Raw genomic sequence first — 42,186 nt, 5'->3', positions numbered from 1 at the left:
AGAAGAACTGCTCGTGCACGATCTTGCCGCCGCGCACTTTGTACACCGCGACTTCGGCCATCGGCATGCGGCCCATGCTCTTGTAGGTCGCGTCCAGGCCCATGGCCAGGCTGAACCAGTCGCCGCCGATCACCGCGTCGCTGCACCAGCTGTCGTGCACTTCGACCACGTCGTCCTGGAATTTGCGGCCTTTCTCGCGGATGGCTTCGATGCCTTTGACGTTGCCCAGCGGTCCGGCTTCGTTGCCGGGCGCCTCGATGCTGATCGCGTCGTCGGCGTAAAGCTCGTCGGTGATCTGCGCGTGCTTGCCCTGACGGCACAATTCGACATAGCGGTCGGCGATTTGCTGGATGTCCATGCGGGCGCTCCGGGTAGAGGGGAACGGCCAGGATAGAGGCGCGAACGTTGCGCGGCTGCGCACGATCGTCATCGTCGCGAGGTGACGTCTTGCGTTTCCGACGGACGGCAGGCGAATGCGTGATGGCTCAGGTGTTGTGCGCTAATGCCATGGCCTAAGGCGGAAAATAGCGGCTCAATTTGTGCGCATAAACCGATCAATTTGTGCGCAGAAACCGAGGCCGCGGCAATAGCGCTAAGCTAGCGCTTGAAATTCGACCGTGCACGCGCGCCTGACGATTCGCCAGTGGAGATACGAATGGAGTCGAGCAACCCTTACCAATCCCCGGCCGCGGCCGTTACCGATGCGCTGGCCGATGCCGGCCGGCCGCTGTTTCGAACCAGCGGTGTTTTCATCGCCACGATCATGGGATCGATTCTCGCCGGCGGGTGGGTGATCGGCATGAATCACGCCGCGCGCGGCGAATTCCGCCAAGCGCGCATGGCGCGGTTGTATGCCGTGCTCGGCGCGATCGCATTGATGACGCTTTCGCTGCTGCTGCCCGAGCAAGTGCCGGGTGTCGTCTACCTGATTCCGCAGTTGGTGGCGATCAACTATTGGGTGAAGCGGGCCCAGGGCGAAGCGATCGACGCGCGGGTAGCGGCCGGACTGCCGATGCGTTCCAACTGGCTGGCCGCCGGCATCGGCTTGCTTGGGGCGTTGGTGGTGGTCGCCATAGCGATCGCAACGGTCGGTATTGCCGTTTACGGTTTCGGCGTCGAGCTGGGCTGAGGATCATTGCGTCGACGCGGCGCGGTCCGCGCCGGCGGCGTCCTGATAGATCGCGAACTCGCGGGCATTCAGACTGAAATCGCGCAGCGCCGTGACCGCGGCGTCGCGCAGCTCCGAGCCCGGCGGGCTCTCGCTGGCCAGCAGTAGCAAGGTTTGCTTGAGCTCGTCGCCGCGCGCGTTGGACAGCGACACCGCGGTGATCGCCGAACGCACAACTTCAGGAGCGCTGTCGTCCAGCCCCTCGCGCAGCGGTTTTTCGATCGCCGCGCTGCGGTCCCATTGGGCCAGATGCACCAGGCCGGAGGCGCGGATGCGCGGGTCGTCGGATTCGCGCAGCGATTGCAGTTGCACGAGCAGCGGCGCGAGCTGTTCGGTCGACAGCGGGGTGGGCGTCATCGCCGCAATTACCTGTTCTCTGCGCGAGGGATCGGGCGTCGCCGCGAGGTAGGCCAGGAACGTGTCGCGGATCTGCGGGTCGGAGAGTGGAAATCTGGCGAGTTCGTCGAAGCACCGTTGCGATATCGCTTTTTGCGCGCTGTCCGAGCAATTCAGCGCGGCGAGTAGAGCCGGCCTGCTCGGCTCGCCGGCTGGCGCAATGCCAGCGGCTTGGCCTTCGCGCTGCGTCTGGGGATAGCCGTCGCCCGCCTTCGGGTCTTCAAGCGTGCGCCGCTCGGCCGGAAGAGGCGGCGCGGCAGAGTGTGTCTGCGCAAGTCGGTCGCCTGCGGAGAACCAAGTGGAGGCGAACCAGCCGCAGCCGAACGCGACGGCCGCGATCAGTGCGGCCGTCGCGCAACGCAGCGGGTGTCCAGTCGGGCGAACGGGCGCGTTGGGAGATCTGTCCATCGGATGGCCAGTATCGCCGACACGCTGGCGCATGCAGGCGAGGACGGTCTGTGCCGACGATCAGTCGCAGTGCCCGGAAACGCTCTGAACATAGGCGTGGACGCCGCCGGGCCTGTTGGCGACCGCGTCGATGCCGCCCTGGGCCGACAGGCAGCGATCCGTGCCCGACAGACTGACCGGTCCGGCTTGGTACCTGTAAACCTTTTGGTCGACTTTGAGCGGTGAACTCGCGGCGCAGCTTCCGGTGCTGGCGTTGAAGTTGCTGCGCGTGCAGGTGCGCAGGCTCACCGAGGTCCAGTGCGGCTTGTCCCAGGTCCGCGACGAGTGCACCGTGCGCGCGCAGTTCTTGCCCGAGGCCGCGTCCCAGTAGACCTGCAACTCGCCCAGCTTGGGTCCGTCGGGATAACCCTGGCGGATGACCTTCATGGCGATGAGTTTGCCCGGACACGCCTGCGCGGCGGCGGCTGCGGATACGGACAGGCCGGCCAACAACAGCAGGCTTGCGCAGATGATCTTCATGTTCGTTCTCCTCCGTTTTGCCCGATCGGCCGTGCGAGCCTACGAGGGCGCGGTGAAGGAAGCGTTTGCAGTCGATGCCAACGAGCTGAACGATCTGAATGCGGCCTCGCAACAGCGCAGAACTGAATTGGGATCGCTCGGGCCGTGCGCTTATTCAGCACGGCCGCACTGCATGTGATTGCAGCGTATCGACGCAGCATGGCGGCGAGACCTCGCGCATCGCAGGCGAGGTCTCGCGGTCGAAGCCGCTCGCGCGGAATGCCTCAGCCTTCGCGCAAGCAGCGCATCACTTCGTAGCACGCGCCCATGGTGTGGTAGTCGGTCTTGCCGGCGGGGCTCTTCTCGTCGCTGTACTTGCGGTTCTGGCGGTCGAGGATGCGATACCAGGCGCCGTACTCGTGATCGACCATATGCCGCCACGCGTACGCCCACAGCTTTTGATACCACTGCACGTATTGCTCGTCGCCGGTACGTTGCGCCAGCAGCGCCGCGGTCGCCAGCGATTCGGCCTGGACCCAGAAGTACTTGTCGTCGTCGCACACGCTGCCGTCGGGAGCGAAGCCGTAGGCGAGGCCGCCGAACTCGTTGTCCCATGAGCGCGCGACCGCCACGTCGAACAAATGCCGCGCGGTCGGCACCAGCCAGTCGGGCGCGGCGCCGCGCGCGGACAGATGGCGGTCGAGAATCAGCAGCAGCTTGGCCCACTCGGTCTGGTGGCCGGGTTGGAAGCCCCACGGGCGGAACAGGTGCTTGGGATCGTCGCGGTGGTAGTCCCAGTCGATGTTCCAGTCGCGGTCGTAGTGTTCCCACACCAGGCCGTCGGCTTTGGCCGCCTGGCGTTGGGTCATGTTCTGCGCCAGGGTCAGCGCGCGGTCGAGGTAGCGCGCGTTGCCGGAGGCTTCGAACGCCGCCAGCATCGCCTCGCACATGTGCATGTTGGCGTTCTGGCCGCGGTAGTCGGTGAAGTTCCAGTCGGCGTCGGCTTCGTCGCGGTACAGGCCGTGCTGCGGCTCCCAGAAGCGCGCTTCCAGCAAGTCCCAGGTTTCGTCCATCCACCCGGCCGCTTCGGCGATGTCGGCCTTGAGCGCGGTGGAATAGGCCAGCAGCACGAACGCGCCGCCGTAGCAGTGGTTCATCCGGTCTTCCGGCGCGCCGTCGCGGACCGTCCAGGCGTAGCCGCCGGTGGCCGGGTTGCGATGCACCTCGCGCAGGTAACGCAGGCCGTGGCGCGCGCGTTCGCGGTAGTCCTCGCGCTCGAACTCGATCGCCGCCATCGCGTAGTTGAAGACGAAGCGGGTGCTGCTGACCAGGTGCCGATGCGAGGCGTCGTAAACCGTGCCGTCGTCGCGGAAGTAATGGAAGAAACCGCCGTCGGGATCCAGCGCCACCGGATCGTAGAACGCCATCGTGTCCTGGATGTGCTGGCGCAGCACGTCGGGATTGCGGAAGTCCGGCAACGGATTGGAAGGAAGATTCATGCTTGTTCCTGCATCAGTCGTTCGACATCGGCCGCGCTGGGCATCGCCGCGAACGCGCCGTGGCGGGTGGTGGCCAGCGCGCCGGCGGCGGCGGCATAACGCAGCGCGCCGATCAGATCGTCTTCGCGCTGCAGGAAATCGGAGAAGTTGGAGGCGTCCACGCCCAACTCGGCCAGGCGTTGCAGCAAGCCGCCGACGAAGGCATCGCCCGCGCCGGTGGTGTCGCTGGGCGCGACCTTGAACGTCGGCGCCTGGCCATGACTGGTGCGGGTGTACCAGCGGATCGGGGTGGCGCCGTCGGTGATCAGCACGCAGCGCGCATAGCCATGCCACAGCCGTTGCAGCGCCGCTTCTTCGCCGCCCAGGTGCTTGCACAGGAACTCGAATTCGCTGCCGCACAGCTTGATCAGATCGGCTTCCAGCAACGCCGCCAGCAAGCGCGGCGCGGGGTCGACGTCGGCCGGCCACAGCGACGGACGCAGGTTCATGTCCATGCTGACCAAGGCCCCGGCCATGCGCGCGCGGCGCATGCCGGCCAAGGTGGTCGCGGCGATCGCTTCCTCGGTCAGGCTGTTGGAGCAGACGTGGAACACGCCGGCATCGACGAAGCTGTCGGCACGGAAGTCCGCGTCGCGGAACAGCAGGTCGGCCGCCGGCGGGCGGTAGAAGCTGAAGCTGCGCTCGCCGTCGCCGTCCAGCGAGACGAACGCCAGCGCGGTCTTGGCCTGCGCGGTGCGCAGGATATGCCGCGTGTCCACGCCGTAATGGCCGAACTGCTCGGCGATGAAGTCGCCGAACATGTCCTGGCCGAGCATGCCCAGAAAACGCGCGTTGCCGCCCAACCGCGCGGCCGCGACCGCGACGTTGGCCGGCGCGCCGCCGGCGTACTCGACGAAATGGCGCGGCTCGCCGTCGGCGTTGGCGGGACGGGCGAGGAAATCGATCAGCGCTTCACCGAAACAGACGATGGCGGGACGGGAGCGATCCGCGGAAGACGCGGCCGGCGGTGCAACGGACATCAATGCATTACTCCTGAAGCTTGCGCGCTGGCGTGCTGTCCCTGTCCGGCGCGGATGCGCGAACCGCTCAGGCCGTACCAGACGATGAAGGCGTAGCAGACCAGCGGGATCGCGAACGAGTGCTGGATACCGATGCGATCGGACAGGGCGCCTTGCAACAACGGAATCACCGCGCCGCCGACGATGCCCATGATCAGCAGGCTGGAGGCCTTGCTGGTCATCGGCCCGAGCCGTTCGATGGCGATGGTGAAGATGGTCGGGAACATGATCGAGTTGAACAGGCCGATCGCCAGCACCGTCCACATCGCGATCGAACCCTTGCTGGCCATGGTCAGCGCCAGCAGTGCCATCGCCGCGACCGCAGCCAGTGCCAACAAGCGGCGCGCATCGAAGCGCTGCAGCAGCGCCGCGCCGATGAAGCGGCCGACCATCGCGCCGCCCCAGTAATACGCCAGATGCTCGGCGGCGACCGCGTGGGTGATGTTGCCGATCTCCGGGGCGGAGATGTAGTTGATCAGGAAGCTGCCGATCGACACTTCCGCGCCGACGTAGACGAAGATCGCGATCACCCCGAACAGCAGATGCTTCTGCCCCAGCACCTCGGCGAAGCTGTGATGCACCGGGTCGGCGCTCTCGGTGGCTTCCTTGAGCGAAGGGATGCGCATGGCGTAGACGAACACCGCCAGCAGCAACAGGCCGGCGGCGATGATCATGTACGGCATCTGCACCGACGCGGCCTCATGGGCGCGGTACGCGGCTTGTTCGGCGATCGACTTGGCGGCCAGGTCCGCGGTGCTGAGCACCGCGCCGGACAGGATCAGCGGCCCGATCACATACGGAAACACCGTGGTGCCGAGCGAGTTCAAGGCCTGGGCCAGATTCAAGCGGCTGGGCGCGCCGGCCGGGTCGCCGAGCAGGCTGATGTAGGGATTGGCCGAGACCTGCAGCAGGGTGATGCCGCTGGCGAGCACGAACAGCGCGGTCAGGAACAGCGGATACGAAGGAATGCGCGCGGCCGGGAAGAACATCGCCGCGCCGATCGCCGCGACGATCAGGCCGATCACGATGCTGTTCTTGTAGCCGAACTTGGCCACCACCTTGCTCGCCGGCAGCGACATCAAGAAGTACGCGCCGAAGAACGTCGACTGGATCAGCATCGACTGCGCGTAGTTCATGTTGAACACGGCTTTCAGATGCGGAATCAACACGTCGTTGAGACTGGTCAGGCCGCCCCAGGTGAAAAAGATCGTGGTCACCACCGCCAGCGCGGCGGTGTAGGACATGTCGCGACGGCTCATGCGGACTCTCCGGGGGGCGGTACGAGCACCTCGCTGCTGCTGCGCGCCTGCAGCCGGACCGGGGCGATGGTGTGGGCGGCGGCGAGTTCGGGTTCGCGCAGGCGCTTGAGGATGAGCTCGGCGGCCTGGCGGCCGCGCGCGCGCGGATCGACCGCGATGGTGGTCAGGGTGGGCGAGGCCACCGAGGCTTCGGGAATGTCGTCGAATCCGACCACCGCGAAATCGCCGCCGGCGCGGCGTCCGCGCGCGACCAGTCCGGCCATCAGGCCCAGCGCGACCGCGTCGTTGTAGCAGACCGCTGCGGTCGGGGCCGGATCGCGCACGAACAGCGCGCCGGTTTGTTGCGCCGCTTCCAATCGGGTCGGCGCGCATTCCACCAGCCACTGCGGCTCGGGTTCGATCCCGGCCTCGGCCAGCGCTTCGCGATAGCCCTGGCGGCGTTGCCGGCACGAGGACGAATCGCGATGGCCGCCGAAGAAGGCGATGCGGCGATGGCCGCGATCGAGCAGATGGCGGGTGGCCAGGCGCGCGCCGTGGGTGTTGTCCAGGGCGAGGAAATCCCAGGCGGTGCCGTCGAGTTCGCGGTTGAACACCAGCACCGGCGTGCGTTCGCCGACTTGCGCGCGCACCCGCGCGCCGTCGCTGCCTTCGGCGGGCGAGAGGATGATGCCGGCCGGGTCGTGTTCCATCAGCGAGGTCAGCACCGCCTGCTGGCGTTCGACCGACTCGTTGGTGCTGCCGAGCAGGGTGACGAAGCCGGCGGTGGCCAGCCATTCGTCCACGCCCGCGGCGAATTCGGCGAAGAACGGGTTGGACAGGTCGTTGATGACCAAGGCCACGCCGGTCGACACCTTGCGGCGCAAGTTGGCCGCGCCGCGGTGATAGACGTAGCCTTGGCGCTTGAGCTCGGCCTCGACCCGGGCGCGGGTGTCGGAATGCACCAGTGGGCTGCCGCGCAGCACCAGCGACACGGTCGCGCGCGACAGGCCGCAGGCGCGGGCGATGTCGGCCAGGGTGACCCGGCCTCGGGGGGCGGGTGCGTCGTTCATCGGTGGCACCTCACGAACGGTGGACGATCTGGACTCATGACGGGCGGGCTCGGAAGCTTTTGGATCGTTCTAAATCGGGTCATCCTGCGGCTTAAGCCCCGTTCCTGCATTCTGCAATGCAGCATGAACGCGGTCCGGGCGCGTGCTAGCTTGCCCGTATTTAGAACGATCTAAAAGTGGCGGCCCCGCCGGCACCCGTGCCGGCCCGGTCCGCCCGCGCCCTGCTCGACCCTTTCCCGGTTTTGTACCAGACGGAGTGCCTCGGATGACCCGGCCGACCCAGTCTCGTTCCCCTCATCGCACCGATCGCGTGCCGCCCTGGCTGCGCCGGCTGTGCGCGCTGGCCCTGGCCGCCTGCGCCTATGGCGCCCTGGCGGCTCCAGCTTTGCACCAGCCGGCCGGCGACGCCGGGCGGCAGGCCTTCGAGGCGGTCGACCCGTTCATCGGCACCGGCGGCGAGGGCCACACCTTCCCCGGCGCGACCGTGCCGTTCGGGATGATCCAGCTCAGCCCGGACACCGAGATCAAGCCGCGCAAGGAGGCCTACGGCTGGGCCGCCGGCTATCGCTACAGCGACAGCAGCATCGTCGGCTTTTCCCACACCCACTTCTCCGGCACCGGCCACTCCGACCTGGGCGACGTGCTGCTGATGCCGATCGCCGGCGAGGTCAAGCGCGAGCGCGGCGACTCCAAGATCGCCCGCAGCGGCTACCGCTCCGCGTTCCGCCACGACGACGAAGTGGCCCAGCCGGGTTACTACGCGGTCACCCTGGACGACTACAAGATCCGCGCCGAACTCACCGCGACCGAACGCGTCGGCGTGCACCGCTACCGCTACCCGCAAGGGCAGGCCGCGCACGTGCTGATCGATCTGCGCACCAGCCTGTACGACTACCCGGGCAAGGTGCTGTGGTCGCGCCTGCGTTTGCGCGCGGACGGCACCGTCACCGGCTTCCGCGAAACCCGCGGCTGGGCGCCGGGCCGTCAGCTGTATTTCGCGATGCGTTTCTCGCGGCCGGTCAGCGGCCACCGCTTCGAAGACACCGAAGCCGACGTGCTCTACAAGGGCTTCCCGCCGCCGGGCGAAAAAGACCCCAGCCAGCGCGCGCAGATCGAAGGCCGGCAAGTGGTCGGTAGCTTCGATTTCAAGGACGCGCCGGGCAAGGAACTGATCGTCAAGGTATCGATCTCGCCGGTCAGCGAAGACAACGCCATCGCCAACCTCGACGCGGAAGTGCCCGGTTTCGATTTCGACCGCGTGCGCGCGCAGGCGCGCGAAACCTGGTCGCAGGCCTTGTCGGCGATCGAGGCCGACGCGCCCGCGCCGATGCGCAAGAGTTTCTACACCGCGCTGTATCACACGCTGATGGGGCCGAGCCTGTTCATGGACAGCGACGGGCGCTATCGCGGCCCCGACAACGCCGTGCATCAAGCGCAGGGCTTCCGCTACCACTCCACATTCTCGCTGTGGGACACCTACCGCGCGCTGCACCCGCTGCTGACCTTGGTCCAGCCGGAGCAACGCAACAACGACTTCGTCAATTCGCTGCTCGCCTCGCGCCGCCACAGCCCTTACGGCATCCTGCCGGTGTGGGCGTTCCATGGGCAGGAAACCTGGTGCATGGTCGGCTACCACGCCGTGCCGGTGATCGCCGACGCCTACATGAAAGGCATCCGCGGCTACGACACCAAAGAAGCGTTGGAGGCGATGGTCGCCAGCGCCAGTTACGGCCCGTACGACGGCATCGCCCAGTACATGCAATTGGGCTACGTGCCGATCGACGAAGAAGGCGAGGCGGCGTCGAAGACGCTGGAGTACGCGTTCGACGACTGGACGATTTCGCGCATGGCCGCGGACATGGGGCGCAAGGACATCGCGGCGCAGTTCTCCAAGCGCGCCGGCAACTGGAAGCACGCTTTCGACCCGAAGACCGGCTTCATGCGCGCGCGCAAACGCGACGGCAGCTTCCGCGAGCCGTTCGATCCCACCGTCAGCGGTTACGGCAGCGACTACACCGAAGGCAATGCGTGGCAGTACTCGTGGTACGTGCCGCAGGACGTGGCCGGTTTGACTAAAGCGCTAGGCGGCGACGCCAAGTTGGTGGAAAAGCTCGATCAGGTGTTCGACGCCAAGGTCGATCCGAAAATCTTCGAGCACATGGAAGACATCACCGGCCTGATCGGCTGGTATGCGCACGGCAACGAGCCCAGCCACCACGTCGCCTACCTGTACGGTTACGCCGGCCAGCCCTGGCGCACCCAAGAGCGGCTCAAGCAGATCATGGCCACCCAGTACGCGCCGCGCCCGGACGGCCTGGCCGGCAACGACGACCTCGGCCAGATGTCGGCGTGGTACGTGTTCACCGCGCTCGGGTTCTATCCGGTCGCGCCGGCCAGCAACGAATACGCCATCGGCCGCCCGTTCCTGCCGCGGGCGACGCTCAACCTGCCCAACGGCAAGCGCTTCAGCGTGATCGCCGACGGATTGGATGAGGCGCATACCTACATCGGCAGCGCGACGCTCAACGGTCAGCCGTTGAACCGCAGCTTCTTGCGCCACGAAGAAATCGTCGCCGGCGGCGAGCTGCGCTTCGTGATGCAGGCGCAGCCGAACAAAGCGTGGGCGGCGGATGCGGCGCAGCGGCCTTACTCGATGAGCGGTGTGCGATGAGCTGCGCCGGCTGAGCGCGGCTCAACGCAATGCGCGCGGCGCGCGGGATCAGCGCGTCGCGGGCTTGGGATGGAACCAGTCGACGCTGATCAGGCGGATTTCGCCGGGGGCCTGCTGGACCAGGCCCAAGCGCCCCGAGGGCGAATCCGGCGCGGGGAAGTAAGACACGCTGCGCAAGGGCAGGGTGGAATCCAGCAACAGCCGCGGCGCGCCGAAGCGGCCGGCGGCATCGCGCGAGAACGCATACAGCTTCGACGCCGAAGTCCCGCGCCACACGCCGACGAATTCGCCCGCCTGCGTACCCGGTGCGGCGGATTCCACTCGGGTGGCCATCACGAACTCGCCGGCGATCGTTTCCGGATGCGCCTGCTTGGAATCGATGGCGTATAGGGTGCGGTAGCCCGCGGCATCGTCGCCGGACGGTCGTGGTTGGCCGTCATCGCCCAGTCGCAGTGCGACTTGCTCGGACAAATACAAATCCGCCATGCGGAATGCCATCAACCGCTGTGCGCAATCGCCTTCCAGCCGCGAAACATCGCCGAGCTTCAGCTGCTCGTTCGCGGCGAAATTCAAGCTGCTGCGCGCGCCTTCGGTGTCGCCGGGCGTCAGGCGCAGTTTGAGCAGCGCTTGCGATGCGGCGGAGCAGTCTGCCGCTTGTGGCTTTCGCGCGCTGTCGCCTGCAGCGACGGCGCGTTCGCCCGAGGCGCAGGCTGGCAGGCACAGTGCCGTGGCCAGCGCCCATGCCGGGATCCAACCAGACGCGTTCATCCCGACGCCGATTCGCTTGAGCCGATCCATCCTCATCACCGCCTCGGCGCCGACGGCGCGCCATCGCCCGGTGTCGGCTGCGCGGGGGCGGGCTGCGTTGGTGCCGGCGTATCGAAGCTGGGAATCTCCGCGCTGTAACCACCCTGCGTCGGCGCGGTTAGACCGGTCGCCGGCAAAATCGGCAAATGGCCGCGATGGGCGATGCCGCGCGCTACGTCGTTGGCCAGACGCTCGTTGGTTTCGTTCTGGGCGTCGGTCATTAGCGTGCGATCGTTGGGAAGGGTTGCGTTGGTTTGGCGACCCGCCACCGTCATATGGCCGATTTCGTGCAACGCCAGATAGTTCATGCCGCCGGGCACCAGACTATAGTCAGTAAGGTTCTTGATGCCGTAACTGATCCGCGGATTGCCGTCGTTGTAATCGGCCTCGCCCCGGGTCGTGCCGTTGCGGTAGGCAGGATGGCCAACGTCGTCGATGGTGAACTGCGTCTTCGACCACATATTGCGCAGCTCCTGGCCGCTGACCGTGCGGCCGTCAGCCAAGGTCATGTTCGCTTCGTTTGGTATCTCGTTGATTACCCGGGTCACGTCCCGGATCGACGTGTTGAGCTGGTCGACCGCGCGCTGCTCGTCGGCGTCCAACGCGCGAGTGAAGCTCAAATTGACCCGTGGCGCGGCTATCTCCGGCGCGGCGGCCGGCGCTTGCGCCTGAGCCGGTGCCTGCGCCTGCGCGACAGCCGTGCCCTGACCGAGCGCAGCGAACTCGGCATTGATCGTAGCTGCCGGCGGCGCCGGCGTATTCAACCCCACCATCGCCCCGAACCCCGGCACCGTACCGACCGCGACGATGCGCTCATCGTGCACCTGCGCCCGCTGCAACCTGTCCGGCCCCGTGATCCCGTTCTGCAGCGCGCGCAGCGTGATCTCGGCGGTCTTGTCCTCCGGCACCCCCGGCAACTGCTCGCGGAACGAGGCATACAAAGGGTGATTGGCGATCGCATCGTCGCCGCGGATCGTGGCCATGAGAAAGTCCTTTATCCCCGAGTGGAACCCAGGCATCGACCGGATGCCGGCGAAAACCCCGCGGCCCAACGCGCCACCGCCAAAGCAGGGCTCGGATCGATCATAGGACCGCATTCGCCGAGGCGGCAATCGGGATCGGATGGGCGGTCTGGCCCGGTTTGGGCCGCGCCGCGCGCAGACGGCATCGCGACCGGACGATATACTGCCGCGTCCCCGACCCGGGCCCGCTCCACCGCCCCGGACCGCCCGCCCGGCGCCGCTGCCGCCGCGCCGGCCGAGGACCGCACCGCGACTTCGCGGGCCTATAGCTCAACGGTTAGAGCAGAGGACTCATAATCCTTTGGTTCCAGGTTCGAATCCTGGTGGGCCCACCAACCCTCAATGGCCCCCATCGGCCCTCATTTGCCCCCAACGACCCTCAAGAGCCCTCACGATGCGGAGCCGGTAAGAGTGGTATTGGTCAGCGTAAGTGAGTTGGGACCCATTGACTGGTCCCGCCCGGCGAGCGTCCACCAAACGCTGGGCGATTCACTCTCGCGAAGTAAACATTGGGGTGTCGATGCTCAATAGATCCAGCACAGTCAGTGGCTGCTTTCGACCCAAAGCGGATGTTAGCTGCGGATGCCGGCAATAAGCAAAGCAGCTCGAAGACTGGCATATTGGGCTCTGGCATCGGCAGAGAACGCTTATGTATAGCGCCATCTTCTCGGCGAACGGCTGGCGGGACAACGATGACTCGTTTCCGCTTTCACGCATATTTGAGTATACGGATCAGGAAATCGTTACTCGATTCCAACCAGGCGCAGCTAACACGACCAACTTTACGGAGTTGATCAAGTTGCCGACTCTGTTCCTTAGCGAGCAGTCTCGTGGCGTGCTGCCGGCAGCCTACGTTGGGTACGTCACTCGAGCGCGGATCGTGGGCACCAACGTTAATCTGGAGTATCACTACGACCAGCTATTGCCTGCTGTGGCTGGCGAGCTGCTGACGAATTCTGGTTTGCAGATAGGGCTGACGGTGTTCACGCGAACACACTGGGCCGTACACGACTTTGATCTTTTCCGGTTTCTCGCGAGGCATCAGAGGCCACCTCGCCGCCTTCCGACAGCCTTCAGTGTTCTAGCGCCCGAACGCATTGACCGCACCCTTTGCGCGGCCATGATGCCGTTCGCACCTCAGTTCAGCCCGGTCTACGCGAAGCTCCAAGAAATCGCCACTTCAATCGGGATGGAATGTCTCAGAGCTGACGATATCTGGAATGCAGATTCGGTAATCCAAGATGTTGTTGGACTTATCGACAGAGCTTCAGTGGTGATCTGTGACTGCACGGGCCGCAATCCAAATGTGTTCTACGAGATCGGTCTGGCGCACGCGTTCGGGCGTGAGGTGATCTTGATAACGCAGAACTCGGACGATATCCCTTTTGACCTGCGCCATATCCGCTATCTCACGTACCTTCCCAATGCTCAAGGAATACAGGATTTGGGAGAAGCGCTGCGCCCGAGGCTCGCCGCTCTGCGCGGCAACCCCTAGCATGCCGCATGACAATGGACCACGCTTCGTATACAGCGGAGCGTCCGCTTTTGGCCGAAAGCGGTCGGAAGCTGGCCGAACTCGTGGGAGACCGACTAGTCCCTGATCGGCTCCTCATCGGCCCTCATGAGCCCCCAAACGCCCGTAATAGCCCATCAAGAGGGTTTGAGCCCGGTTCGCGTGGCTCCACCACATATAAGCGTCCGGCGTTGTTCAGGCTGCTCCATCCATCGGCAAAAAACCCGCAATGTGGGGGCTCTTTTGTGCGCGCAAGTCCGTCGCGAAAGATAAGTGGGTCAGGCTGTGAGTCACAGGAGCGGTGCGGTTACGCGTGGCATGAATTTGCCGGGTCTGCTGAATAGTCCGATCAAAAGCTTCTCGGCGCTCGGAAGCCGCTCGCCGCTGTCGTAGTCCCCCGATCGCGAGGCAGGCTGCGTGCATACGAGGTAGTCGCGAGGTGGGCCTTGATGCGCGGGTTTGGCATCAAGACGTACCCGCACCTAGGCGAAAATGCCGCTCCAGCGACAATATCAGCTTGGTCTTGAGATCCAGCGGATCATCAAAGCGCACTTGCTGCCAATGTCGCAGGTTGAAACCAATCGCCGCGTCGCTTTGGATCTGTTTGTTGTCCGCCAGTAGAATGAAATTGTCCTGGATCGATGCCCGACCTTGGTTAAGGCCCATCAGAAAGCCGATCTCGTGATACACGTTCTTGTTGCCGTCCGACAGGTCCGCGATCAGCAAGCCGCAGCCATCGACAACTTTCAGGATCTCGTCTGAGATGGTGTAGCTGTGGCCCTTGTTGACGTGGTCGATGCGGATGGCTGTCAGCGCCAGGTCCGCTTGCAGCCCGTGCTTCGCGTTGACCGCATCGATGGCTTCCTTGATAGCCTTGTATGCCGGCTCCTGACCTGCTGGCGTGCCGAACTGCATCGAGACAAAAACCTCGCGGCTGCGGGCAGATAGCACGCTCTCGAACACATCCACTAGGCTCGCCGCATCCACCGCCTGCGTATGGCCAAGGTGGTAGTGATAACCCAAGCCCGCGGTAGTCCCGTCTGGCGCCAAACGGTCGACGCGGTTGCCTTCAACCCAGTGTGCGAAGGCAGGTAGCTGCTTGCCGCTGTTCCTGAGTGCGAAATAGACAAACGCCGTCAAGACGCCATGGCAGGCGGAATCCCGCAAGCGCTCGCCGCTAAGGAGTTCGTAAAGGGCGTTCACCGCTTTTAGCGCCGCTCGCAGGCGCTCCACCTCAGGTTGCAGGGCTGCGGCGTCCACGCCATTGAGCACGTGTTTCGCTAGCAGGAATTGCGCCAGGCCCAAAGCCAGGGTATGCCGGTTCGCGAAATGCTTGGCGAGCCCACTCAGAAAAGCTGCATCGAATATAGGCAACAGCTTGCGCGCCAACCAGTAAGCGGGGCCGAAGCTGGGCTTGGTAAGCAAGTCCTCGTCGGTGAAGAGCGCCTCATCGCCGTCCTGCAAGATCAAACGCAGGTTCTCCTCGGATGTGAGCGGAATCTGCTTAGCGTTGATGTTGTGAAAAACCACTTTCTCGAAGCGCTGCTTTTCGGTCGGATCTTCATGCAGCACGATGCAGAACGGCGTTTCTAGCCCGTAAGTCGAATCGCCGGGCTTTAAGTCATGCGCTGCGCTCAGGCGGTGATTGCCATCAATACGGAACGGGCGCAACCCATCTGCGGCGATCAACTGGGCCTCAGGGATCTCAAGATAGGCCAACGTTGGTGCAGCGGTTCCGCCCACCACTGCCAGACTCTTGGGAAGCCTGGACCTGGCCACGCGCACCTTCAGTCCGTCGACGTTGGAGGCAAAGCCCTTGCCCGTGAACAGGTCGCCTACTGGGTGCACGCTTTTGCCGCGTGCTTTTGAGTAGTCGAAATCGAGCGAGGCCGATAGCACCACCTCGGGAAAAAACAGAAACTGCCGTTCTGCGAGGAAGCGCTCGATTTCCGCCTTGTGGGTATCGATCAAGTTGCGCTGATAGGCAGGGTCAAAGCGCGAGCAGCGCGCCAGCTCGCCCAAAGACGCTACGCCGCGAATGACCGTAAAGCCACCCAGCGACGAGTGCAGGATGCCGGAGAGGATCATGTGTCGTCACTCTTTAAAAGTTGCTGCTCGAAACGCTCGCGGGCTTGTTGCCAAACGGCTTGAGCGTGGGCGCGAAGCCGCTCCTCGCTTGCGCTAAATTCGCGGACAAGCTCAACGACCTCCCGTTGGACTTCGACAGGCGGCAGCAAAAGCGGCATCTGCCGAATCGCCCCGTAGTCCAGCGCAACACGGGTTCCCCCGCTGACTGGGCGATTGGATAACAGCGTGCCCAAGCCGGTGTTCAAAAATGCGGACAGGTACCTTGGCAAACAGCGCTTCGTATCGATTCGCAGACGAACAATGTGCTGATTGATGTTCGCAGGCAAATCTGCTTCCGAAACAACCGCTGTTGTACCGACCCTCCCGGTTATCGTCATTAGTACGTCATCACTAGCCAGCTGAGAACGCTTCAAGGCCCCCTCATGAACTTCCTCTTGGATGAAGTTCAGATCGGAAAATTCCAACCGGTTAGGCCTCACGTTCAAGATTCGCAGGAATTTTATGCCCGAAGCGGCGTAAAGCGATTCGTCCTTGGCCTTGGGGGTCGCACCGCCTGCAATGTCGAGCAGTATGTCTTGAAGCACTAGATGCTCGCCCTTGCCGGCTTGCAGGGCTCGCAGGGCCTCGATGTATCGCGGGTGGTGATATGTCACATCGAAACGTGAGCCACGCACCGAGGTCAGGCGCGCGCCGTAGAATTTGCGCTCGTCGGGCGGTGTAAGTACGACTCCAAGTAGCGCTGATATCTCTTCGTCAAGCCGTGAGGGAAGCCGATCTGCTTCTGCCAGCGCCGTATCTCGCTCGGCGCGCGCAGCATCGAGCTCGGCCACGAGACGGCGTTGGATATCGAGCGGAGGAACAGGAAGCTCTAGGGTCTTGAACTCTTCCTTGTTGATGTTGGGTTGCCCCGTCGGACGCTGTGTGGCGGCGACCCAGGAAGCATAGGCGTCGGTCTTCGTGAAGCCATACAGAAACTCAGGCAGAACAGTCGCGCCCATGCGAAACCGGATGCAATAGCCTGCGAAGACAGCGGGGCTTAGGGCCGCTGAGTGAAGATAGGTTTTTCCGACTGTAGCGCCACTGCGGGCAAACAGTAAGTCGCCAGCGCGCAAGACGTGTTTGTCGCTCCACTCCTCGGCGGCGACAAATTCATGCGGCATGACGATGCCATCGTCACCGTAGTCGGTAATTCGGATGTAACGCGGTTGATCGTCGGACAGCCGATCTACAGCGCGAGCCGATGTGCCGTAGGCTGGCTCCTGCGAAACCAACGCAGACAGTGGTTTGGTCGCGTACGCATAAGCACGCCGTCTGGAATTCCTGACGTAGCTCGGGTCGAACCGTTCCTTCGGCAGTTCCCCCCGCCTCACCGCAAAGCAATTGACTTGCCCTGCCGGGACGGGGGTTAGACGAAAAAAGATTCAGGGTTCTTCTTGAACGTGTCGTATTGCCCCAGCAGCCCACTGGCTTCGATGACCTTGCGGTGTCGCTCGCTCCAGCGTCCAGGTTGTTTGCCTTCGCCAGGCACCCAGTCGAACTCCACCCTCCAATCGAACAGGTCGCAGCGCTGACGCTCCACTCTTAGTTGCTTAGGCGCTTCATCCAGCACTTCCACCTTGTAGGTGGTGCGGCCGGTGGCGTCGTAGCCGATGTTCTCGGCCATGGCCATGAAGATGGCTTCGTCGTCGCTTGGCGCCGTGTTGGGATGGCGCTTCTCCAAAAAAATCACGCTGGACTTCACCCCGGCGCCGAAGTGCGCAAAGGCGAACTGCGGCAGGCTAATCACGGCCAGCACCTTGAAGCGCTCCAGCAGCCAGTCGCGCACGCCTAGCAGGCTGGCATTGGTGAGCAGACCATCGGGCAGCACCACGGCGGCCTGACCGCCCGGCTTCAACAATTGCCAGATACGTTCGCAGTAGATGACTTCGGTCTTGACGCTGGCGCGCTGCTTAATCGACTTCTTGCCCGCCTTGGGGTCGGCGCTTTCGTCTTCGGGGTCGTCCTCGTCCTTGCCGCTTTTGCCGATGTAGCGCGACAGCTCGTAACTCTTGAGGTAGGAATGCAGCTCCTCTTTGATGACCGCGCCGAATGGTGGATTGGTGGGAATCTTGCTGAAGCCCTTGCGCTCGTCGCGTTTGACGATTTCCTCGATCCTGCCAGTTTCGGGGTTGAACTCGCTGTCGCGGTGGATGCCCATGATCTTGGCAAAGGCATCGTTCTTCAGGCCGATCGCGCCCAGCGGCTCCAGCGCGTCGTTGCCGATGATGTTGGTGTGGCCATCGTCGTGCACGATCATGTTCATCTTCGCGACGCGAGCGATCTCTTCGTTGATCTCAATGCCGAAGAGGCGCTTCTGCGCGAAGCTATGCCAGTAGTTGAAATGTTCCTTGCTGTCTTCGTCGAAGTACTGGCCTGCGAGCTTGCGCACATGGTCAAGCGTATGCAGTAGGAAGCCGCCCGATCCGCAAGCCGGATCGATCACGTCGTCCTCGGCCTTGATGTCCAGCATCTGGATGGCGAAGGCGATGATGTTGCGTGGCGTGAAGTATTGGCCAAAGTCGCCTTTGAAGAAGCCGTCCATGAACTGCTCGAAGGCCACCCCTTTGGTATCCAGGTCGGTGGCGGTGAGGTTCACGCTTTCCAGGTGAAGGACGACGTTCTTGAGCGTGGTGTCGTCGATCTTGATGTCTTCGTTGAAAACATCGGGTTCGTTCTGCCGCTCGATGTCGTATAGCGCCTTGATGCGAGCGGCCAAGCGCTTGTTGGTCTCGTTGGTCTTGATCTGGAAAGCGTAGGGTTCGCCCTTCTTGCGCGGCGCCTTCTCGTCGCGCGTTTTCAGGAAAATGAGTTTCGTCAACTCACCGAAAGCCATCGGCGGAGACAAGCGGCCGCCTCCCCAAAGGGTCTGGTGGCATTTGCGGATGGTCTTGATCAGGTTGTCGCGGCTAACGGCGCCGATGTCAGGTTTATTCTGCGCTTTGTAGTAGTACTTGAACTCTTCGGGCTTGCCGTACTGCTCCGGCAGGTCTGCGATGATGTTTTCGTCGCGCTCCAGCACGCCGTAGCGATCAGAGCAATCGAAGAATGCGCGGGTTTGCCCTGCGACTACGCCCACATACTCCGCACGAAACTTGTGCGCGTGCCCATTGCCGAAAGCCTGCTCGATAGCCTGCTTGAATTCGTTATCGGTGACGGCATCGCGCTTGAACTCGATGACAGCGTAAGGCTTGGTCCGCGCTTTATCGCGGAAGATTACGATGTCGGCCTTGTCGTGCGGTACGCGATCGGGAACGGTGATCTCGATTCCGATGCACTCCGGATCGTACCCGTAGCGGTAGATCAGCTCCGCGTAGTAAGAGGCGCGAACCTTTTCTTCCGGGTCTAACCACCTTTCGGCGTGGTTCACCGCGACGTAGCGGACCTTTTCGGTCTTGCCGCTGGTGATGATCTGCAGGTGCCCATCCTTAAGGGCGCGCTCGATCAGCTCGGTTGTTTCCATGGTCGTGTTAGCCCCTACTCTTTTCGTTTATCTGTCGCGGTGGCTTCATCCGCTCCACCCGCCCGCACCCATTCGTCCACCTCGGAAACCTGGAACTTCCAGAGTCGACCGACGCGGTGCGCCGGCAAGTGCTTTCGGTCGATCCAGCGGTAGATCGAATCCCGGGCAACGCCCAGATGGGCGGCAATCTGGTCCACGGACAACCAAGGTTCAACAGTCATCGCAGCAGTCCGGAAGCGTAGGGTTGAGCGGCTTGGAGTCGGCTCCAGTCGCAAAGACCGCAATGTATCGGATTGACGACTGACAAGCGAGGGGGCGCCCAGGGAGGGCCGCGCATCAGGATGGATTACCGGCGTCGGAGCGACGAGTGACTTCCTCCCGGCCTCCCGCAACGCCTCTGCGGGCCTGCACCCTCGAGCGGTAAGTTGGGTCGGACGACTTGCCAAGTTGCACGGGGCGCCCCTGATCCAGGCGTGTAGTGCACGACATCATTGGGGCGTCGCGTAGCACAAGGTAGGCCGATGTTGTTCCGCCACAGCCAGTCAAAAAGTGAGTCAAATTGTGAGCCTGGCAGAAGGTGCGTCGGCTTTAGAATGCGGTTCAGTCAATAACCTGTCGGCGCAATTCGATTGCTGGTGGGCCACCAACCCCCAATCGCCCTCATCGACCCTCATTGGCCCCCGCGATCTGGGGCCGCTACGAGTGGTGTGGGCCAGCATGGGCCAGTTGGGACCCGCGACTGCGCGATGTCCGTATGCTGCCCAACAGGCGCATGGCTGTCAGGGGTTTCAAATGAACTGGAAGAAATTGTCTTCGATATCCAACGCGGATCCGCTGTTCCGAGGATGTCTGTTTCGATTCAGGCGCTTGGTTCCAGAGGATGAAATCGTCGAATACATGTTGTTTCAGACGTGGGAAGCCTCTGGTCTGGGGCTCGTTCGGGACTGCGGATACGAAGCCGGGCTTGTGCTTATCGTGTTGCCAGCCGAAGCCATGGCGGAAGGCGCGGTGGGGATTTCGCCGCAATGGTTGATTCACCATTGGAAAAAATGGATCGATAATTCTTCCAGCCCAGACGAGGTATGGGTCCTCAAAGATGGACGCTCAACGCCTGACGCACTACCGGACGAAGAGTTCAATAGCTGAAAAGCAGGCGTCTGGCAGCGTCATTCTTCTGAATAGACACGTTCAATTCTCGCGACTTCATTGCGTCTGCGCCTTCTGCAGAGGTCGCCGGGGCAGTTCACAACGCCTGCTGCGCGTGCCAACGACCCGTGCGAACAATGCCCTCATTGGCCCCCAAGCGCCCGTCAAGAGGGGGTGCCCGGCCAGGAGCAGCACATGCCGCCGGAAGGCGGTTTCGGCGCCTCATTCCATATCAAGCGGTACAACCAGGGAGCGGGTGGTCATATGTTCTATGACGTCCCGAACTAGCATGAAGAACGAATATCGACTGGCTGCTCTCGAAAAACAGATCGACGAAACGAGCGATGAAGCCAAAAGCACGCTGTTCTTCAAGATGCTCGACACAGTCAGCGGCGGCCAGCTTCAATGGATGACGGAGTCGGTCGACGACCTCGAAGCGGCGATTCCTGAGGCGGTCTACGTGATTGCGCACAAGCACGTGGTCGCCAAGGGGAAATCGCTTCATTTCAAGGGTGCGCTGGCACGGACTCGAAAGCACAACCTGATCCGTTTTCTAAAGCAGGCCATCGATAGCGGCGATCTGAGAGAACTGCTTGTTGCCCCGAGCTTCGAGGACGAGCCCTCGTTCGTGCTCCATGCCAGTGAGGACGTTAAATTCTGCATCTATGTGAACAGATGAGCCTGTCAAGAGGGTTTCAACCCGGTTCCTGCGGCTCCACTAACCCTCATTGGCGCGCACCCCTCGCATCCGCCCCGCCAACCAACGGCAGGTTACAACCGCAGCAAAACCCAGCAGACTCCCGTTCCGAGTTCCCCGAGAGAATCGAACTTCGATGACGACGACCTGGGAGAAGATTCGAACCCGGATCGAGTTGCGCCTGTCTGCGCCCGGCGCGCGCGGGCTGCTGCTGGGCGTGGCGGCGTGGGCGTTGGCGAGCTTGATCAGCGCAGCCCAGGGGCAGGCCTTCGCCGCTTACCGTGGCCGTCCTCAGGATTGGTGGGGCACGCTGGCCTATACCGCGGCGATATTCTCGGTGTGGGCGGTTCTGGCGCCGGCGATAATGGCTGCGGCCGAGCGCTTGTTCGCAAGCGGCTTGAACAAGGGCCAGCAGGCGGCCGTCGCCGTGCTCGGGTACTTGTTCGCCACCGCACTGCACGTCGCCTTGTTCGTCTTGGTTTTCTGGCCGGTTTACGGGACGGGGCTGGCGAACCCGTCGGCGATGGTATTGCCGGTGGTATTGGCCAACTTCGACAAGGCCGCCTTCGCCTATATCGCCTTGATAATCGCCGTGCTGATCCGTCGCCACCTGCGCCAGCGTCCCGGCGTTGCCGCGGCGGCGCCTGAACGGCCCGAAAGCGAGGGGCTGTGGATTCGCGTGGGCGCCGGCTCGCGCTTGGTCCGCTTTCAGGAGATCGACTGGATCGCCGCCGCCGGCGACTACGCCGAGGTGCACGCCGGCGGCCGCAGCCTGCTGATGGACCGCTCGCTCGCCGCCCTGACCGATGAGCTCCCGGCCGGCTTCGCCCGCATCCATCGCGGCGCGATCGTGCGCCTGGATCGGATCTGCGAGATCCGCAACCTGGGTCGGGGCGACGCCAACGTGGTCCTGCAGGGCGGCCACACCCTGCGCCTGAGCCGGCGCTACCGGGACAACCTCGCGAGCTTCGTCGCCCGCTGAGCCCGCTCGCCGACCCGGCGGTCCCGCTCGCAGAATTGCGCTGGCCGCTGCGGTCGGCCCGGGCTTAGCGTGCCTCCAGGTCCTGGAACGAGGTGCTCTGCCGTGCGCAATATGTACTCTGCCTTGCTATTCGCTCTGCCCACCCTGTTGCTGGCGGTCGGCTCGATCAAGGCGTTCGACGCCAACGATCGGGTCGTGGTCGTAGGCGCGCTGCACGGTCTGCACGATCGCGAGCCGGCCTTCGGCTATGAACGTCTGCGCTCGGCGATCGTCGATTTCCGCCCGGACGTCCTGGTCCTGGAGGTCCGCCCCGACGAACTGGCGGAGAAAAAGCCGACCCCCGGGCGGCCGGAATATCCGGCGGTGATCTGGCCGCTGCTCGCCCAGATGCGAGTTAATGCCGTCGCCATGGAACCCGGCGGCGATCTTTTTAAAGAGATTGCCGGCCAGTCGGGGGCGGCGTTCGCAGCGCTCAAACAACGCAACCCGGACGGAGCCGCCGCCCTGACTCGTCTGGACGAGGCGACCGACGAAGCGCTTCTGGCCTATTGGCAGCAGCCGGGACAGGTCCAGGACGAAAAGACCGCGGCGGTCGCCGATGGCTTGCGGTCGGCCCAGTTCGCGCTGGCCGGCCCGGATTTCGTGGCTGCGCAGGCCCGCTGGGATGGTCACATGGCCAGCCAGGTGCGAAAGGCCCTGCGCGACCACCCGGGCAAGCGCGTGATGGTCGTCGGTAGCTACAGCAATCGCGCGATGCTCGACCGGGTCGCCCGCGAGCAGGCTCCGCAGCGTGTCGTCGACGCGGAAGCCTGGATCGGAAAGGCCGCTGCGTCTTCGGCTGCGGGCGCGAACTAAAGCCGGCGCTGCCTGTTCGGCGCACTGTCCCCCGCGCATGTCCTGCGTAGTTGCTTGCGCGTCGAGGATCGAGGCTGTCCGCGTCGGCTCGCCGACGCGGCGCCAACGGCCTCCGCGGTTCTGCAGAGCGCTAACTCAGTCGAACTTGCCGACGCGTCGTGTCTCACTCGTTATCGCCGGTTTGCTGCTCGTGATCCTGGTCCGAGCGGTTGGCGCGTAGAGCCAGAGGCGCGCCAGCCGTTGGCTCCACCCATCGACTTTTCCGAAGTATCGGCATCGATTCGATTACCTCACTCACGCAACCTCACACTTGTCGGTAGCCGATGCTTTCATTGGCGAAACCGCATCGGCGCGAAACAGAAGCCGAATTCTGTGAGATGAATCAAGCATCGATCAAAAACTTTGGCCGCAGCTCTCGCTTAAAAGCGTAGTAGCTAGCGATGCGCAAAGACGCAAATGCTTGAACCCGACTGTTTCGATCAGCACGCCCCATGCCGTGCCGGCTCCACGGAGCCGGCGGCATGGCAGTCGGTGAAAGCAACGGCGGCGCCTCATCCAGTCCTGGAAGCCAATTGATACCAAGGAGATTCCATCGTGGCAGGCATCCAATGGTCGGCTCCGCAATCGCTGGCCTACATACCCACCGGCAAGCTCGTTACGTTCACGGCGATGCATCAGGCCGCATACACGCAATACGTCCAGATCGTCGACGCCAACGGTCAGCCCATCAGTTTCACTTGTCTGGACGGCAGTCAGGCGAGCTTCCCGATTTCGGGCAGCGGCGTCGATGTCGGTTTCCTCCAGAACGGCGCCGGCAGATTCACCATGGCCGACGGGATGCAGGTCCAGTTCGGCAGCAGCGGACCGAACGTTCCGCTGGTCTCGGCCGGCAATCCGGTCCAGTTCTTCATCAACAACAAAGTATTCGGCGGCGGCACCTTGTACGTGACCGAAGACGGTGGCGATATGGATTACAACGACACCAGCTTCGTCATCCAGTGGTACGCGTACGTCGGCTGATCGCCTGCGCCCCCATTGCCGAGCGCAGTGGGGGCGGTACGACGACTCTTGTATTCCCATGGCTGCCGCGATGGATCGCGTGGATTCGCCGCGCGGCGAAACAATGACGGAGTGCGGCAATGAAGACCAGGATCATTATGTTCGGCGCACTCGCCAGTGTGCTGGCGATGTCGGCATCGTGCACGAAAACCGAACCGGCTGTAGAAGCTTCAGCGGTGTCCAAGGATCAGGTAAAGGATCAGACGACGCCGTTTCCGGGCGGCGCGCCCATCACCGCGGCCGATCTGACCGCGACTCCGGCGTTGCTGCCCGCCGCGCCGCCGGCGTACAACTACGACCCTTACAATCCCAACATCACCCACGCGGAGTACGCGCGCTTCGCCTGGCGGCAGTTCATTCACTTCAATTCGCCCGCGCAGAAGAACGGCGTGGATGTCGCGGGCAAGTCTCCGGTGGTGCGCGGTAGCATCGATCCGAACCGCAACTTCGCCGCATCCGGCGCCAGCAACTTCTATCAGAGCGGCACAGGCGCGAATTCCAACTTCAGCAGCAATCAGCTGGTCTGGGAAACCTTCGCGCACCGCTCCGAGCTGTTCCCCGCGGGATCGGCCCCGGCAGGGAACCTGGCTAACTTGGATCCTCAGTACAACTTCCAGAACATCAAGGTCGCCTCGACCGATGCGCGCTTCAACAATCTCGACGAAAACACCCAGATCGGCCAGAACCAGATCTTCTTCCCGAAGACCGGCAGCACGCCGTCGGCCAATCCCCAGGACGATCACATCATCCTGTTCCAGGCCAAGGTGAGCCCGGTCGAATACGACTACATAAAATCCATCTACAACGCCAGCAATCCGCCAGCCTCGCTGGAATTGCCGCCCAACGCGACGAACCAGGGCGAATCGGTGGAGGTCAAGTCGGCATGGCGGGAAATGACGCCCGAGTTGATCGCGTCCGGCCGCTATCACACGGCCGAAGCGCTGTACTACTACCAGCAGAACGGTCAGGCCCAGGTGCGGGTGGCCACCTTCGGTCTGGTCGGCCTGCACATCCTGCGCAAGATGGAAAACTACCCGACCTTCGTTTACACCACCTTCGAACAGGTGGACAGCCTGACCACGCCGGACAACAAAGAGACCGGGCTGTATTTGGTCAATCTCTATAACCAGATGCAATACGACGCATCGGTACCGCCCGCGACGCGGCCGTCGGCGATCCTCAATTCCGGATCCAACCGGACTCTGGTCCAGCTGCCATTGGCGGGCCCGATCGACAGCGCTCACGGCTACGATGTCATCCCCGGCAAGTACACCGTGCCGAATGGGTTTTCGGGGCCGATCAAGGTCCAGAATCCGCCGGTAGCGACCAGCGCCGTCTATGACGTCAACAACGAAGTCCAGCAAGCCATGGCCGGCTCGCCCGCGTTCAAGGATTCGGTGTGGCGGTATTACCGTCTGGTCGGGCTGCAGGTGTTGCCGACAAGCGAGGACAGCTCCGTCACGCCGGCCAAGCCCGATCCGCTGACCCAGGACTTCTACCTGGCGAATATCGTGATCGAGAGCAGCCAGCCCGGCATCCAGTTGTTCAAGGGCGGCGTCAAGGATCCCGATCCCGACAAGCAGCAGTTCACCCTGCTCGCCAAGCGCGGGTTGCCGAGCATCCTGGGCGTGAAGAGCTTGCCTCCGAATACCGACAAACTGGTGATGGGCGGATGCATGGGGTGCCACGGCAACGCGCAATACCCCAGAGACAAAAACGGCCAGGGCCCGAGCATCTTCAGCTTCCTGATCAACCAGGGCACCCTCACCGGGCAAGGCTTCAGTGCCGACTTGCGCAACGAATCCTCCGCGCAGTTGAGTGCGAAACGTCTGGAGTATCTGACCTATTAGGCGGTGCATGGGCCCGGAGGCGTTCGCGCTTCCGGGCCATGCTCTGACTCCGCCACGCTTCTTGCCCCTTGCCGGCCCCACAGTAGATGGGCAGGTGCGAGCGGCCACGCACCGCGACAAGACGCACGGGCGTCGGCGACTCCTCGATGATCGTTATTTCAGCGGCCCGCAGTGCTGACTCGGCGCGGGCGGCGATCGGCCGACCTACGTGTACGTGGAAAAGTGGCGGGCGCCAAGGCCGGCAGCCAGCAGCTTTTCCGACTATCTGGCCAAACAGTTGCAGTACCATGCCGCTCACTCTTAGCGGTAAGCAATCAGCGGCAGCATCTCGAGCTCGCGCGCAGATATCCGGCCTGGCGGGCTGCGAGAGGTGGGTTGTTTCATTGGCCAGGCGACAACGCGCGGCTGTGCGAAATCGCAACAGGCTGCCGGAAGCAGGTGGAAGCCCAAATCAGAGTGAGCTGAGGAACAGTCCACTCTCGCCCTGTGTATCCAATGCGCAACACGATTGCAGGCGCACCCGCACGTCGCCGCCTATTCCACGACGTGACGCCCACCGCATTAATCGAAAACCGACAACTTGACACGCGCCCCGCCGCCCACCACAGTCGGCAACGCCCAATAGCGCCGCACACGCATGCAGCGCACCGCGCGGATCGGCAATCGGCCGCGCAATCGCAGTCATTGTTCTCTGGGGGGGAAGCAGCCGCGACGCAGCAGTTCTGCCGCGCGTGGTTCGAACAGGTCGGCGCATTCGCGCCCGCCTCCTTCCCTATTCACCAGGCACCTGGAGAACACATCTAATGAGCATCAGACTGACAGGAATCGTGCTGTCCGGCTTTTTGCTGGCGGCCGGGCTGTCGCCCGCGCACGCGCAGAGCGTCAGCTGCGCGGGCATCGCCGACTGGAACGCGTCCACCATCTACAACGCCGGCAGCAAGCTGGTTTATCAGGGGCGGTTGTACCAGGCGACTACCTCGATCTGGAACACGCCGCCCACGCACTGTCCCAGCTGCGGTTACTACCAGGATCTGGGCGCCTGCAGCGCCGGCGGCAATACGCCGCCGACGGTTAGCTTGATCGCGCCGGCGAACGGCGCGAGCTTCACCGCGGGCGCCACCATTGCCGTTACCGCGAATGCGGCCGATGCCAACGGCTCGGTGTCGCAAGTGCAGTTCTTCCGTGGCGGCACCTCGCTGGGTATCGATACCACCTCGCCCTACAGCGCGAGCTGGACCAATGCGGCCGCGGGCAGTTACGCGATCACCGCCGTCGCCACCGACAACGAGGGCGCCACCACCACCTCCGCGGCGGCCAACATCACCGTCAATGCCGGCCCCACCGACACCACCGCACCCAGCGTGCCGGCCGGATTGGCCGCGGCGTCGGTGACCTCCTCCAGCGTCAACCTGAGCTGGAACGCTTCCACCGACAACGCGGGCGGCAGCGGCGTCGCCGGTTACGACGTCTACCGCAACGGCTCGCTGGTCGGTTCGCCCACCGGCACTTCCTTCAGCGACACCGGCCTGGCCGCGTCCACGACCTACAACTACCGAGTGCGCGCCCGCGACAACGCCGGCAACGCTTCGGCGCAGGGCGCGCAGATCAGCGCGACCACCGGCGCCGGCGGCGGCGACAACAACCTGCCGCGGCATGCGCTGGTGGGTTACTGGCACAACTTCACCAATCCCTCCGGCCCGACCATTCCGATCAGCCAGATCTCCAACGACTACGACGTCATCGTGGTCGCCTTCGGCGACGACGCGGGCAACGGCGCGGTCAGCTTCACGGTCGATTCGGGCGCCGGAACCGAAGCGCAGTTCAAGGCCGACGTGGCCGCCGCGCGCGCGAAGGGCAAGAAGGTGGTGCTGTCGCTGGGCGGCCAGAACGGCACGGTGACGCTCAACAATTCGACCCAGGTCGCCAACTTCGTCAACAGCATGGAAGACCTGATCCGCTACTACGGTTTCGACGGCGTCGACATCGATCTGGAAAGCGGCGCAGGCGTCTACCACGGCGCGGCGGTGCAGACCAATCTGGTCACGGCGGTCAAGCAGCTCAGCACGCGTATCGGCCCCTCGTTCTATCTGTCGATGGCGCCCGAGCACCCGTATGTGCAGGGTGGCTTTACCGCGTACAGCGGGATCTGGGGCGCCTATCTGCCGATCATCGACGGCCTGCGCCAGGAACTGGATCTGATCCACGTGCAGTACTACAACAACGGCGCGCTCTACACCCCGTACAGCCAGAACGGCTTGGCCGAGGGAACCGTCGACATGCTGGTCGGCGCCAGCCTGATGCTGATCGAAGGCTTCCGCACCAACAACGGCACCGGCGTCGCCTTCAACGGCCTGCGGCCGGATCAGGTGGCGCTGGGGCTGCCCTCGGGCCCGTCTTCGGCCAACAGCGGACAAGCGACGCAGGCCACGATCGCCAATGCCCTGAACTGCCTGACGCGGCTGCAGAACTGCGGAACCATCCGGCCGCAGCAGGCCTATCCCAGCTTCCGCGGCGTGATGACCTGGTCGATCAATTGGGACCGGCGCGATGGTTTCATCTTCTCGCGGCCGGTGCGGGCGACGTTGAATGCCTTGCCCTGATCGATAGCGAAAAGCGAGGGCGGGCAAGGCTTTGCCCGCCCTCTGGCTGCTTCCTTATCGGCGCCTCATGCGGGCGCCGATTTTTTTCGCTTCTGCGTAGAATCAATCCCGCCGTAACCGGCGAGGCGGATTTCCGATAGTTTATGAGTCCGTCGTTGGCTGCCTCACGACTCGCCTCAACTCGAATATCAGGCCTCGCGCATGCCTAGACAGATGTCCGACGAAAAACTGCTTGAGTACAACGAACTCAAGCGGTTCTTCGAGGTTTGGGAGACCCGGCTCTCCCCCAATGAATTTTTTGCGGCGGATGATCCCCATCATCCAGTCAATGCCTTGGCTGCCATCGAGCAACGATTCGGCCGATCCCGCGCGCTGTCCGGCCTAAGACAAGCCATTGGCGACATCCTGGAAGGCGTCGTGGACTATCGACCGGAGCGAATCGCCCGCGTCGATGAGGCGCTTGCTCAGGCGGGCGCGCTCACGCTGAGCCGGTTGCTTGCGCGCCAGTCCAAAGTCTTCCGAGCCATTCTGCGTCGCGGCAAGATTCGCAGCGACACCGAGTTCTATATCGTCTCCGCGGCATTGTCCGACACGTCCATCGATCGCCCCGAGTCGGAGATTTCCGTCCTGGCGTCCATGGCCGCCGCTTATGAGGCGAAGTCGTGAGCCGGATCAAAAGCGCTGTCGCCGCAGCTCTATCGCAGCAAAGGTGTACCAGGCGAATGCGGGCAACAGTGCGATACGCTGACTAAGGCCGCGGTAAGCGGGCGGGTCCAAGCCCGCCACCATCACCCACAGATAGATCATGGCCAGCAGCGACGTCCAGCGCGAGACCCGGCCCATGAGCGGCGAGGCCTGCGGTCCCAGCTCAACCAGGAACAACAGCGGCGTCAGCACGGAAAATATGCCGACGCCATAAAGCCCATGCAGCGGGCTGCCGGTGGTGAACAGGCCGTTGCTGAGCATGCTGATTCCAAACAGCGTGGACGTCAGCGCCGTGAGCGCGAAACGTTTGCCCTGGGCGAGCAGCGAAACGCTGAAGACGACAATGGCGGCGCCACTGATCGCCGCCGCGGCCTGGACCGCATGAGCCGGCAAGCCCGGCATCAAGCCCAGCTCGCTCAGGTGCTGGGAAACCGGATCGTATCCGGGGACGGCGAAAGCGAACGCGATCAACGCCAGCATCGCGCCGATGGGAACGTACATCGCCTGCTGGATCGCCAATCCTCGCACCGAAATCACCGTCGCAGATAAGGAACGCGGCAACGGTAGCCGCTGTCTTATCGTGCGTCATGTGCGTTTGGTACTGCCCGGCGCCTGATTGTTTCCGCCAGCCCGCGGCGCGGCTTCAGCTCTGTTTGAACACGGTCCGCCGGCCGATCACGGCGCTCTTGCGCGCGGTGGGTCTTGCCAGACCGGGGATCAGGAAATCGGTGACGCTGCGGCCATGCTTGGTCTTCTGCGCCAGCCACCGCGGCATCCGCCCGCGGCCCGACCAGGTGTTGCGCTTGTTGTCCGGGTCGCGGTATTTGGGGGCGACCTTGCTGGACTTGCGGCGCGTGGTGCGTTTCTTGCCGGCAATCTCAGGGGCGGGCAGGTCGCCATACAGTTCTTCGATCGTATAGCCGCCCTGGGCGGCGAGCGCGATCACTTTCTTGCGCACTGAGGCAATGGAGCTGCGGTTGGATATCAACTGTTTGCGCTTCTCCGCGGCGACCAGAAGCGAGTTGAGTTCCGCCAGGCTGAGCTTTTCGATATCGAGGTTCATGCCCTAAAGGGTCAAGCCATACCAATCGGCCTGTCAAGCAAAAATCCGACGGCCGGCCGGTGAGAATCGGCTTCGGGCCGGTCGAAAGGGCTCAAACCGCGTTCCCGCGGTGCCACCGGCGCCAATTGCCCCCACCGCCGGGCCTGCAGGCGGCTTCCGGCCCATTGCGACCCTGCGCGGCGAAGAGTTACATCATCGCCCGATTGAAGTAGGTCGCCCGCTCGAACTCGGCGATATTCACGGCGATGCGCGGCAGCGACGGAAACATCTCGGCCAACTCGCCGACGATGGCCCTGGACAAGGCGGCGCGCTGTTCGACGCTGCGGCCCTGCATGATCCAGGCGAAGGTATGGATGAAATCCTCCCGGCCGCCGCCGACGGCATAGGTTTCGAAAGGGTTGATGCGGACCTTGATGTCCGATTCTTCGAACAGACCGGTCGAGTTCGCCACGCGGTGCACGCGGGCGATGATCGATGCTTGGTCGTGAATCCGAAGCAGTTCCTGAGAGCAGTCGACTATGAAATGCGGCATGGTGGTTGCATGGATTCGAAGGTGAATGATGGACGCATGAGGCAAGGCTCAGTCGAGCCTGCGCCACACGGAGATCGGGACGCTCCCATCCGCCCGCGCCGGCACTTCGTAACGCAATTCGGTGCCGTCTAACGTGTACTGGCGCTTCTGCGTGGTGCCTTCCCAGTTGGGGAACGACGATCCCTCGATCGAGAACTCCAGCGCCCCGGCCTGCGGGTCGATAGTCACCGAACCATAGTGAGTGCTGCTGCCCATGACCGCCGACTTGAACTCATCGGCGCTGCCGTCGGCCTTGTTGTCGCCGGCGAAACGCGGGCGTTCGGACTTGAAGATCTGCAGCGAATACCGGCCCTGGCCATCGACGACCAGCCGGCCTTTCGGGTTCTGCCCGTAATCCCGCGCGGTTTCGCCGTTCGGCAGGCGTTTGTCCGCGGCGACCAGGGTCCAGGTGCCTTGCAGCGGGAACGCGGGCGTCGGCACCTGCGCATCGCGCGCGGCCAGCCCGGTGAGCGCTGCGACGAATACGCCGAGCAGTGGTTTCATCGCGGTAAGTCCTTGGGGTTGGGATCGACCGGACCCATCCTAGGCCGCTTGATCGATATCCAAAACGCATTTACAAGGATATCTGTCATTTAAAAAACGAATCTAAGCCGATGAAGGCGATGGACGTGGATGCGGTCAGGGCGTTCCTGCTGGCCGCCGACCTGCAGAGCTTCACCCGGGCGGCCGATGTGCTCGGCACCACCCAGTCCGCGGTCAGCATCAAGCTGCGCCGGCTGGAGGAGCAGCTTGGCCGCCGCCTGCTGGAGCGCACGCCGCGGCATGTGCGTCTGTCGGTCGAGGGCGTGGCGTTTCTCGGCGTGGCGCGCGAGCTGGTGTCCTCGCACGACCGCGCGGCCGCGGCTTTCGAGACCGAACAACGGCGCTTGGCGATCGGCATCAACCAGCAACTGATCGGCAGCGAACTGCCTTTCCTGTTGCGGCAGATGCGCGAACACGATCCGAGCCCTGCTGGTGGAAATGCGCATCGCCGGCACCAACGAGCTCATGCGAGCGCAGGAGCGCGGGGAGCTCGATGCGGTGCTGGTGCTGCGCCCGGAGGATCGCGGCAAGCGCGGCAAGATCGTGTTCGCCGAATCCTTCGCTTGGTTCGCGGCCGCCGGCTGGCAGCCGCGCCCGGGTCAGCCGGTGCCGCTGGCGACCCAGGGCGAGTCGTGCCGGATCCGCGCCGAGGCGGTGCGCGCGCTCGACCGCGCCGGGATCGAGTGGCGCGAAGTCTTCGTCGGCAAGGGCGCCGCGATCCTCGGCGCCGCCGCCGTCGGCGGCCTCGCGGTGGCGGTATTGGCGCGGCGAGCGGCGCCGCCGGGCACGGTCGACGTCGGCGGGCTGCTGTCGCTGCCGCCGATCCGCTCGCAGGACGTGATGCTCTACAGCAACCTCAGCGATCGGCGGTCGCGCGATGCGTTGCGGGTCCTCACCTTGGCGTTCCAGTGAAGCGATGCGGCTTATGGCCGCAAGGCTACCTATCGCTACGTGGGGGGGACATGCGGGCATCGCTCGGCGCGGCTTCGGGTGAGAAGCTCAATCTCGCAACGGCCCCGCGTTCGGCACCGGGTCCGATGGCGATGCGCCAATCGTAGAGCTCGCACAGCCGGCTCACGATCGAAAGCCCGATGCCGCCGCCTTGGGATCCGCCGACGTGGGTGCCGCGGTAGCCGCGGCGGAACAGATTGTCGGCGTCGTCCTGGCTGAGTCCCGGGCCGGAGTCGACGACTTCGACGTAATCCGTGCCGATGCGAATGACGACCTCGCCCGCGGGGGTGTACTTGATCGCGTTGGACACCAGATTCCCCAGCGCGACCGCGACGGTCGCTTCCGGCGCGGTAACGAAGGTCTGGCGGTTTCCCTCGATCCGTAGCCTCAGCGGCTTTCGCGCCAACTGATGCCGATGCGCGTCGATGAGTTGCTCGGCGACCTTCGCCAGGTGGGTCCAACCCCCGCTGCGCTCGTTACGCGACAGCAGCAACAGCGCGGCGATCAGGTCCGAGCATTGTTGTTCGGCCCGTTGAATCCGTTGCAGCCGGCTCTGCAGCGACGGATCCAGATCGGTGCGGGCGAGCAGCAGTTCGGTCGCGCCTTTGATCACCATCAGCGGCGTGCGCAGTTCGTGGCTGACATCGGCGTTGAACTCTTTGTCGCGTTCGACCACTTCGGTCAGCCGTTCCGCGTAGTCGTCGAGCGCGTGCGCCAGGCGCCCGACCTCATCGTCGGAGAAGTGTTGCGCCAGCGGCGAAGCATGGTGAGTGCGGCCCATCGCATGCACGCGGTTGACCAGATCCGACACCGGCCGTATGACCTTGGACGCGGACCACAGCCCGACCAGCAGCGACAGCAAGCTGAAGCCACCGACCAGCGCGGCGATGATCCATTGCTGGCTGCTTCGGCTGTTCGCGGTCCGGGTCAGGTCGTAGGCCAGGAAGAACCAATATTCGGAATCCTTGCGGACAGCCAGGCGGTAAACGAACGGACGGCCGTCTTGTTCGCCGTGCATCTGGTAGACGCCGTTGTCCAGTTCGGCCCAGTCCGGTTGCAGGTTCGCGCGCTTGTTCGGGCCGACCACCATCCCGCGGATTTCGTCGAGAGGTTCGACTATTTCCGATCGGTCGAGATAGAACTTTGCCGCGTAGCTGTCCAGATTTCGGGTCAGCGCCCGTCCTACGAGCTGATCTTCCACGCGCGCGCTGGCATAGATCGCGAGCAGACCGAACAGGGTAGTAAGCAATAGGCCCAGCGCGAAGAAGGACAGTACGATCCTGCCGCGAAGACGATGGCGATAGCGATGTCGGCCGGGTCGCGTTGGAGCCATTCGGTTCGGTTCGGGAGCAGATCTTCGCATCGCCCAGCGGCGATGAGGGCGGAATGTGTGTCGATAGAGAAGCGGTCGGCCGGTTGCGCCGAGGTCCGCAAATCGTGCAGGCGAGCAGGTTGGGTGTCGTTGTCTTAACCCGGAATTAGCCCTGTCACACTTGCGCCTTCTCCAATTGCAGAACTATCGCACGGCATGGCGGCGAGTTCTGCTTCGCATGAGCGGCGATAGCGAAATCACCGGCATCAACGAGTGTGATTCGTTTACTTCATTTCCAAATTTCATGGCGATTTTTTGATCTGCGTCGCATTTTGTTGGATAGGATTTCCTCACGCCGCTACGTCGAATCGTTGTTGGTTCGGAAACGACGGCGCTATCCAACGATGCTCGTTGCATGGGAGGGCTTATGGAACTGTTCGACTACAACCGGAATGCGGATGCGGACGTCGCGGCAGGCGCGTTCGCCGCGGATCGCTTGGCCGAAGCGACAGAAGTGAAGGTGCTGCACGCCACTTTCGTCGACGACCGCGATCCCGCGACCTGCGTGACCTTGATCGTGCACAGCGAGTCGATGGAAGAACGCACGATCGCGGCGCTGCACCAGGCTTGTCTGGAGGCAGTCAGGCGCGTAAGCAGCCGGATCGGCACCGATGGCGACGCCGTGGGGTGACGCGGTAGGCGCTGGAGACTGAACGCAAGTCCGCTGCCGATAGAAAAAATAGAAATAAAAGATATCCCGCTCATCGCCGACGGTGAGCGACTTTCGTAGATAGCAGACACCGGCCGTTCGGATTGTCCGCATGCAGAGCCGGAGCGCGGAGCCTCGGGGGCTTCGTTATGTCCAAACTTTCGAAGGGGTGTCAGATGTCCGCTCTATCCAACACAGTCTTGCGCAAGAATGTACTGGCCGCGACCACGGTGCTGGCGTTGTCCGCGTTGGCGGCGCCCGCCGCCCACGCCGGCCGGGTCGATCTCAATGGCCTGGATGCGCCGCAGGGTTACGAGGGCTTCATCGTCAAATACCGCAGCGGGTCGGCGCAGCGCCGCGACAGCCGCGCGGTCGCGGACGCGCTGCGGCAGAGTCTGCGCGCCAAGATCGCCGGCCGGCTGTTGCAGATCAAGCATGTGCGCCGCCTGCCGCTGGGATCGGATCTGGTGCGCGCGGAGCAGTCGTTGAACCGGACCGACGCCGAAACGCTGATGCGTCAGCTGGCGGCCGATCCGAACGTCGAGTCGGTCCAGCTCAATCGCTTGTGGACCCATGCGATGGAACCGAACGATCCCCGTTACCCGCAGCAATGGCATTACTTCGGCCCCAACGGCGCGCGCGTGAACACCGCCTGGGACCGGGCGTCCGGCGCGGGCACCGTGGTCGCGGTGGTCGATACCGGCATCACCCCGCAGGTCGAATTGAGCGCCGCCAACAATCTGCTGCCCGGGTACGATTTCGTCAGCAGCGCCCAACGCGGCCGCGACGGCAACGCACGCGACAACGATCCCAACGACGAAGGCGACTGGTTCGCGGCGGGCGAATGCGGGCAGGCGCAAGGACGCAATTCGACTTGGCACGGCACCCACGTGGCCGGCACCGTCGCGGCGGCGACCAATGACGGCGTGGGCGTGGCGGGCGTAGCGCGCGGCGCGCGCGTAGTACCGGTCCGCGTTCTGGGCATGTGCGGCGGCTCCACGGTGGACATCGCCGACGGCATCCTGTGGGCGGCTGGTATTCATGTCGACGGCGTTCCCGACAACCCGAATCCTGCCGAGATCATCAACCTGAGCCTCGGCGGTTTGACCGAGGACGGTTGCGACGCCACCTACCAGGACGCGATCGACCGCGCGGTGGCCACCGGCGCCACCGTCGTGGTGGCCGCGGGCAATTCCAATGTCAACGTCTCGCGTTTCACTCCGGCCAATTGCCGCAACGTGGTCGCGGTGGCCGCCACCGATCAGAACGGAGATCGCGCGTTCTACTCCAATTACGGCGCCACCCTCGACATCGCCGCGCCCGGCGGCGAGAACTGCAGCCCGCAGAATCGGTTCCTGGCGCTGAATCAGAGCCCTGTCGGCACCTGCGTGCGTCAGCACGATGAGCAAGGCGTGTGGTCGCTCGGCAACGCCGGTCTGCAGCGGCAGGGGGCGGCGACGTTCACTTCGATGAGCGGCACCTCGATGGCCGCGCCGCATGTGGCCGGCGTGGTCGCGTTGATGCAGTCCGCGGTCGTCCGGCCGTTGTCGCCGGCGCAGGTCGAACAAGCGCTGAAGGATTCCAGCCGCGCCATCGCCGCGGCGAATTGCCCGGGCGGCTGCGGTGTGGGCCTGCTCGATGCCAATGCGGCGGTGGCGGAAGCCATCCGCATCGGTGGCGGCGTCGGCGGCAACCTCGCGCCCAAGGCCGATTTCACCGTGCAGGTGGCCGGGCTGACCGCGACCTTCGCCGATGCTTCGACCGACTCCGACGGCGCGATCGTCTCGCGCAGCTGGAACTTCGGCGACGGCAGCGCCGTTTCTTCCGCGGTCAATCCCAGCCATGCCTACGCCGCCGCGGGCACCTATCAGGTCGCGTTGACGGTCACCGACAACACCGGCGCCAGCCACACCAAGACCGTGCCGGTGACGGTCGCGGCCACCAACGGCGGGCCGCAGGTCTACAGCAACGCCGCCGATTTCCCGATTGCCGATCTGGTTACTGTGGACAGTCCGATCACGGTGAGCGGCCGCAGCGGGCTGGCGCCGAGCAACGCCAAGCTGACGGTGGCGATCGAGCACAGCTACCGCGGCGATCTGAAGGTCGATCTGGTCGCTCCGGACGGTTCGGTGTATCTGCTGAAGAACTACAACGTCAACGACAGCGCCGACGACGTGCGCATCGCCACGAACTTGAATCTGTCGAGCGAGGCGCTGAACGGAACCTGGAAGCTGCGCGTGCGCGACAACGCGCGCAACGACATCGGCAAGATCGACAGCTGGAGCATCCAGTTCTGATCGATCCGAAGCGATCGGGTTATGCCTGCGACACGGCCCCGGTTACCGGGGCCGTGTTGTGTCCGTCGTTCGTGCCGACGCCGCGTCCGGATATCGACGTCGTCGGCGCTGAACCGATCTTTGCGGTATTTGCCGCTGATGTCGGTTGAAGTCGGCGGTATCCGGATGCGCGAAACCGTTCGCAATTTCAGCGAAATTTTCCCGGCGTGCGTACTTGTGGGGCCGCGGTGCGCGCCACATGATTGCCGCGCTGTTGGCCACGGCGCACACGCGTCCGGCCGAGACCGCGCCCTCGCACACGATCCCGAATTCGCCAGCGCCGCCGCGGCCGCAAGAATGGAAGCTAGATGACCACGCCATGGCCCGCCGAGGCGCAATACCTGCAACTGACCGATGTGATCGTCGATCTGCGCTTCCGGCGGTTGCAATTGGACGGCCGCAACGTGGAACTGCCGCAGCGCGTGTTCGACCTGATGCTGCTGTTCCTGAGTGAGCCGCACCGGTTGCATACGCGTGCGGCCCTGTTCGAACGGTTGTGGCCCGGCACGGTGGTCGAAGACACCAATCTGTCGCAGAACGTCTGGCTGCTGCGCAAGGCGCTCGGCGCGGAGCGAAAGTCGTGGATCCGCACCATCGCCAAGTCCGGTTACGTGTTCGAACCGCCCTGTACGGTGGGTTGGCTGGAGCGAACGCCCGCGGAGTCGGAGCCGGGCGATGCCGAGAGCGGCGTGGACGCCAGCCAAGCCGTCGCCGAGGCGATCGAGCTCGAACCGACGCCGTCGGAGCAGGCCAGTGCCTGCGCTTTATCCGCCGCCGCCTCGGAGCTTGCGCCGGCGCCATCGGCGTGGCGGCGCGAATCTAATCTCGCCGCGGATCGCCCCGTCGCATCGACATGGCGGCCGAACCCCCGGCAACTGCGCTGGGCGGTGACGATCGGCGCCTTGCTGATCGCGGCCATCGCCGCGCTCGTGTTGTGGCGGCAGACGCGTCAGCCCGCGGGCCGCTCGGTGGCGTTGGTGATGATGCAGGACGGCGCCGGCTCATCGTCCTGGCCGGCCAAACTGTTGCAGCAATGGCTGTGGTGGAAACTGGACAGCCTGCCCGAGGTGACGCTGCTGAGCGAAAGCGATGTCGCCAGCGACCGCGGTGCGGCGCCGGTCGACGTGGTGTTTCTGTCGTCGGTGCGCGTCGGCGATTCCAACGAGTTGGAGTTGCACGCGCGCCTGCTCAAGGACGGCAAGGAAGAACGTCTCGGCGGCGTCGCCGATCCAGCCGAAATGCCCGCGCTGGTGGATTCGCTTTCCGGCCGGATCGTCGCGGACTTGCTGCCGGAGCGGGCGGCGCCGTGGCCGAAACTGGAGGTGGGTGCGGACACCGCCGAACGTTATGAAGGCTTCGCCCGCGCATTGGATCGTCGCGATTGGATGACCGCCTCGCTGCTGGGCAAGGACATCGTCGAGCGGGCGCCGCGATTCGCGCTGGCGCGATTGCAGTTGGCCGACGCGCTGAATCAGCTCAGCCAGGCCAACGCGGCGATCGAGCATCAGCGCATCGCCGCGCAACTGCTGCAAGACGCGCCGGCCGATGCGGTCGCTGCGCTGGCCGCCCGGCAGCAGGCGATGCGGGCTGAGGGCACCGATCGGGCCGTGAGTTTTTACTCCGGCTTGCTGGATCGCTATCCCGACAAAGCCGATTACCGCCTGAAGCTCGCCGAACTGTTGATCCAGGTCGGACAGTACGAGCGAGCGTTGAGCTATCTGGACGATGCGCACGGCCGCAGCGACGGCTTGGGCGCGCGCATCGGCAAACGCCTATTGCGCGCGCAAGCCTTTGCCGGCCTGGGCGATCCGGTGCGCATGCGCGCCAGCGCGATCCAGGCGCAACAACTGGCCCGGGATGCGGGCGCCGGATGGGAGTCGGAGCAAGCGCAGGCTTGGTTGTTGCGCGGCAGGGCCGAGCACTCTCAGAACCCCGAGCGCCGTTCGGCCTCCGCTTTCCAGCAGGCGGCGACGCTCTATCGCCGAACCGGCGACGCGACCGGCGAGCTGTACGCCGACTACCTCGCGCGCATGGCCATCGAGCCGGGCGTGGACGTCGACGCCGAACTGGCGGTGCTGTTGGCGCGGGCCAATGCCGGCGGCCACCGGCGGCTGGAAGTGCTCATTCTGATCGCCAATGCCGATCACTACTCGGTCGCGGGCGACGCGGCGGCGTATTACTCGCGCTTGCGCCAGGCCGCGGCCATCGCCGTGGCCTCGGGCGACCCGGTCTTGATCGGGAAAGTGAACATGCGCTTGTTGAACGTCGAGATTCTGGCCGGACGGCTCGACCGCGCCGCCGAGATCGCGCGGCGACAGCGGCCATTGGATCTGCGCGGCAACACCCGCGTGTTTCTGGATCAGAACACGGCCGCGCTGGCGCTGATTGAAGGCGATGCCGAGCAAGCCTTGCAGATCATGGCCGCGACCGAACGTCTGCTGCCGCCGAGGACGCCCGGGCAGCGCGAGTCCGAAGCCAGCGCGCAGATCGCCTGTGTGCGCGCCGATCTGCTGCTGCCGCTCGGCCGCCTGGAACAGGCGCGCGAGATGCTGACGCGCTGCCGGCAAGGGCAACGATGGGCCTTGCAGTTTTATGCGCCGTCGCTGGAGAGCCACATCGAATGGCTGGCCGGCGACCGGCGGCGTTCGACGGTCTTGCTCGACCAAGCCGCGGCGGCGGCGTCGACGACGACGGCGCCCGACCGTTGGTTGAACGCGATCGAAGTGGCCAGACTGGCTACCCGCTTGGGCGACATCGCACGTTCCGAACGGCTGTACGCCGAGGTGCTTCCGCAAGTGCGTTCGGCCGGCTACGGTTTTCTGGTGGGCCTGACGCTCACCGGGATGGCGGAGAACGCGGCCGCCCGCGGCGACCTGGACGGCGGCGACAAGATCGCCGCGCAGGCGCGTCGGACGCTTCCGGACAACGCGTGGATCATTTCCAGCCGTTTGGATCTGCTGGCCGTTTTCGCTGCGCGCCAGCGCGGCGACATGGCTGCGGCCAACGTTCTCGGCGCGCGCCTGCATCGGCGCGCACGCGAACTGAACGATGTCGTGGTCGAACTGCAATTGCACCAACTGCTGGGGCCGGAGTCGTTGGAGCGCGGTTGCGGCGCGGATGAGCGCGAAGCCTTGATCGCCCGCACCGGCATGCGCGGCGCGCGCATGGATTGGTTGCCGTCGGCGAACGCCGCCCGGGCGGACGCGGGGCGGCGATACGGCGGCGCGATCGGCCGCTGACTCGGGATCGATATCAGAGCGAGTGCGCGCGGCGCGATTCCTGCAGATTCGCCGTCAACAACGACAGCAGTTCCTCCGAGCGCCCCGCGGCATACATTTCGAAGCCGGTGCGGTAATAGAACTGCGGCAGCGGATAATTCATGAACCAGTAAATCATCTGCTCGGGCGTGGGGTGGTATTCCCGCGCGGCCGACAATACCCGGGCCAGATTGCGCAGGCTGCGTTGCATTTTCGCCGTGCCCTGGTGGTCGCGGATGATGACGTTTCCATTGGGGTTGGAAATGGCGGTCAGGTCCTTGGCGCGGATGCCCAGAACGTCGATCACCCGCTTCGGGGAGATATTCGGCGTTCCCGGGGCGCGCAGGGACGCCATAAAGGCTTCGAATTCGGATTCGGTCACGGCGGTGCCTTCAATCGGATAGGGGGGCGTTCGCGCCGCCGGGGGCGGGCGCGGGCGGTGCCGGCCCGAGGGCGGCGGTGGCGCACCGGCGCCGGGGCCACCCCGGCGCGGCCGCCCGGCAGCGAACTTGCGATAGCCGATTGGGCCTTCTCGACGGATGAAATGCTTGAACCTGCGTATCTTTTTTTTCTTAGTTCAAGTTGAAAGGCGATCTTCATCACCTTTTTTTGTGAGATGGGTCGCACTTAGTTGTGCCATAAATCATTGAATCATATGCCTGACCCTTCCGCGGTCACGCAATGGCGGCCGTGCGGCCGGTAGCGATTTGCGGGCGTCAAACGGCCGGCAAGGAAATAACAAAAAATTGATATCTCCTTACATGCCCGCCCCGGACCGGCTGCCTAATCTGGCTCCAGCAGGGGAGGACGGTCCGCACGGCGGACGCCGATCGGTCGTTTCGGTCGCAGCGCGCAAGGGAGTTGATCGGGATTATCTACGCGGGTGTTTTCGCGGATCCCATTAACCCGCAGCGCCCACCCAACCCCTAACACGACACGGTTTGTCCTTAATCGGACGGTTTAACCGCGGGCGAATATCGGTCGCCGATCGATATTCATTCTATTGCTGTCGATTCGCCGGCACGGCGAGAGGGAACGACCGATGAACTTTATTTTCTGCAAGGTATGGAGCAAGCGGCTGGGGACTTGGGTAGTCGCTTCGGAATTGGCTAAGGGCGGTAAGAAGAAATCCCGCTCAAAGGCGGCTGGAGCGGCGGAGTCCGCGGTGGTGTTCTTGGCGCTGCTGGGCGCCGCGCCGCCATTGTTCGCGCAGGCCATCGATTGCTACACCGATAACCAGGCCGGTTCGTTCAGGTGCGGCCATCTCAGTTCCGTTCCTACCGGGGTTACGACTTATGGGGCCGCGATCGGATACGGAGCGCAGTCCAAGGCCGCGTTCGCGACGGCTGTGGGCGGTAACGCCAGCGCCGACGAGCAGAACGCGACTGCCATAGGTAGCTATTCCAAAGCATCGGGACAACACTCCACAGCTCTGGGACAAAGCGCCAAGGCGGAGAGCACCAGCGCTACTGCGCTGGGTTATTCGGCCGCTGCTAGCGGAACATATTCCACTGCGGTAGGCACTTGGTCCAAGGCGGTCGGTTCGGAATCCATCGCCGTCGGCGAAAACGCCAACGCAACCGGGGCCGGAGCCGTCGCTCTGGGCGGTTCCTTTAGTGCGAGTTCCGCGGCGCAAGCTACCGCTGCCGACGCCATCGCGATCGGGCGTCAATCCGCCGCCAGCACGGCCGGTAGCGTCGCTGTCGGTGGCCAAGCCAAGGCCACGGCCACGAACACCACGGTCCTGGGTTTTGGCGCGTTCGCAAACCAGTCCTGGGGCTCGGCCATGGGTTACCAAGCCGAAGCCTCGGCGGTAGGCGCGTTGGCTTTGGGCGCGCAGGCCTTCTCGCGCGGCGGCAACGCGACCGCGCTGGGTGCCGGGACCCGAGCGATCGGCGTAGGCAGTAGCGCCTTCGGCTATGGCTCATGGGCCACCGGCGCGGGCTCGATCTCCATCGGCGGCGAGGCCAACGGCACCAATCCGGGCGATACCGGCCCGAACGTGAACTCCACTAACGCCGCGGCGGCCGATGCCATCGCGATCGGCAGCCAGGCGCGGGTCAACGCGACCACCAGCACTTCGGGCATTGCCATCGGTCGCGGCGCCAACGTCAATGGCGCCTACGGCATCGCTCAGGGCGATGGCGTGGTGTCGGGCGCGATCGGTCAGAACGTGGCGATCGGTTCGGGCAACACCACTGCCAATTCCTCCACCGCCGCCGGCGGCGCGGTCGCCATCGGCCGCGGTCAGACCGCCACCGGCAACGGCGCGGTCGCCATCGGCGATCCCAACACCGCCACCGGCACCGGCGCGATCGCGCTCGGCGCGGACAACACCGCCAACGGTCAGGGCGCGCTCGCTCAGGGCAACCTCAACAACGCCACCGGCCAGGGCGCGTTGGCTCTGGGCAACGGCAACACCGCCAACGGTCAGGGCGCGGTTGCGCTCGGCAACGCCAGTTCGGCCTCCGTTGCCGGCGCCGTGGCATTGGGCGACGGCGCGTCGGCTTCCGTCGCGCGCAGCGTCGCGTTGGGCAGCGGTTCGACCACGGCTGCCGCGGTCGGCACCGCCAGTACCGTGATCCGTGGCACCACCTACAACTTCGCCGGCACCA

The 42,186-nt window shown here is 64.3% G+C and carries 35 protein-coding genes, 1 tRNA gene and 3 pseudogenes; 20 read left to right on the top strand and 19 right to left on the bottom strand.

Annotated elements, in window-relative coordinates:
* Positions 1-358, bottom strand: a 358-nt coding sequence (locus tag V7787_RS38765; protein ID WP_336092866.1) for a nuclear transport factor 2 family protein, incomplete at its 3' end; no start/stop codon positions are given.
* 297 nt (positions 359-655) lie between these two features.
* Between V7787_RS38765 and V7787_RS38760 the strand changes: the two genes are divergently transcribed.
* The gene (locus V7787_RS38760; RefSeq protein ID WP_336092864.1) at positions 656-1,129 is read left to right on the top strand and encodes a hypothetical protein; all 474 of its coding nucleotides are present in this window, start codon (positions 656-658) and stop codon (positions 1,127-1,129) included.
* A 3-nt stretch (positions 1,130-1,132) separates the two neighbouring features.
* Here the strand turns inward: V7787_RS38760 and V7787_RS38755 are convergent, their stop codons facing one another.
* Positions 1,133-2,005 (bottom strand): HEAT repeat domain-containing protein, encoded by an 873-nt coding sequence (locus V7787_RS38755; RefSeq protein WP_336092862.1) that lies wholly within the window; start codon positions 2,003-2,005, stop codon positions 1,133-1,135.
* 27 nt (positions 2,006-2,032) lie between these two features.
* Positions 2,033-2,491: a hypothetical protein gene (locus V7787_RS38750; protein ID WP_336092861.1), complete on the bottom strand. Its 459-nt coding sequence runs from the start codon at positions 2,489-2,491 to the stop codon at positions 2,033-2,035.
* Between V7787_RS38750 and V7787_RS38745 the strand changes: the two genes are divergently transcribed.
* Entirely contained in the window at positions 2,481-2,669 is a 189-nt protein-coding gene (locus tag V7787_RS38745; RefSeq protein WP_336092860.1) for a hypothetical protein, read from the top strand. The two genes, V7787_RS38750 and V7787_RS38745, sit on opposite strands and share 11 nt — an antisense overlap.
* A gap of 85 nt (positions 2,670-2,754) precedes the next feature.
* Here V7787_RS38745 and V7787_RS38740 read toward each other — a convergent pair whose 3' ends face one another.
* Genes V7787_RS38740 through V7787_RS38725 form a run of 4 tightly spaced genes read right to left on the bottom strand, consistent with a single transcriptional unit; the run spans position 2,755 to position 7,335 of the window.
* Complete coding sequence (locus V7787_RS38740; protein ID WP_336092859.1) at positions 2,755-3,969, bottom strand: AGE family epimerase/isomerase; 1,215 nt, start codon at positions 3,967-3,969, stop codon at positions 2,755-2,757.
* Positions 3,966-4,988: a carbohydrate kinase family protein gene (locus tag V7787_RS38735; protein ID WP_336092858.1), complete on the bottom strand. Its 1,023-nt coding sequence runs from the start codon at positions 4,986-4,988 to the stop codon at positions 3,966-3,968. The genes V7787_RS38740 and V7787_RS38735 overlap by 4 nt, the downstream gene beginning before the upstream one ends.
* Positions 4,988-6,286 (bottom strand): sugar MFS transporter, encoded by a 1,299-nt coding sequence (locus V7787_RS38730; RefSeq protein WP_336092857.1) that lies wholly within the window; start codon positions 6,284-6,286, stop codon positions 4,988-4,990. The genes V7787_RS38735 and V7787_RS38730 overlap by 1 nt, the downstream gene beginning before the upstream one ends.
* Complete coding sequence (locus V7787_RS38725) at positions 6,283-7,335, bottom strand: LacI family DNA-binding transcriptional regulator (protein ID WP_336092856.1); 1,053 nt, start codon at positions 7,333-7,335, stop codon at positions 6,283-6,285. The genes V7787_RS38730 and V7787_RS38725 overlap by 4 nt, the downstream gene beginning before the upstream one ends.
* A 265-nt stretch (positions 7,336-7,600) precedes the next feature.
* On the opposite strand from V7787_RS38725, the gene V7787_RS38720 reads away from it, so the two are divergent.
* Entirely contained in the window at positions 7,601-10,006 is a 2,406-nt protein-coding gene (locus V7787_RS38720; RefSeq protein WP_336092855.1) for a GH92 family glycosyl hydrolase, read from the top strand.
* Positions 10,007-10,054: 48 nt separating this feature from the next.
* Here the strand turns inward: V7787_RS38720 and V7787_RS38715 are convergent, their stop codons facing one another.
* Together V7787_RS38715 and V7787_RS38710 are read right to left on the bottom strand one after the other, a co-directional pair.
* On the bottom strand, positions 10,055-10,774 hold the full coding sequence (locus V7787_RS38715) for a hypothetical protein (RefSeq protein WP_336092853.1): 720 nt from the start codon (positions 10,772-10,774) through the stop codon (positions 10,055-10,057).
* Positions 10,775-10,809: 35 nt separating this feature from the next.
* Entirely contained in the window at positions 10,810-11,796 is a 987-nt protein-coding gene (locus tag V7787_RS38710) for a hypothetical protein (RefSeq protein ID WP_336092852.1), read from the bottom strand.
* A 298-nt stretch (positions 11,797-12,094) separates the two neighbouring features.
* Between V7787_RS38710 and V7787_RS38705 the strand changes: the two genes are divergently transcribed.
* Positions 12,095-12,170: transfer RNA gene (locus V7787_RS38705), tRNA-Ile, on the top strand.
* A gap of 314 nt (positions 12,171-12,484) precedes the next feature.
* Entirely contained in the window at positions 12,485-13,330 is an 846-nt protein-coding gene (locus tag V7787_RS38700; protein WP_336092850.1) for a hypothetical protein, read from the top strand.
* A gap of 483 nt (positions 13,331-13,813) precedes the next feature.
* On the opposite strand, the gene V7787_RS38695 is transcribed toward V7787_RS38700, so the two are convergent.
* The 4 genes from V7787_RS38695 to V7787_RS38680 all read right to left on the bottom strand — a co-directional run bounded on the left by V7787_RS38695 (position 13,814) and on the right by V7787_RS38680 (position 19,156).
* Entirely contained in the window at positions 13,814-15,436 is a 1,623-nt protein-coding gene (locus V7787_RS38695; protein WP_336092849.1) for a hypothetical protein, read from the bottom strand.
* A complete protein-coding gene (locus V7787_RS38690; protein ID WP_336092848.1) occupies positions 15,433-16,596 on the bottom strand; it encodes a restriction endonuclease subunit S in 1,164 nt (387 codons plus the stop codon). The genes V7787_RS38695 and V7787_RS38690 overlap by 4 nt, the downstream gene beginning before the upstream one ends.
* A 245-nt stretch (positions 16,597-16,841) precedes the next feature.
* Entirely contained in the window at positions 16,842-18,935 is a 2,094-nt protein-coding gene (locus V7787_RS38685; RefSeq protein WP_336092847.1) for a restriction endonuclease subunit M, read from the bottom strand.
* Positions 18,936-18,949: 14 nt separating this feature from the next.
* Positions 18,950-19,156: a helix-turn-helix domain-containing protein gene (locus V7787_RS38680; protein ID WP_336092846.1), complete on the bottom strand. Its 207-nt coding sequence runs from the start codon at positions 19,154-19,156 to the stop codon at positions 18,950-18,952.
* 571 nt (positions 19,157-19,727) lie between these two features.
* On the opposite strand from V7787_RS38680, the gene imm45 reads away from it, so the two are divergent.
* From imm45 to V7787_RS38640, 8 genes are all read left to right on the top strand, one after another.
* Positions 19,728-20,081, top strand: a complete 354-nt coding sequence (gene imm45, locus V7787_RS38675) for an Imm45 family immunity protein (RefSeq protein ID WP_336092845.1) — start codon at positions 19,728-19,730, stop codon at positions 20,079-20,081.
* A 289-nt stretch (positions 20,082-20,370) separates the two neighbouring features.
* Positions 20,371-20,760, top strand: a complete 390-nt coding sequence (locus V7787_RS38670; protein ID WP_336092844.1) for a hypothetical protein — start codon at positions 20,371-20,373, stop codon at positions 20,758-20,760.
* A gap of 154 nt (positions 20,761-20,914) precedes the next feature.
* Positions 20,915-21,760 carry a LytR/AlgR family response regulator transcription factor gene (locus V7787_RS38665; RefSeq protein WP_336092843.1) on the top strand — a complete coding sequence of 282 codons (846 nt, stop codon included), beginning with the start codon at positions 20,915-20,917 and terminating at the stop codon, positions 21,758-21,760.
* Positions 21,761-21,862: 102 nt separating this feature from the next.
* On the top strand, positions 21,863-22,615 hold the full coding sequence (locus tag V7787_RS38660; protein WP_336092842.1) for a hypothetical protein: 753 nt from the start codon (positions 21,863-21,865) through the stop codon (positions 22,613-22,615).
* 594 nt (positions 22,616-23,209) lie between these two features.
* Complete coding sequence (locus tag V7787_RS38655; protein ID WP_336092841.1) at positions 23,210-23,635, top strand: hypothetical protein; 426 nt, start codon at positions 23,210-23,212, stop codon at positions 23,633-23,635.
* Between the two features lie 119 nt (positions 23,636-23,754).
* Positions 23,755-25,524: an exo-alpha-sialidase gene (locus tag V7787_RS38650; RefSeq protein WP_336092840.1), complete on the top strand. Its 1,770-nt coding sequence runs from the start codon at positions 23,755-23,757 to the stop codon at positions 25,522-25,524.
* A gap of 803 nt (positions 25,525-26,327) precedes the next feature.
* The gene (locus V7787_RS38645; RefSeq protein WP_336092839.1) at positions 26,328-28,124 is read left to right on the top strand and encodes an Ig-like domain-containing protein; all 1,797 of its coding nucleotides are present in this window, start codon (positions 26,328-26,330) and stop codon (positions 28,122-28,124) included.
* Between the two features lie 213 nt (positions 28,125-28,337).
* A complete protein-coding gene (locus tag V7787_RS38640; protein ID WP_336092838.1) occupies positions 28,338-28,790 on the top strand; it encodes a hypothetical protein in 453 nt (150 codons plus the stop codon).
* A gap of 6 nt (positions 28,791-28,796) precedes the next feature.
* Here the strand turns inward: V7787_RS38640 and V7787_RS38635 are convergent, their stop codons facing one another.
* The 4 genes from V7787_RS38635 to V7787_RS38620 all read right to left on the bottom strand — a co-directional run bounded on the left by V7787_RS38635 (position 28,797) and on the right by V7787_RS38620 (position 30,967).
* Positions 28,797-29,348, bottom strand: coding sequence for a DUF998 domain-containing protein (locus V7787_RS38635; RefSeq protein ID WP_336092837.1), 552 nt, complete (start codon positions 29,346-29,348; stop codon positions 28,797-28,799).
* Positions 29,349-29,472: 124 nt separating this feature from the next.
* Positions 29,473-29,892: an H-NS histone family protein gene (locus V7787_RS38630; protein WP_336092836.1), complete on the bottom strand. Its 420-nt coding sequence runs from the start codon at positions 29,890-29,892 to the stop codon at positions 29,473-29,475.
* 187 nt (positions 29,893-30,079) lie between these two features.
* Complete coding sequence (locus V7787_RS38625; protein ID WP_336092835.1) at positions 30,080-30,424, bottom strand: 5-carboxymethyl-2-hydroxymuconate Delta-isomerase; 345 nt, start codon at positions 30,422-30,424, stop codon at positions 30,080-30,082.
* Between the two features lie 48 nt (positions 30,425-30,472).
* The gene (locus V7787_RS38620; RefSeq protein WP_336092834.1) at positions 30,473-30,967 is read right to left on the bottom strand and encodes a lipocalin-like domain-containing protein; all 495 of its coding nucleotides are present in this window, start codon (positions 30,965-30,967) and stop codon (positions 30,473-30,475) included.
* A gap of 110 nt (positions 30,968-31,077) precedes the next feature.
* Here V7787_RS38620 and V7787_RS38615 point away from each other — a divergent pair.
* Both V7787_RS38615 and V7787_RS38610 read left to right on the top strand, forming a co-directional pair.
* Positions 31,078-31,209: pseudogene (locus V7787_RS38615) on the top strand (LysR family transcriptional regulator); the annotation flags it as partial.
* Between the two features lie 235 nt (positions 31,210-31,444).
* Positions 31,445-31,918, top strand: coding sequence for a LysR substrate-binding domain-containing protein (locus V7787_RS38610; RefSeq protein WP_336092867.1), 474 nt, complete (start codon positions 31,445-31,447; stop codon positions 31,916-31,918).
* 25 nt (positions 31,919-31,943) lie between these two features.
* Here V7787_RS38610 and V7787_RS38605 read toward each other — a convergent pair whose 3' ends face one another.
* Positions 31,944-33,320 carry a sensor histidine kinase gene (locus V7787_RS38605; RefSeq protein ID WP_336092833.1) on the bottom strand — a complete coding sequence of 459 codons (1,377 nt, stop codon included), beginning with the start codon at positions 33,318-33,320 and terminating at the stop codon, positions 31,944-31,946.
* 376 nt (positions 33,321-33,696) lie between these two features.
* Here V7787_RS38605 and V7787_RS38600 point away from each other — a divergent pair, with 376 nt between their 5' ends.
* The 3 genes from V7787_RS38600 to V7787_RS38590 all read left to right on the top strand — a co-directional run bounded on the left by V7787_RS38600 (position 33,697) and on the right by V7787_RS38590 (position 39,553).
* Complete coding sequence (locus tag V7787_RS38600; RefSeq protein ID WP_336092832.1) at positions 33,697-33,960, top strand: hypothetical protein; 264 nt, start codon at positions 33,697-33,699, stop codon at positions 33,958-33,960.
* A 194-nt stretch (positions 33,961-34,154) separates the two neighbouring features.
* Positions 34,155-36,275, top strand: a complete 2,121-nt coding sequence (locus V7787_RS38595; protein WP_336092831.1) for a S8 family serine peptidase — start codon at positions 34,155-34,157, stop codon at positions 36,273-36,275.
* Positions 36,276-36,622: 347 nt separating this feature from the next.
* Positions 36,623-39,553: a winged helix-turn-helix domain-containing protein gene (locus V7787_RS38590; RefSeq protein ID WP_336092830.1), complete on the top strand. Its 2,931-nt coding sequence runs from the start codon at positions 36,623-36,625 to the stop codon at positions 39,551-39,553.
* A 13-nt stretch (positions 39,554-39,566) separates the two neighbouring features.
* Here the strand turns inward: V7787_RS38590 and V7787_RS38585 are convergent, their stop codons facing one another.
* Entirely contained in the window at positions 39,567-39,953 is a 387-nt protein-coding gene (locus tag V7787_RS38585) for a hypothetical protein (protein WP_336092829.1), read from the bottom strand.
* Between the two features lie 660 nt (positions 39,954-40,613).
* On the opposite strand from V7787_RS38585, the pseudogene V7787_RS53215 reads away from it, so the two are divergent.
* Together V7787_RS53215 and V7787_RS38580 are read left to right on the top strand one after the other, a co-directional pair.
* Positions 40,614-41,324, top strand: a pseudogene (locus tag V7787_RS53215) (ESPR-type extended signal peptide-containing protein); the annotation flags it as partial.
* Between the two features lie 33 nt (positions 41,325-41,357).
* Positions 41,358-42,186, top strand: a pseudogene (locus V7787_RS38580) (hemagglutinin); the annotation flags it as partial.

The sequence above is a fragment of the Pseudomonas sp. CGJS7 genome, assembly GCF_036961695.1.
Note: the sequence above shows the minus strand (reverse complement) of the source record. Positions and strands in the feature narration are given on the sequence as shown.

Bases quoted from the DNA above. Each gene is read 5' to 3' on its own strand.
- V7787_RS38760 (WP_336092864.1), top strand. From the start codon at position 656: ATGGAGTCGAGCAACCCTTACCAATCCCCGGCCGCGGCCGTTACCGAT.
- V7787_RS38755 (WP_336092862.1), bottom strand. From the start codon at position 2,005: ATGCGCCAGCGTGTCGGCGATACTGGCCATCCGATGGACAGATCTCCC.
- V7787_RS38745 (WP_336092860.1), top strand. From the start codon at position 2,481: ATGATCTTCATGTTCGTTCTCCTCCGTTTTGCCCGATCGGCCGTGCGA.
- V7787_RS38750 (WP_336092861.1), bottom strand. From the start codon at position 2,491: ATGAAGATCATCTGCGCAAGCCTGCTGTTGTTGGCCGGCCTGTCCGTA.
- V7787_RS38740 (WP_336092859.1), bottom strand. From the start codon at position 3,969: ATGAATCTTCCTTCCAATCCGTTGCCGGACTTCCGCAATCCCGACGTG.
- V7787_RS38735 (WP_336092858.1), bottom strand. From the start codon at position 4,988: ATGTCCGTTGCACCGCCGGCCGCGTCTTCCGCGGATCGCTCCCGTCCC.
- V7787_RS38730 (WP_336092857.1), bottom strand. From the start codon at position 6,286: ATGAGCCGTCGCGACATGTCCTACACCGCCGCGCTGGCGGTGGTGACC.
- V7787_RS38725 (WP_336092856.1), bottom strand. From the start codon at position 7,335: ATGAACGACGCACCCGCCCCCCGAGGCCGGGTCACCCTGGCCGACATC.
- V7787_RS38720 (WP_336092855.1), top strand. From the start codon at position 7,601: ATGACCCGGCCGACCCAGTCTCGTTCCCCTCATCGCACCGATCGCGTG.
- V7787_RS38715 (WP_336092853.1), bottom strand. From the start codon at position 10,774: ATGAACGCGTCTGGTTGGATCCCGGCATGGGCGCTGGCCACGGCACTG.
- V7787_RS38710 (WP_336092852.1), bottom strand. From the start codon at position 11,796: ATGGCCACGATCCGCGGCGACGATGCGATCGCCAATCACCCTTTGTAT.
- V7787_RS38700 (WP_336092850.1), top strand. From the start codon at position 12,485: ATGTATAGCGCCATCTTCTCGGCGAACGGCTGGCGGGACAACGATGAC.
- V7787_RS38695 (WP_336092849.1), bottom strand. From the start codon at position 15,436: ATGATCCTCTCCGGCATCCTGCACTCGTCGCTGGGTGGCTTTACGGTC.
- V7787_RS38690 (WP_336092848.1), bottom strand. From the start codon at position 16,596: ATGCCGCATGAATTTGTCGCCGCCGAGGAGTGGAGCGACAAACACGTC.
- V7787_RS38685 (WP_336092847.1), bottom strand. From the start codon at position 18,935: ATGGAAACAACCGAGCTGATCGAGCGCGCCCTTAAGGATGGGCACCTG.
- V7787_RS38680 (WP_336092846.1), bottom strand. From the start codon at position 19,156: ATGACTGTTGAACCTTGGTTGTCCGTGGACCAGATTGCCGCCCATCTG.
- imm45 (WP_336092845.1), top strand. From the start codon at position 19,728: ATGAACTGGAAGAAATTGTCTTCGATATCCAACGCGGATCCGCTGTTC.
- V7787_RS38670 (WP_336092844.1), top strand. From the start codon at position 20,371: ATGAAGAACGAATATCGACTGGCTGCTCTCGAAAAACAGATCGACGAA.
- V7787_RS38665 (WP_336092843.1), top strand. From the start codon at position 20,915: ATGACGACGACCTGGGAGAAGATTCGAACCCGGATCGAGTTGCGCCTG.
- V7787_RS38650 (WP_336092840.1), top strand. From the start codon at position 23,755: ATGAAGACCAGGATCATTATGTTCGGCGCACTCGCCAGTGTGCTGGCG.
- V7787_RS38645 (WP_336092839.1), top strand. From the start codon at position 26,328: ATGAGCATCAGACTGACAGGAATCGTGCTGTCCGGCTTTTTGCTGGCG.
- V7787_RS38640 (WP_336092838.1), top strand. From the start codon at position 28,338: ATGTCCGACGAAAAACTGCTTGAGTACAACGAACTCAAGCGGTTCTTC.
- V7787_RS38630 (WP_336092836.1), bottom strand. From the start codon at position 29,892: ATGAACCTCGATATCGAAAAGCTCAGCCTGGCGGAACTCAACTCGCTT.
- V7787_RS38625 (WP_336092835.1), bottom strand. From the start codon at position 30,424: ATGCCGCATTTCATAGTCGACTGCTCTCAGGAACTGCTTCGGATTCAC.
- V7787_RS38620 (WP_336092834.1), bottom strand. From the start codon at position 30,967: ATGAAACCACTGCTCGGCGTATTCGTCGCAGCGCTCACCGGGCTGGCC.
- V7787_RS38610 (WP_336092867.1), top strand. From the start codon at position 31,445: ATGCGCATCGCCGGCACCAACGAGCTCATGCGAGCGCAGGAGCGCGGG.
- V7787_RS38605 (WP_336092833.1), bottom strand. From the start codon at position 33,320: ATGCGAAGATCTGCTCCCGAACCGAACCGAATGGCTCCAACGCGACCC.
- V7787_RS38600 (WP_336092832.1), top strand. From the start codon at position 33,697: ATGGAACTGTTCGACTACAACCGGAATGCGGATGCGGACGTCGCGGCA.
- V7787_RS38595 (WP_336092831.1), top strand. From the start codon at position 34,155: ATGTCCGCTCTATCCAACACAGTCTTGCGCAAGAATGTACTGGCCGCG.
- V7787_RS38590 (WP_336092830.1), top strand. From the start codon at position 36,623: ATGACCACGCCATGGCCCGCCGAGGCGCAATACCTGCAACTGACCGAT.